Annotated in this window: 52 protein-coding genes (2 of these 52 cut by a window edge); 31 read left to right on the top strand and 21 right to left on the bottom strand. The window is 42.6% G+C overall.

Translation table 11 applies throughout. The features are described from left to right. A protein-coding gene (locus ACMHKH_RS03460) for a c-type cytochrome (protein WP_413519273.1) crosses the window boundary here: on the top strand, positions 1 to 414 show its 3' portion. Its footprint begins 60 nt before the window's first position; 414 of the gene's 474 nt are visible here — the last part of the coding sequence; its start codon lies off the left edge, out of view; it ends in the stop codon at positions 412 to 414. A gap of 94 nt (positions 415 to 508) precedes the next feature. Here ACMHKH_RS03460 and gloA read toward each other — a convergent pair whose 3' ends face one another. Continuing rightward, entirely contained in the window at positions 509 to 1078 is a 570-nt protein-coding gene (gene gloA, locus ACMHKH_RS03455) for a lactoylglutathione lyase (RefSeq protein WP_413519272.1), read from the bottom strand. A gap of 82 nt (positions 1079 to 1160) precedes the next feature. Continuing rightward, positions 1161 to 1799, bottom strand: coding sequence for a carbonic anhydrase (locus ACMHKH_RS03450; RefSeq protein WP_413519271.1), 639 nt, complete (start codon positions 1797 to 1799; stop codon positions 1161 to 1163). 472 nt (positions 1800 to 2271) lie between these two features. Here ACMHKH_RS03450 and potA point away from each other — a divergent pair, with 472 nt between their 5' ends. The 4 genes from potA (at position 2272) to ACMHKH_RS03430 (ending at position 6243) form a co-directional block, all read left to right on the top strand. Further along, on the top strand, positions 2272 to 3558 hold the full coding sequence (potA, locus tag ACMHKH_RS03445; RefSeq protein WP_413519270.1) for a spermidine/putrescine ABC transporter ATP-binding protein PotA: 1287 nt from the start codon (positions 2272 to 2274) through the stop codon (positions 3556 to 3558). After that, positions 3558 to 4436: a spermidine/putrescine ABC transporter permease PotB gene (gene potB / locus ACMHKH_RS03440; RefSeq protein ID WP_413519269.1), complete on the top strand. Its 879-nt coding sequence runs from the start codon at positions 3558 to 3560 to the stop codon at positions 4434 to 4436. Before potA ends, potB begins: the two co-directional genes overlap by 1 nt. Beyond that, the gene (gene potC, locus ACMHKH_RS03435; RefSeq protein ID WP_413519268.1) at positions 4436 to 5266 is read left to right on the top strand and encodes a spermidine/putrescine ABC transporter permease PotC; all 831 of its coding nucleotides are present in this window, start codon (positions 4436 to 4438) and stop codon (positions 5264 to 5266) included. Before potB ends, potC begins: the two co-directional genes overlap by 1 nt. An 86-nt stretch (positions 5267 to 5352) precedes the next feature. Continuing rightward, the gene (locus ACMHKH_RS03430; protein ID WP_413519267.1) at positions 5353 to 6243 is read left to right on the top strand and encodes a LysR family transcriptional regulator; all 891 of its coding nucleotides are present in this window, start codon (positions 5353 to 5355) and stop codon (positions 6241 to 6243) included. An 8-nt stretch (positions 6244 to 6251) separates the two neighbouring features. On the opposite strand, the gene crcB is transcribed toward ACMHKH_RS03430, so the two are convergent. The 4 genes from crcB to ACMHKH_RS03410 form a co-directional block, all read right to left on the bottom strand. After that, positions 6252 to 6623, bottom strand: coding sequence for a fluoride efflux transporter CrcB (gene crcB, locus ACMHKH_RS03425; RefSeq protein WP_413519266.1), 372 nt, complete (start codon positions 6621 to 6623; stop codon positions 6252 to 6254). Positions 6624 to 6672: 49 nt separating this feature from the next. Next, complete coding sequence (gene tsaD, locus ACMHKH_RS03420) at positions 6673 to 7731, bottom strand: tRNA (adenosine(37)-N6)-threonylcarbamoyltransferase complex transferase subunit TsaD (protein ID WP_413519265.1); 1059 nt, start codon at positions 7729 to 7731, stop codon at positions 6673 to 6675. Positions 7732 to 7928: 197 nt separating this feature from the next. Beyond that, on the bottom strand, positions 7929 to 8447 hold the full coding sequence (locus ACMHKH_RS03415) for a c-type cytochrome (protein WP_413519264.1): 519 nt from the start codon (positions 8445 to 8447) through the stop codon (positions 7929 to 7931). Between the two features lie 66 nt (positions 8448 to 8513). Continuing rightward, positions 8514 to 8897, bottom strand: a complete 384-nt coding sequence (locus ACMHKH_RS03410; protein ID WP_413519263.1) for a hypothetical protein — start codon at positions 8895 to 8897, stop codon at positions 8514 to 8516. A 384-nt stretch (positions 8898 to 9281) separates the two neighbouring features. Here ACMHKH_RS03410 and rpsU point away from each other — a divergent pair, with 384 nt between their 5' ends. Together rpsU and ACMHKH_RS03400 are read left to right on the top strand one after the other, a co-directional pair. Beyond that, positions 9282 to 9497 carry a 30S ribosomal protein S21 gene (gene rpsU / locus ACMHKH_RS03405; protein ID WP_079690742.1) on the top strand — a complete coding sequence of 72 codons (216 nt, stop codon included), beginning with the start codon at positions 9282 to 9284 and terminating at the stop codon, positions 9495 to 9497. A 192-nt stretch (positions 9498 to 9689) separates the two neighbouring features. After that, positions 9690 to 10139 carry a GatB/YqeY domain-containing protein gene (locus ACMHKH_RS03400; protein ID WP_413519262.1) on the top strand — a complete coding sequence of 150 codons (450 nt, stop codon included), beginning with the start codon at positions 9690 to 9692 and terminating at the stop codon, positions 10137 to 10139. A 104-nt stretch (positions 10140 to 10243) separates the two neighbouring features. Here the strand turns inward: ACMHKH_RS03400 and ACMHKH_RS03395 are convergent, their stop codons facing one another. Continuing rightward, positions 10244 to 11935: a M48 family metalloprotease gene (locus ACMHKH_RS03395; protein ID WP_413519261.1), complete on the bottom strand. Its 1692-nt coding sequence runs from the start codon at positions 11933 to 11935 to the stop codon at positions 10244 to 10246. A gap of 379 nt (positions 11936 to 12314) precedes the next feature. Between ACMHKH_RS03395 and ACMHKH_RS03390 the strand changes: the two genes are divergently transcribed. The 4 genes from ACMHKH_RS03390 to thiS all read left to right on the top strand — a co-directional run bounded on the left by ACMHKH_RS03390 (position 12315) and on the right by thiS (position 14635). Further along, complete coding sequence (locus tag ACMHKH_RS03390; protein WP_413519260.1) at positions 12315 to 12782, top strand: sulfurtransferase TusA family protein; 468 nt, start codon at positions 12315 to 12317, stop codon at positions 12780 to 12782. Positions 12783 to 13020: 238 nt separating this feature from the next. Then, positions 13021 to 13884 (top strand): RNA polymerase sigma factor RpoH, encoded by an 864-nt coding sequence (gene rpoH, locus ACMHKH_RS03385; RefSeq protein ID WP_413519290.1) that lies wholly within the window; start codon positions 13021 to 13023, stop codon positions 13882 to 13884. Positions 13885 to 13953: 69 nt separating this feature from the next. Then, positions 13954 to 14331 carry a DUF423 domain-containing protein gene (locus tag ACMHKH_RS03380; protein WP_413519259.1) on the top strand — a complete coding sequence of 126 codons (378 nt, stop codon included), beginning with the start codon at positions 13954 to 13956 and terminating at the stop codon, positions 14329 to 14331. 103 nt (positions 14332 to 14434) lie between these two features. Continuing rightward, positions 14435 to 14635, top strand: a complete 201-nt coding sequence (thiS, locus tag ACMHKH_RS03375) for a sulfur carrier protein ThiS (protein ID WP_413519258.1) — start codon at positions 14435 to 14437, stop codon at positions 14633 to 14635. 318 nt (positions 14636 to 14953) lie between these two features. Here thiS and hpf read toward each other — a convergent pair whose 3' ends face one another. Next, positions 14954 to 15322 carry a ribosome hibernation-promoting factor, HPF/YfiA family gene (gene hpf / locus ACMHKH_RS03370; protein WP_413519257.1) on the bottom strand — a complete coding sequence of 123 codons (369 nt, stop codon included), beginning with the start codon at positions 15320 to 15322 and terminating at the stop codon, positions 14954 to 14956. A gap of 401 nt (positions 15323 to 15723) precedes the next feature. Further along, the gene (rpoN, locus tag ACMHKH_RS03365) at positions 15724 to 17412 is read right to left on the bottom strand and encodes an RNA polymerase factor sigma-54 (protein ID WP_413519256.1); all 1689 of its coding nucleotides are present in this window, start codon (positions 17410 to 17412) and stop codon (positions 15724 to 15726) included. Positions 17413 to 17703: 291 nt separating this feature from the next. Between rpoN and ACMHKH_RS03360 the strand changes: the two genes are divergently transcribed. Further along, entirely contained in the window at positions 17704 to 18594 is an 891-nt protein-coding gene (locus tag ACMHKH_RS03360) for a nitrilase-related carbon-nitrogen hydrolase (RefSeq protein ID WP_413519255.1), read from the top strand. A 77-nt stretch (positions 18595 to 18671) separates the two neighbouring features. Here ACMHKH_RS03360 and ACMHKH_RS03355 read toward each other — a convergent pair whose 3' ends face one another. The 4 genes from ACMHKH_RS03355 to lptM form a co-directional block, all read right to left on the bottom strand. Beyond that, on the bottom strand, positions 18672 to 19691 hold the full coding sequence (locus tag ACMHKH_RS03355) for a tyrosine recombinase XerC (protein WP_413519254.1): 1020 nt from the start codon (positions 19689 to 19691) through the stop codon (positions 18672 to 18674). Between the two features lie 6 nt (positions 19692 to 19697). Next, complete coding sequence (dapF, locus tag ACMHKH_RS03350) at positions 19698 to 20588, bottom strand: diaminopimelate epimerase (protein WP_413519253.1); 891 nt, start codon at positions 20586 to 20588, stop codon at positions 19698 to 19700. A gap of 200 nt (positions 20589 to 20788) precedes the next feature. Next, on the bottom strand, positions 20789 to 22120 hold the full coding sequence (lysA, locus tag ACMHKH_RS03345) for a diaminopimelate decarboxylase (RefSeq protein WP_413519252.1): 1332 nt from the start codon (positions 22118 to 22120) through the stop codon (positions 20789 to 20791). Between the two features lie 100 nt (positions 22121 to 22220). Then, positions 22221 to 22541 (bottom strand): LPS translocon maturation chaperone LptM, encoded by a 321-nt coding sequence (gene lptM, locus ACMHKH_RS03340; protein ID WP_413519251.1) that lies wholly within the window; start codon positions 22539 to 22541, stop codon positions 22221 to 22223. Between the two features lie 603 nt (positions 22542 to 23144). Between lptM and ACMHKH_RS03335 the strand changes: the two genes are divergently transcribed. The 9 genes from ACMHKH_RS03335 (at position 23145) to ACMHKH_RS03295 (ending at position 32109) form a co-directional block, all read left to right on the top strand. Continuing rightward, positions 23145 to 24377 carry an acetate/propionate family kinase gene (locus ACMHKH_RS03335; protein WP_413519250.1) on the top strand — a complete coding sequence of 411 codons (1233 nt, stop codon included), beginning with the start codon at positions 23145 to 23147 and terminating at the stop codon, positions 24375 to 24377. A 92-nt stretch (positions 24378 to 24469) separates the two neighbouring features. Next, a complete protein-coding gene (pta, locus tag ACMHKH_RS03330) occupies positions 24470 to 26623 on the top strand; it encodes a phosphate acetyltransferase (RefSeq protein WP_413519249.1) in 2154 nt (717 codons plus the stop codon). Positions 26624 to 26892: 269 nt separating this feature from the next. Further along, complete coding sequence (locus ACMHKH_RS03325) at positions 26893 to 27798, top strand: nicotinate-nicotinamide nucleotide adenylyltransferase (RefSeq protein ID WP_413519248.1); 906 nt, start codon at positions 26893 to 26895, stop codon at positions 27796 to 27798. Positions 27799 to 27950: 152 nt separating this feature from the next. Then, complete coding sequence (gene rsfS, locus ACMHKH_RS03320; RefSeq protein ID WP_413519247.1) at positions 27951 to 28364, top strand: ribosome silencing factor; 414 nt, start codon at positions 27951 to 27953, stop codon at positions 28362 to 28364. Between the two features lie 221 nt (positions 28365 to 28585). Beyond that, the gene (locus ACMHKH_RS03315; protein ID WP_413519246.1) at positions 28586 to 29359 is read left to right on the top strand and encodes an MOSC domain-containing protein; all 774 of its coding nucleotides are present in this window, start codon (positions 28586 to 28588) and stop codon (positions 29357 to 29359) included. Between the two features lie 6 nt (positions 29360 to 29365). Then, complete coding sequence (locus tag ACMHKH_RS03310; protein WP_413519245.1) at positions 29366 to 30250, top strand: N-acetylmuramoyl-L-alanine amidase; 885 nt, start codon at positions 29366 to 29368, stop codon at positions 30248 to 30250. A 102-nt stretch (positions 30251 to 30352) separates the two neighbouring features. Then, positions 30353 to 31099, top strand: a complete 747-nt coding sequence (locus tag ACMHKH_RS03305) for a type 1 glutamine amidotransferase (protein ID WP_413519244.1) — start codon at positions 30353 to 30355, stop codon at positions 31097 to 31099. A 37-nt stretch (positions 31100 to 31136) separates the two neighbouring features. Continuing rightward, positions 31137 to 31334, top strand: a complete 198-nt coding sequence (locus ACMHKH_RS03300) for a hypothetical protein (protein ID WP_413519243.1) — start codon at positions 31137 to 31139, stop codon at positions 31332 to 31334. Between the two features lie 130 nt (positions 31335 to 31464). Then, positions 31465 to 32109, top strand: a complete 645-nt coding sequence (locus tag ACMHKH_RS03295; RefSeq protein ID WP_413519242.1) for a hypothetical protein — start codon at positions 31465 to 31467, stop codon at positions 32107 to 32109. A gap of 83 nt (positions 32110 to 32192) precedes the next feature. Here the strand turns inward: ACMHKH_RS03295 and purL are convergent, their stop codons facing one another. Beyond that, entirely contained in the window at positions 32193 to 36206 is a 4014-nt protein-coding gene (gene purL / locus ACMHKH_RS03290; RefSeq protein ID WP_413519241.1) for a phosphoribosylformylglycinamidine synthase, read from the bottom strand. A 474-nt stretch (positions 36207 to 36680) separates the two neighbouring features. Between purL and ACMHKH_RS03285 the strand changes: the two genes are divergently transcribed. Both ACMHKH_RS03285 and ACMHKH_RS03280 read left to right on the top strand, forming a co-directional pair. After that, positions 36681 to 37184 (top strand): pyridoxamine 5'-phosphate oxidase family protein, encoded by a 504-nt coding sequence (locus ACMHKH_RS03285; RefSeq protein WP_413519240.1) that lies wholly within the window; start codon positions 36681 to 36683, stop codon positions 37182 to 37184. Between the two features lie 370 nt (positions 37185 to 37554). Further along, on the top strand, positions 37555 to 38049 hold the full coding sequence (locus ACMHKH_RS03280; protein ID WP_413519239.1) for a pyridoxamine 5'-phosphate oxidase family protein: 495 nt from the start codon (positions 37555 to 37557) through the stop codon (positions 38047 to 38049). Positions 38050 to 38212: 163 nt separating this feature from the next. On the opposite strand, the gene ACMHKH_RS03275 is transcribed toward ACMHKH_RS03280, so the two are convergent. Then, a complete protein-coding gene (locus ACMHKH_RS03275) occupies positions 38213 to 39010 on the bottom strand; it encodes a hypothetical protein (protein WP_413519238.1) in 798 nt (265 codons plus the stop codon). A 236-nt stretch (positions 39011 to 39246) separates the two neighbouring features. Further along, positions 39247 to 39927: a CDP-diacylglycerol--glycerol-3-phosphate 3-phosphatidyltransferase gene (gene pgsA, locus ACMHKH_RS03270; RefSeq protein ID WP_413519237.1), complete on the bottom strand. Its 681-nt coding sequence runs from the start codon at positions 39925 to 39927 to the stop codon at positions 39247 to 39249. Positions 39928 to 40544: 617 nt separating this feature from the next. Between pgsA and ACMHKH_RS03265 the strand changes: the two genes are divergently transcribed. Beyond that, positions 40545 to 40928: a DUF2511 domain-containing protein gene (locus ACMHKH_RS03265; RefSeq protein WP_413519236.1), complete on the top strand. Its 384-nt coding sequence runs from the start codon at positions 40545 to 40547 to the stop codon at positions 40926 to 40928. Positions 40929 to 41171: 243 nt separating this feature from the next. On the opposite strand, the gene ACMHKH_RS03260 is transcribed toward ACMHKH_RS03265, so the two are convergent. Both ACMHKH_RS03260 and acs read right to left on the bottom strand, forming a co-directional pair. Beyond that, positions 41172 to 42335 (bottom strand): NAD(P)/FAD-dependent oxidoreductase, encoded by a 1164-nt coding sequence (locus ACMHKH_RS03260; protein ID WP_413519235.1) that lies wholly within the window; start codon positions 42333 to 42335, stop codon positions 41172 to 41174. Between the two features lie 299 nt (positions 42336 to 42634). Further along, a complete protein-coding gene (acs, locus tag ACMHKH_RS03255; RefSeq protein ID WP_413519234.1) occupies positions 42635 to 44596 on the bottom strand; it encodes an acetate--CoA ligase in 1962 nt (653 codons plus the stop codon). A 468-nt stretch (positions 44597 to 45064) separates the two neighbouring features. On the opposite strand from acs, the gene ACMHKH_RS03250 reads away from it, so the two are divergent. Both ACMHKH_RS03250 and ACMHKH_RS03245 read left to right on the top strand, forming a co-directional pair. After that, entirely contained in the window at positions 45065 to 46366 is a 1302-nt protein-coding gene (locus tag ACMHKH_RS03250; protein WP_413519233.1) for an NAD(P)/FAD-dependent oxidoreductase, read from the top strand. Positions 46367 to 46611: 245 nt separating this feature from the next. Further along, on the top strand, positions 46612 to 47565 hold the full coding sequence (locus ACMHKH_RS03245; RefSeq protein ID WP_413519232.1) for a pirin family protein: 954 nt from the start codon (positions 46612 to 46614) through the stop codon (positions 47563 to 47565). A gap of 116 nt (positions 47566 to 47681) precedes the next feature. Here ACMHKH_RS03245 and ACMHKH_RS03240 read toward each other — a convergent pair whose 3' ends face one another. Continuing rightward, positions 47682 to 48785 (bottom strand): alkene reductase, encoded by a 1104-nt coding sequence (locus ACMHKH_RS03240; RefSeq protein ID WP_413519231.1) that lies wholly within the window; start codon positions 48783 to 48785, stop codon positions 47682 to 47684. A 331-nt stretch (positions 48786 to 49116) separates the two neighbouring features. Between ACMHKH_RS03240 and ACMHKH_RS03235 the strand changes: the two genes are divergently transcribed. Both ACMHKH_RS03235 and ACMHKH_RS03230 read left to right on the top strand, forming a co-directional pair. Further along, positions 49117 to 50244, top strand: coding sequence for a hypothetical protein (locus tag ACMHKH_RS03235; protein WP_413519230.1), 1128 nt, complete (start codon positions 49117 to 49119; stop codon positions 50242 to 50244). A gap of 100 nt (positions 50245 to 50344) precedes the next feature. Further along, entirely contained in the window at positions 50345 to 51460 is a 1116-nt protein-coding gene (locus tag ACMHKH_RS03230; protein ID WP_413519229.1) for a hypothetical protein, read from the top strand. A 132-nt stretch (positions 51461 to 51592) separates the two neighbouring features. Here the strand turns inward: ACMHKH_RS03230 and ACMHKH_RS03225 are convergent, their stop codons facing one another. Then, positions 51593 to 52489, bottom strand: a complete 897-nt coding sequence (locus ACMHKH_RS03225; protein WP_413519228.1) for a DMT family transporter — start codon at positions 52487 to 52489, stop codon at positions 51593 to 51595. Between the two features lie 162 nt (positions 52490 to 52651). Then, positions 52652 to 53878 (bottom strand): tryptophan synthase subunit beta, encoded by a 1227-nt coding sequence (gene trpB, locus ACMHKH_RS03220; protein WP_413519227.1) that lies wholly within the window; start codon positions 53876 to 53878, stop codon positions 52652 to 52654. A gap of 378 nt (positions 53879 to 54256) precedes the next feature. Between trpB and ACMHKH_RS03215 the strand changes: the two genes are divergently transcribed. The 3 genes from ACMHKH_RS03215 to ACMHKH_RS03205 all read left to right on the top strand — a co-directional run. Further along, a complete protein-coding gene (locus ACMHKH_RS03215) occupies positions 54257 to 55858 on the top strand; it encodes a GMC oxidoreductase (protein ID WP_413519226.1) in 1602 nt (533 codons plus the stop codon). Positions 55859 to 55940: 82 nt separating this feature from the next. Beyond that, positions 55941 to 56627 (top strand): hypothetical protein, encoded by a 687-nt coding sequence (locus ACMHKH_RS03210; protein ID WP_413519225.1) that lies wholly within the window; start codon positions 55941 to 55943, stop codon positions 56625 to 56627. A gap of 246 nt (positions 56628 to 56873) precedes the next feature. Further along, on the top strand, positions 56874 to 57671 hold the 5' portion of the coding sequence (locus ACMHKH_RS03205; RefSeq protein WP_413519224.1) for a lipoate--protein ligase. 225 nt of this gene lie beyond the right edge of the window; the window shows 798 of its 1023 coding nt (coding positions 1-798); the start codon lies at positions 56874 to 56876; its stop codon lies beyond the right edge, outside the window.

The following is a 57671-nucleotide window of genomic DNA, read 5'->3' as shown; positions in this document are numbered from 1 at the left end:
GCGACTTTAGGTCTAAGCGCTTGTAGTAAACCGGTTGACCCTGACGTCAAAGCCCGTCAGGACATCATGAAAAACTTCGGTGATGCGATGAAGGTGATGGGCGGCATGGCAAAAGAGCCAGATACCTTTGATGCGGCAGTATTTAAAGAGCAGGCAACATTCTTAGCAGAAGAGTCTAAAAATCCTTGGAGTCATTTTAATAATCCTGAAATGGTTGGTGGCGCTAAAGATGCAGTATGGTCAAATGCTGATGGTTTCAAAGCGGAAGCAGAGAATTTCCAAAAGGTAACGGCTGAGCTAGCGACGGCTGCACAGTCAGCGACCAGCATTGATGATGTGATGCCAGCGTTTAAACCTGTTGGTGACAGCTGTAAATCGTGCCATACCGATTTTCAAGTTAAGAAAGACGACTAAGCACTGTTTCTCTAGCAGCATTAAAAAAGCCACCCAATCAAAAGATTGGGTGGCTTTTTTAATCGCTTAATTTATGAGATAAGTCATGAATGCTTTAAGCCATCAAATCCGCTTGGACAATTTCAATCCAATAACCGTCAACATCTTTAATGAAGACGATATTTTTCATGCTACCTTCATCTGGACGTTTTTTGAATTCGACATTGTTTTTATCGAACCAAGTAACCGCTGCATTTAGGTCAGGGACACTAAAACAGATATGCCCAAAGCCTTGTGGCTCTTGGTTGCCATCATGGTAGCTAAAGTCAGCCTTTGTCTCGGTACCATAATTGTGGGTCAATTCTAAAATACCGCGTTGACGAAAAGCAAAAATCTCTAAATCATCGCCGGATGGCAAGTTTTCACGCTCGCTCTCAGTAAGCTTGGCTAAAAAATATAAATCAAAGCCCATCGCTGGGAACTTTTTGACTGCCAACAAGGTCATACCTAAGACACCAGTGTAAAACGCCAAGGATTTTACAGGGTCTTTGACACGCAGCATCGTATGGTTAAAGGTATAACCTGTCGTTTGTGCTGCGATAGGTTGTACGCCATCAGCTTTTACGCTGCTCTTAGGTTGGGCTAGCGATGATTGGTCATTATTCAAGGTATCAGGATTACTCATAATGCTTCCTATATTGACTTATTTTTTAATCGTTAATATTGATAACGCGCAGACTGTACAAGACAGCCTTTACATCACTCAATTAAGCGTCCAAAAAACGCACCTTTCCAGTCTCTAAATTATACTCCGCGCCAACGATAAGTAACTGACCACTACTGGTCAAATCTTCTAAGGCACGCGAGCCATGCTTTAATTGGCTAACTGACATGCGCACATTGGCACGTATAGAGCGATCAACCAGCTCATCAGCATCGACATCTTGACCGTTAGCGGTTGCAAGCTCATGCAGGTTATAAACGCTTGGACGAATACGATCGACGATGGATTGTAAATTAGGCGAGTAGTTTTGTTCAGGATTGATTAATGCCTCTACGCAAGCGGTGACAGCGCCGCAATGCGAATGTCCCAGTACCACAACTAGTTTAGTACCGAATTTTTCAGCCGCAAATTCGACTGAACCAATTTGCGAGGGCGCAACCACGTTACCTGCCACTCGTATGACAAACAAATCACCCAATCCTTGATCAAACACAATCTCAACTGGGACGCGTGCGTCTGAACAACCCAAAATAATGGCAATAGGATCTTGATCACTGATGAGTTCTGGGCGCTTTTGCATGCAGGGATCAGTGCTTGTCAAACTATCAATGTAACGCACATTGCCTTCTTTGAGCAGTGCCAGTGCTTCTTGACCAGTTTTTGGACGTTTACTGTTAGGCATCATTAATCCTTAATCATTTGAATAATTAACATTTTAAGTCACTCTATAAACATCCTGTCCATAGAGCCTATTTTCCATAGAGCTTAGTTTTGCGTTAGCGCTTAGTTTTGCGTTAGCGCTTAGATTTTTAAGCAGAGTTTGGCGATAGCCTTAGCTCTGCCAATCATCTTGTATTCATCATACATAAACCGATTGTATAGGAATAAAGGCAAAAAAATAGTAAAAATTCTTTAATTCACCTTGCATTAATTACACCATCCAATAGCAAAACCATCCTTAAAAGCCACTTTGGCGCAACGACCTAACCGATAACGAACTCGCACTAATTTATGGCGAAGGTTTGTTATAATAGCCTGCAACTGGCCTCCATTTATATTCATCGCTTTAAAGTAGTGGACCACCCTATTTAGCATATACAGATTCAGACTGACACTGATATTTTGGTATTTATGTCGGTAATTTAGGAACCCTTATGACCGAATCACCTTTAACGCCGCCGACTACTCCTACATCAGTTAACGCTGATAAGGTGTTGCTGCAACTGACAGGTCTAAAAAAGACCTATGATAATACTGAGGTTCTAACAGACATTAATCTTGATATCAAGCATGGTGAGTTTATTACCTTACTCGGTCCTTCAGGTTGTGGTAAAACCACTTTACTGCGACTGATTGCGGGGTTTGAGCAGCCAAATGCAGGGGCGATTTATTTAGACGGCGTACAGATGGCAGGCTTACCAGCAGATAAACGTCCGGTCAATACTGTATTTCAACAATACGCGCTATTCCCGCATATGACCGTTGCCCAAAATGTGGCATATAGTCTTAAGCTGAAAAAAGTGCCTAAAGATGAGATTCAAACGCGGGTGCGTGAGATGCTGTCTATGGTGCAGCTTGAGCACCTTGCCAATCGGCGCCCGCAGGACTTATCCGGTGGGCAACAGCAGCGTGTTGCGATTGCACGCGCGGTTATCAATCGTCCTAAACTATTATTACTTGATGAGCCTTTATCGGCGCTCGATCATAAGCTGCGTTTGCAGATGCAATCTGAGCTTAAACGTCTACAACGTGAGCTTGGCATTACTTTTGTCTTTGTCACACATGATCAAGAAGAAGCATTGTCGATGTCTGATCGCATCGCGGTGATGAAAGACGGAAAATTTCAGCAAATTGGCACACCAATTGAGATATATGAAACTCCTGCCAATTTATTTACGGCCAAATTTATCGGTGAGACCAATTTATTTAAAGCCGAAGTCAAAGGTGTCTATCATCAGCAGCCCGATCGCGATGGTCGCGTGACCAATGGGCGTATCGAGGTTGAAGTCTGCGAAGCACAAGCACAAGACGGACCAACACCGGTGCGCAATCTGCGTCGACCCGATTTTGCCAATGGCATCCAAGTTGGTGATATCGTCAATTTATTACTACGTCCAGAAGACCTACGGATTTATGATCCTACTGACCAAACTCATGGCGGATTATTGGGACGAGTTATCGAAAGTAACTATAAAGGCAGCACTTTAGATTCAATTATCGAGCTGGCCAATGGTCATGTTATCAAAGCATCAGAGTTTTTTGATGAGGATGACCCAAGCTTTGACTATAAGCTTAATGAAGGCGTAAAAGTGTCATGGGTTGATGGTTGGGAATGGGTATTGCCAGAAGAGGATACACTTGATAGCAGCATTGATAATGGGATGAATAATGTTACTAGCAAGTTAGCTGGCGATTTATCTGCCCAAGAGGATATCCACTAATGGCACGTATGGGTATAAGCAATAAGAGCCCTTTTCGTACGGCAACGCTATGGCTGATTTGGGGCTGGCTGCTTATCTTTGCGTTATTACCTAATATACTGGTGATTGCCGTCAGCTTTTTGACCCGTGATAATACCGCTTTTATTAGTCTGCCGCTCAGCATCGACAGCTACGTGCGCATGATTGATCCGCTTTACTTTGATGTCTTTGTGCATTCGTTATGGATGGCGGGGATTACCACGGTTATTTGCTTATTACTCGGTTATCCTTTTGCATGGTTTGTGTCGCGCGTCAGCAAACGTTGGCAGCCACTCTTGATGCTCATGCTGATATTGCCATTTTGGACCAACTCTTTGGTGCGAACATACGCGCTTAAACTATTATTTGCCAATAATGGCTTGATTAATAAACTCTTACTCGCGATAGGCATTATCGATACTCCTATTGATATTTTATATACCCAAGGGGCAGTGATTGCAGGTTTAACCTATTTATTATTTCCATTTATGGTGCTGCCGCTGTATGCAGTCTTTAGCGATTTGCGCGATGATATGCTGCTTGCCTCGCAGGATTTGGGCGCCTCAAAAAAACAAACCTTTTGGCACGTGATACTACCACTGACCACGCCTGGAATCATATCAGGGGTGCTGTTGGTGCTATTGCCAGCAATGGGTATGTTTTACGTTGCCGATATTTTAGGCGGTTCACGCAATTTACTGTTCGGTAATATTATCAAAAATCAGTTTTTGGATGCGCGTGACTGGCCATTTGGGGCCGCAGCTAGCGTATTGTTAACGCTTGCGATGGCGGTATTGTTGCTCGCCTACCGCGCCAGTAGTCGCCGTATTGGCAAGACTGATTTTAATGAGGTGGCCTAATGTCTCATAACGCACTAAGTCGCTCACCGAATCATGCATCGACTAAAAACAAATGCCCTATCAAGCTTGGCAATATTGCTGCTAAAGGCTATTTAGGTCTGATTTATACGATGCTATATCTGCCCATCATTGTCTTGGTGGTCATGTCTTTTAATAAATCAAAAATTGGTTATAACTGGGGCGGCTTTAGTTTAAAGTGGTATGAATCCTTACTTAATAATCAGGCGATGCTTGATGCCTTTTGGCATTCTATTGTATTGGGTTTAGTGGCAGCCACAGTATCAACGATTATCGGCACCCTGACCGCGCTTGCCTTACATCGCTATGATTTTCGCGGTAAGGGTTTATTAAATGGATTACTATTTGTACTGATGATGTCGCCTGAGATTGTATTAGCCATATCGCTACTGGCGCTATTTTTATTAATTGGGCTGCAGTTAGGTTTTGTATCATTATTACTGGCGCATATTACCTTTTGCTTGCCATTTGTAGTCATTACGGTATTTGCAAGATTGAGTAGTTTAGATGAGCGCTTGATGGAAGCAGCGCGTGATTTGGGCGCCAGCGAATCAACGATGATACGCACCGTGCTGATTCCTGTTATCTTCCCAGCAGTGATGGCAGGCTGGCTACTAGCATTTACCTTATCGCTCGATGATGTAGTGGTGTCGACCTTTGTCACCGGTCCTAGCTATGAGATATTGCCGCTACGTATTTATTCTATGGTACGTGTGGGTCTTAAACCTGAGGTCAATGCCATTGGTACGATTTTGCTAGTCGCTTCATTAATTTTGGTGGTCATCTCACAGTTATTGCTGCGTCGACGTTAACTTTGATTTTTTGCTTATTTTAATCATTGAATGAGCCAAATATTGCTTACTTTTTATTCCTTTAACTTCGGTGGTTAGATTATTTTATGTTAGAGCTTCGTCATCTTAATACGCTAACTGCACTACGGGCACATGGCTCATTAGCCGCTGCTGCCGATGAGCTACATGTAACTGCGTCTGCAGTCTCACATCAGTTAAAAGAGCTAGAGAACTATTACGATATCAGTTTGGTAAATCGCCGGACACGTCCATTGACTTTCACACCAGCTGGCAAAACGGTACTGGCACTTGCTGATAGCATTATGCCACAAGTTACTCGTACTAAAGCTAACTTAAAGCGTTTAGCCCACGGTCAAGCAGGTAGGCTGCGCTTAGCGTCAGAATGTCATAGCTGCTTTGATTGGTTGATGCCCATTCTTAATCATTATCGCCGTGAATGGTCAGATGTTGAGCTGGACTTTGCTACAGGTTTTGAGCCTGAGCCGCATCACTTATTGATGGAAGGTGATATTGATCTGTTGATTACAACGAGTAATTTACCGATAGAGGGTATTAGTTATCAGCCATTGTTTGAATATGAGAGTCGTTTGGTGCTGTCGCCTACCCATGATTTAGCAGAGCAGAATATTATTCAACCAAACGATTTGACTGAAGAAACCTTGATTGCCTATCCAGTAGAAGCCAAGCGCCTCGATATCATTGCTAACTTTATGACTCCAGAGCAAGTTAGTTTTAAGCATATTCGTACCACTGAGCTGACCGCGATGCTCATACAACTCGTAGCGAGTGAGCGCGGTGTGGCAGCACTACCCGATTGGGTCGTTGCTGAATATGAGAAAAAAGGTTGGGTGGTGTCGCGCCCATTGGGTAAAGGTGTTTATTGTCAGCTATATGCGGCAACGCGTACATCGAGTCAAGATACCGCTTATATGCAGGGGTTTGCGAGCTTATTAGAAGGTATTGTTAAACCTTTGTAGGCAAATATTTATAAAATACCTCTGAATAAATAAAACCCAAGCGCCGTTGCGGCTAAGGTCAGTCCCACATGCAAACCAACCAATCCCAGACCGGCAAGCATACGTCCTGCATTTATCAAGCTAAATACTTCAACGCTAAAGGTGCTGAAGGTGGTCAATCCACCACAGAATCCAGTGATAATAAACATTTTTACATTGACTGATAGCACGCTGCCGGTACGCTGAAACCATACCACAGCAAGACCTATCAGCAGTCCTCCTAGAATATTGGCACTAAGCGTTCCTATCGGTATCCAACTGTGCAGCGGATTAAAGCGTCCCAGCCACGCCCGCAGACAAGCGCCGATTGCTGCCCCTAAGCCGATGGCAAGCCATTGCATGATGTAATCCTTATTCTCTTAATGAATGCCATACTAATAAGCAAAAAAATTATACTGCTGGCAGCTCTGTCATCGGCCAACGTGGCACGCAAGTGACCGCCAAATCATCGGCCTGACCAGCTTGCAAGCGCTCATAACCTGCATAAGCAATCATCGCGCCATTATCGGTACATAAGGCTGCTGGCGCATAATGAACAGTGGCATTTATTTTCGCTAGCTCACTCTCTAACGTCTCACGCAGATGACTGTTGGCACTGACTCCACCGGCAATCACCAATCGGCTCATATTCACTTGCTTAAGTGCTTTAACGCTTTTCTTGACTAAGGTATCGACCATCGCATGTTGGAAGCTGGCGGCTATATCAGCACGAACTTGCGGATCACTATTAGCACCATTTCCTGAGCCACCTGAGCCATCGGTATCTTTGATAAGGTTATGTACTGCTGTTTTCATACCGCTAAAAGAAAAATCTAAACCGCGATGTAACATTGGTCTCGGTAGACTATAAGCATTTTGATCGCCAGTTTCCGCCAATTTAGCAATATTAGGACCACCTGGATACTCTAAGCCTAGCATCTTCGCCGCTTTATCAAAGCACTCACCTGCTGCATCATCGATAGACTCACCGAGGATTTCATATTGCCCAATACCATGCGCGGCTATCAGTAAGGTATGACCACCCGACACCAGTAGCGACACAAACGGAAACGCCGGTGGATTTGCTCCCATCAGCGGTGCCAGTAAATGCCCTTCCATATGATGAACACCAATCGCTGGAATATCCAAACCATAAGCCAAGCTGCGACCAAACAATGCGCCCGTCATCAGGGCACCAATAAGCCCAGGACCTTTGGTATAAGCGACGGCATCAATCTCATTTTTAGTTATGTTACATTGCTGCAAAAGCTCATTAAATAAAGGCACTAGCTTACGAATATGATCACGGCTGGCAAGCTCAGGCACAACACCGCCATAAAGGGCATGCAACTCTATTTGTGAATACAGCACTTGCCCAAGCAAACCTTTATTGTCGCTATTTATCTGTTCGCTATCAAAAATCGCCAGACCGGTCTCATCACAAGAAGTCTCTAAACCCAATACTTTCATCTATCTGCCTTTATATTTTGCATCAAATCGTTGATTACTGCATATAATTTTGCGCATGATTTACTGCTGTGCTTTATGCTGAAAAAGCGCTTTTAAAATATGCTTTATATCTTTGTGTCGTTATTATAGCGTTAATAAAAAACCGCCACTGTAAATCTACAATGGCGGTCATTTTAGCAAATTTCAATCAATAATACTTAGCTAGCTGCAGCGACCATATAATCCACAGCAGCATGTACTTGTGCTTCACTAACCTCAGCATTCGCCTGCGCTGGCATTTTGTTAAAGCCTTTCGCAGAGTGCATATGTAGCGTATCGATACCTTTGGCAATTCGTGGTGTCCACGCTTCTTTATCACCGAATACTGGCGCAGCTAATAAACCCTTTTCGTGACAAACTTTACACTGTTTTTCATACAATACGGCACCGGCATCAGCAGCCAATACTTCAGGCTCAGCAGCAGCTTCAGTACTTACTTCTTCAGCTTCCACTTCTGGCACCTCAACCGTTTCTGCTTCAACGACAGGCTCAGCTTCAACAGGTACTTCTGGCTCTACAACCACCGTTTCAGGCTCATTTACTGCCGCCGGTTCTTCAGCCGCCTTATTGTCACCGCCGCTACAAGCACTCAGCATTAACAAGGCACTCAGACTTAAGCCTGACAGCGCTAATCTAACAACGGATTTTTTTTGCATTGTATATTGTTTCATAGCCATAGTTATTCCCTCATCTATAGATTATTAGTGACGGCGCACCTTATTGAATATTGCATTTCGGCATGATTAATTGGTTGCAGGTGGCGCGTCAGCAGCAGCGGCATCCGTCGCTGGCTGGTCAGCTGTCGCTACCGCTGTATCAGTACTATCGGCGCTCGCTGTTGCTGTCGCATCAGCAGTTGTTGGTTCTGCTGTCGCTACGCCTGCTTCAGTAGCAGCGGCATCTGTTGTCGCATCCACAGCTGGCATAGGCGCAGTTGCCGGAAAGTCCATATCCTCTGCTGCCGGTGCGTTTTTACGCGCAAGCGCTGCGGCATCATCGACACGATCAACGGCTAAGACATGATCTGATTCTGCACTCTCTTTTTCACTGCTACACGCACTGATACCAAAGCCAAGAGTAACGATAAATGCTGTGCTTAGCGCCGTATTTAGTACTGATTTTCTCATTACAACATCCTTAATAAAGTGCACATAAAACGATTGGTATTTTGCAAATTATCATAGCATAAACTCTGCCTAAACCGTTATAGACAGTAGGGTTTTTATTTATACCAATGCTATGCAGTAAAACATATGTTTATTTACCTTTAAAAATTCGTGTGTCTTAACAGTGCTATTATAAATAATATCGTACAACTTAATGATATTTATGGATTAATGCGCAAAAGCCTTTGACTTTACTGCTGTTTTTTATTATGATAGGCGCCCTTGTGCTACTGTGCAAGATTATCCTAGTTTGAGCTGATGCCAGTAATCTTGAGATATTATGGCTAAATACTAATATACAGCCAAACTAATGCCCTTATATCTCATCCTAATCGAGGAGTCTTCATGCCTGCAGTTAAGGTTAAAGAAAACGAACCAGTTGATATCGCTATCCGTCGTTTCAAACGTGCTTGTGAAAAAGCTGGCGTATTGTCAGATGTACGTAAGCGTGAATTTTATGAAAAACCAACGCAAGTACGCAAGCGCAAAGCAGCTGCTGCCGTAAAGCGTTATAAAAAGAAATTACAACGCGAAACTATTCGTACCACTCGTATGTACTAATCGATAAGTCGATTAGCTAAGTACCAGCGCTACACTAACGCCACTGTTATCCAATGATATCAGTGGCGTTTTTTATGCTACAATTTTTAGTATTAATGTTATTACTTAGCTTAAAGCTTTGTATTGTATGGCTTGTAAGCACTAGCAGGTTTTCACATAAACTTTTATCTATATTTATAAGGAATAATAACAATGAGTCAACTTAAACAGACGTTAACCGATACCATCATCGTCTCTATGAAAGCACGTGAAATTGAACGAGTCAAAGTCCTACGTAACGTACAAGCGGTTATCAAACAAATCGAGATTGACCGTCAAACAGTACTTAACGATGCTGAAGTACTGGAGATTTTACAAAAACAACTCAAGCAGCGCCATGAATCCTTGACTATTTTTACCGAAAACGGTCGCGATGATTTGGCAAACAAAGAGCAGTTTGAGATTGATATTATCAATGAGTATATGCCAAAACAGATGGATGATGCTGAATTAGCAGCTTTAGTCAACGCAGAAATTGCCGAACAAGGCGCGACCTCAATGCGTGATATGGGCAGTGTAATGGGTATATTGAAAACGAAAACTGCGGGTCGTGCTGACCCTGCCTTAATCTCAAAACTGGTTAAAGACGCTCTGCAAGGCTAATAGCTGTCTAATAAAATAGAGGTTGGTTTATGCCCTTATTGATATATTAACAAGCCGCTATCTATAAATAGTGATTACCTACACTACAACAATCAAATAACCGCCTAAGGTTTAAAATCTTTGGCGGTTTTTACGGCTTTGATTTCGGCATTAATATTAGCAAGAAGTGGACGAGCGCTACTAGCTTGAGCGGTATTTTGCAGTTTTTCGGTCAGCTGTTTAGCTTGCGTCAAAGAAGTCAGCGCGCGCTCATAACTTCCGCTCCAAAGTTGGTCATGACTGCGATAGCGCAGCGCATTAATAGTAGCGATACTTTTTAGCGCTGCGGAATCCGTGGTTTTTGCCATTTTCTCGTTTGCTAACTGCAAACTTTGCCATGCATAACGATCGCTTGGCTGCTGTTCAGTTAATGGCTTAAGCAATGCTTGCGCTTTGGTTGGCTGATTGCTGTTGGTCAAGGCTTCCGCCAAATAAAGTCGCAAGTCACGGCGCTCAGGGTAAAGCCGCTGCTGGCTCTCTAATATTTCAGCAGCCTGTTGCCATTTATTCTGTTCCGTTAAAATCTGGCTCTGAGTAATGGATAATAATGGCTCTAGTACTTGACGCTTTGCTGTCGGTAAGGCGGACAGCTCGACGAATAAATCATCTGCTTCTTTAAAGCGCTGCTGCTCGCCATACCAATACATCAGTGCCAGCTTTGCACCGACGCTATTTTTTGCCGCCGTCATTAATACGGTCTCAGAAGCATGATTACCGGTACTTTGCACACGCCAATATAACAAATCAAACAAAGCTTGATGACGCTGCTGCTGATTCAATGGTAGTGCATTATAACGTTGAGCGCGGCTTTGAGATTCACTTAAGCGCTCATTACTCAAAGGGTGTGAGCGGATAAAGCTTGGCAAAAATTGATTAGCAGTTTGGTTCATCTGGCTTTTTTGGTTCATGGTCGCAAAGAAGCGCGGCATCGCGCGTGGGTCGTAGCCAGCTTGATTCATAATTTGCATACCGACCCGATCCGCTTCACGCTCATTATTACGACTAAATGCCATGGTGCTATTCATCGTAGCAGTTTGGCTGCCCATCATCACTGCCGCCGCCGCATCACCATCGATGGTCGATGCCGCAATCGCAGCAAGCATGCCACCTATTTGCATCAACAAGGCTTTTTTACGCTCATCGGCACCACTCTCATAATGACGCTGACTGATGTGCGCGACTTCATGAGCCACAACGCTTGCCAGCTCATCCATACTGTTTGCTGCCAATATGGTTCCGGTATTGAGACCAATCACGCCACCTGGTGCCGCAAATGCATTGATACTTGGGTTATCAATAATGACCAGACCAAGCGGTGCTTGCTGACGCGCTTGAGCATTTAGCCGCCAAGTTAGCTCTTTGACAGTTTCTTGAATCCAAGGGTCATGCTCCATCTTTACGCGACCATTTATGTTTCTTAATGACCATTCACCAAGGAGTTTGTTTTGATACTGCTCATCAAAGCTTAGTCCTTGCCCGCGCAAACTTGGTAAATTTAACTCTTCTGTATCATTCTTCTGCCATGAGTCATAACTCAATGACGCAGCTTGGCTCTTACTATAAGACGCACTTGTACATGCCAACAATAGGGCTGATAACGTTAATTTTAGCGCAAGTAGTGGCGATAAATGATGGCTTATCTGCTTGGCTACTAAGCCTATCTTTACGCTTGAATCATGGAACAGCGCACACTCTGTCCGTGCATTTAGGCATGATTTTTTAAGCAGTAAGTGTCTTTTAAAATGATCCAAGTGCATACCCTATATCCCTAATCATGACGTCTTCCGACTATACGAGCTTGTCTATTGAAGGTCAATCGCCATATACCTGTCGCTACTAATGACTATGTAGGGCGTCACTATTGCGCAACATGATTATGCAAACTTACTGGATAAATCTAATCTGAAAATATAGAGATAAATGCTATTCAGTTATTCTGATTGATTAAACGCGATGATGATTATATTCAACTGCAATTGAATAGTGGCAGTTTGCTATAATGATTCCCTATAACACTGTCGGCGTCGCAACATAGTCGCTACGTTATATTGAAATAGTAATATCCATAAATATTATAATTCTAAGCATTAGACTGCAACACTAGGTTTAATGATAGATACGTTAAAGGTTTATTTTATGTCTGCTGCTAGCCCAACTATTATAGTACGCGCTTCTCATCCACTGTGTTTATCAGCAACTTTGTCTGAGAGCCAGCAGCATTCAATAGTACAGCTGTTAGATTTATTACCGGCAGATGTTATTGATTCAGACGACAAAACAGACTTAAGTAAACCAGCACTTATTATCAAAAATATGGTTGATGGTCGCGGAATTTCTTGCCCGATGCCGCTATTAAAAACCAAAGTAGCATTACGCAATGTGAATATTGGCGAATCTTTATATGTAGTGGCAACTGATCCAAACTCGCAAGCTGACATCATGGCGTTTTGTCAGCAAAGCTTGCAAACAGATAGCGCTAATCCATTAGCGCTGACCATAAATCAAGCAACTGTATCAGATAATAAGGCAGCAAGTGATAACCACTCTAAATATTCTGTTGATACAATATATCACTTCATCATTACCAAAACTGATAGCAACTAAGCGGCGCTATCCTTTACAATTACAACTATAAAGATTTTTATCTGACTGTTTGCTTAACTATTTAATCAAGGTCAAGAATATGGCTAATACTACTAACGCTGCAAATACCCGTAAAAAAGACAGCGCTGCTCCTGAAGTAAATGAAGCACGCGATGCGGCATTAAAAGCGGCGGCTGAACGTCCGCCTTACGATGCCAGTGCGTTTGAAGATACTAGTACGCGCGACTTGGTACCGGCTATGCCAACGCATCTGTCTGCACCAGGGGTAAACTTGGGCGCTTATATTAATACCGTGCATCAAATTCCAATCTTGACCCCAGTCCAAGAGCAAGAGCTTGCCCATCGCTATTATGATGAAGGTGATGTGGAAGCGGCGCGTCTGCTAGTTATGTCGCATCTGCGTTTTGTTATTCATATTGCCCGCAGCTATTCAGGTTATGGACTACCTCAAGCGGATTTGATTCAAGAAGGCAATTTAGGGCTGATGAAAGCAGTCAAACGTTTTGATCCAAATAAAGGTGTGCGTCTAGTATCGTTTGCCGTACATTGGATTAAAGCTGAGATTCATGAGTTTGTGATCCGTAATTGGCGAATTGTGAAAGTTGCGACTACTAAGGCGCATCGTAAGCTATTCTTTAACTTACGTAGTCTTAAGAAGACCAATAACCAGTTGACCCTTGAAGAAGCTGACGCGATTGCCAATGACTTAAATGTCACTCGTAAGCAAGTGCTTGAGATGGAGTCGCGCCTCACATCTTACGACGCCTCTTTTGAAGCGCAGTCGAGCGATGATGATGACGGACGTTATGCACCGCAGCTGTTTTTGGAAGATGGTATTGACCCTGCTGAGATTGTCGAAGAATCTGACTGGGAAGAGAATAACTCATCAGCATTAATTGCGGCGATGGATACCTTAGACGATCGCTCGCGCGATATCGTCGAGCAGCGCTGGTTGTCTGAGCAAAAATCTACTTTGCATGAATTGGCAGCGGTTTACTCTATCTCTGCTGAGCGCGTACGCCAAATCGAAAAAAATGCCATGGATAAAATTCGTGAAGCTATGACGATTGATAGCGTAATTTTGCCTGATGATATTCAATAAGCGGTCTATTAATCATACGGCTGTCTTTATCTAGTTAGGCTGCAGTTCACTCCACAATACGAGTACAACATGTTCAATTGGATAAGTATCGCGGCGATTAATATGGCAATCGCCGTTGCTTTGGGTGCGTTTGGCGCGCATGGTCTTAAAGCCATGGTGAGTACGCAGCAGCTCGAATGGTGGCAAACAGCAACTCTATATTGGTTTGTGCATTCACTTGGGTTGCTGCTTGTTGGCGTTCTTATTCGATTAAACATTGCAACTCAAACTGCAGCTTGGCTATTACAAATCGGCGTGATTATCTTCGCGGGTAGTTTATATGCTATGACGCTTGGTGCGCCACGGTGGTTTGGCGCGATTACACCGATTGGCGGATTACTTATGATTATTGGTTGGCTATGGCTTGCTGTCTCTGCAGCAAGCCATAGTAAACAACTGACTATCTAATATTAGTCATAAATAAGTCTAGCTGTCATTAGATATGTCATGAGAGCCATCAACAAAACAATATGGATGACAGTAAATCTTGGTGTATTAGGGAGCACAGAATATGAGCTATATTAATGTGAATGGCAGGAAGTTACAAACCACTCATCAAACCGTACAGTTGGTTATCAATGAGCTTGGACTTAGTGAAGGTCGTTATGCAGTCGAAGTCAATGGCGAGCTAATTCCAAAAAGTGAGCTTGATAAGATCCATATTACCGAAGGGATGGCTATTGAAGTGGTTCAAGCGGTAGGTGGCGGTTAAGATATTTCAAAATCAAAAAAAATAGAGCTAAAAAAAGCCAACAGTTCTAAAAGAAATTTCTCAGAATCTGGTATTTAAAATGACCAATAAAAAAGACCTCAACGATAATCCGTCTGAGGTCTTTTTTTTACTTAGCATCTCACGTTTACTCTTCGTTAAGCCTGTCATCTATCCGAATGTATTGCTATCCACATTAGTTTTGAATAACAATACATTTAATAGATATAACCATTTAACAAATCTACTATTTTTAACTTTGTTTATCTTTTATTTATTAACTAATCATTATTAAACGGTGACAGCACATGAAGCTATCACTTAAACGGCAGGTTCTACTTCAGCAGTTGAGGCATCTTCATAGCGTCCATCACGACCTGCACCCTGTGTCTTTTTGCTCTCTAATTTGGTTTTATATTTGCGTACTTGTCTATCAAGTTTGTCTGCCATCTCATTTATGGCTTTATACATATCATCATCAAGCGCTTGAACAAACATCTCTTTACCCGAGACTCGCATGATAGCTTCAGCCTTATGGCTCTTTTTAGCCCCACTGTTATCTAGCGATAGAATAACTTGAATACTCTGAATTTGATCAAAGTGACGCTCTACTTTTTCAAGTTTTTCACGAATAGCTAAATCCATGGCATCGGTAATACTGATATGGTGACCACTGATAGAAACATTCATATTATCGTCCTCTTATTATTACTTACAATCAACAGATGAGGTAGCATTGCTGCTGTTATCATCCTGCCTTACCACAAAAAAATCTTGTGCCTTTATGCTTAACGCCTCTAATAGCAGTGCTTTTCATAAAATATCGATATATTCCTTTATCGTTTTTTTATCTTATTCTTAATAACTAGCTACCTAAATTTGCTAAATCGACACTTAGATTTTGTTGTTGGTATGACTCTAATTTGTCATGAAAACCTAATAGTAGCAAGGCTCTATATTGTAAGTAAATGTAATAAAACTGCTTGTTTCTTCAATGTCTCTATATAATCAAAAAATTTTATTTTTAATGTCTGGTATAAAATATTTTAGTAGCTGATGCTATGTCTGGATAACTTATTGAATTTAGAGTATTAATATTTTTGCTTGCGCTGTGTTGATGAGCCAATATTCATTGCTTCACGGTATTTGGCTACTGTTCTTCTGGCAATATCGATACCCTCTGCTAATAGATAATCTTTTATTTTACTGTCAGAGAGTGGCTTTTTCGGCTCTTCATCAGCGATAAGCTGCTTAATCATCGCACTAATAGCCGTTGATGAGATATCGCCATCGCTACTACTGACATGCGATGAGAAGAAATGCTTGAGCGAAAACAGCCCTTGCGGTGTCAAAATCGTCTTACTAGTAGTCAGACGTGAGACCGTTGATTCATGCAAACCAACCTCGTCTGCAATCACCTTTAAAATAAGCGGCTGCATGGCAGTAGCACCATATTGCAAAAACTCTTGCTGATAGCGCACGATACTGGTCGCTACTTTTAATAGATTCTGATTACGCTCCTCGATACTGCGAATAAATAAGCGCGCATCAGTAAGGTTTTCACGCAAATATTTATTATCAGGACTATCATCACCGCGCTTAACTAGGTTAGCGTATTCTTGATTGATCCGCAGTTTTGGCAGGGTTTCAGGATTAAGACGCACCTGCCAGCCAGCATCTTCTGCCACTGAATCTGTATTTTTATCTAGCGCTCGTTGACGAATAGCTGTGACCAATACATCGGGAATATCGTAACTCTCTGGTGGCTGCGTATAATCAGGTTGGCGACTTTGAAACAGCAAGCCGGGAGATGGGTTTAACGTACGCAGCAATGTAAGCGCGGGCGTGATATCCGATGCGCTAAGTCCAGTACGTTCAGTTAAGGCTTTTATATTATTACTGACCAGATGCTCACTGGCCGACAATAGCGCTTGCGCTTGTTTTAAATGCGGCGTATTCGTCTCGAGCTTCGATAGCTGGATGCTCAAGCACTCGCTTAGATGACGAGCCCCAACACCAAGTGGATCGCAAGATTGAATCATACGTAGGACTGCCATCACCTCATCATGTTCGACACGCTCGTCCCATTGATAAAAGCTTGCCATGGTATCAAAGCTTTGGAGTAACTCATCAATATCAATGCGTATAAAGCCCATCTCATCCATAGAGTCCATCAAATACTCAGCGATAAGAGTGTCCGTTTCCGAGAGGCGTTTAAAGTTTAGCTGCCAACGTACATGGTCTTGAATCTTAGCATTGGTACTGCCTTGATAACTGTCAATATCATCGAAATCTTGCCGCGCTGCTGTATTTTCTGTACCGGTACTGGCGGTATTAAAACCATCGTAATCGATAATATCATTAAAGGCGTCTAACGTATCACTGTCGATAGCATCTGTATCAAAGCTGTCCTGCTCCAGTTTATCTAAGCTATCGATAATAACGCTATCGCCCATACTGTCATCATACTCAAACCCATCTTCTTTATTTGATGAAGATGCAGTAACGGTGTCAAAAGCCGTCTGTTGGTTCCAATTATCTAGTGTTAATGGCTCGCCAAAATTATCTAATACCTCTTTATCGGTAGTTTCATGGTCGTGGTCATCTTCGTCTTCGCTATCCTCAATACGCTCGAGCAAGGGATTACTATCCAATTTTGCTTGAACCTCCTGCGCAAGCTCAAGACTAGAGAGCTGCAGCAATTTGATGGCTTGCTGCATTTGTGGGGTAAGTTTTTGTGAGATGCTTAGCGTGGTCGACAATCCGAACGACATACTCATGGGTGACTTATTACACTCCGCTCGTGGTTAGATTTTATCTATTATGCTGATTAAAGCCTATCGTTATCGAACTTACACCCATTAAAAATGGTGCTTCAACTTGTCAGGTCATGAAGATAGCATTTTTTGCTACAATGTTGCTACGATAATTTATACCCCGTCGAGATAAGGTGTTTTAGGACCTTGAGAAGCTTATGAAGATATCGATATGGTGTGTAGAATAAAAAAAGAAATAATAGCAAAGCACTATAGAGCAAAACCATATAAAACCTAAAAATCGAGAAGAATACTATGAATGATATGAGAAATGGCGGACAACTAACCCTTGCTGCCGTTCAAATGAATAGCCAGCAAAATATCGACGATAATTTAGCCGATATAAAAGCGGCTATTATCGATGCTCGTGCCCAAGGTGCTCAATTAGTTGTGCTACCAGAGAACTGCTGTAGCATGGGAAGACAATTCGCTACCGCAGAGCGCTTTGATGCGCTATCAGCGACGATAGCCGACTATGCGCGTACTTATGGTATATACGTACTTGCAGGCTCATTACCCTGCCCTTATCGTCTTGATGGCGTTATCGTACCCGATGGAAGACTGCGCCAAGTGAGCCTACTGTTTGCGCCCGATGGTACGCAAGTGGCACGCTACGATAAGATTCACCTGTTCACTGCAACTGTCGCCGATAAGCAAGGAAGTTACAATGAAGCGGCGAGCTTTGAGCCTGGCACACAGACAGTGGTGACTACACTCGAAGCAAATAATGATGTTTATCAGCTTGGTATGATGGTCTGTTTTGATTTGCGCTTCCCAGCATTGGCACAGCGATTACGACAAGCAGGCGCGGAACTATTAAGTGCGCCTGCTGCTTTTACCTATCTTACCGGACAAGCGCACTGGTGGCTGTTACTACAGGCACGCGCTTTAGACAGCCAATGTATGGTCATTGGCGCAGCACAAGGCGGTGAACATCTTTATAAAGACGGTCATACACGGCAAACGTGGGGGCATGCGACTATCACTGCTTATGATGGCACTATTATTAACAGCTACAATGATAGTGAATTAAACAACTCTAAAGATAATAAAAACTATACTTTAGTGTTAGCAAATTTAGATAAACAGGCACAAATCCAAGGACGGCAAAAAATGCCAATTTTTGACTGCCATCGTTTGGCATAAGGTGATTTTTTGGAGAGTTGATTTTAAAAAATGGATTTTTATTTAAATACTTAATTTAGTAAATGAAATTTTTTAAATTAAGTATTTGGTTCGCTATCTTTGGGTGTATGATTCGCACGAGGGTGTGCACGGTCATATACTTGGGTTAATTTAGCAAAATCAACGTGAGTATAAATTTGCGTGGTACTTATATCGCTATGCCCAAGCATCTCTTGCACGGCACGTAGGTCACCACTACCAGATAACATGTGTGAAGCAAAACAATGGCGTAATAAATGCGGATACATATTTTGCGCGATACCTGCACGCGTGGCCGCAACTTTAAGACGTTGCTGCACTGCTCGCGTTGACAAGCGTGTACCGAGCTTCTCGCTAATAAATAACGCGCTATCCATCTGCTCTACCCACAGACTGCGATGTGGTAGATAACGACTAATAGCTTCTGCTGCTTTTGCGCCTAATGGTACCAAGCGCGTTTTATTACCTTTACCGGTTACGCGTACGCGTAAATCAGACAGGTCAACATCTGCCATATCTAGCGCCACCAACTCGCCTACGCGTAGACCGCTGCTATAAAGCAATTCAAACATAGCCTTATCGCGTAACCACAAACGCGCTTGTTCAGGCGTATCAGGAATCTCTTGATCAAGTAGCTGTGTGAGTAAATCTACATCAGCGATAGACGGTAACGGTCTAGGGCTACGCTTAAGCTGATAGCCCGTCGTTGGATTGATACGTGCCAAGCCTTCTTCAATGAGCCAACCATAAAAATGGCGGATGGCGGACAATTCTTGCTGGACGCTAGCAAGCGCAAGTTTGTCCTCATCAAGGCGCTGGCTAATATGCTGGGCTAATTGGCGTTTATCACAACGTGTCCACATCAGTCGCTTACCACGTAAGAATAGCGCCAATTGATTTAAGCCCGCAAAATAAGCCGTTAATGTGTGCGGTGAATGATTACGCACGGACAAGACATTTAGCCAACGATGCACAGGCGTTAGTAATTCTCGTAGCGCGCTATCAGCTTCGTGAGTTTTTGCCAATTCTGCTGATAGCCACGCTTTTGACTCAGAGTCTGATATAGGCGCTGTCGTCATTATCTATTAGCCTTCTGTATTAGGCTGCTTAATGCCCGCCTGCGCCATTAAGCCATCTGGGCTAAAGACACCTTCATAGACGAAAGCCGTTGGACCAGTCATCATTACTGAATAGCCTGGCTGCCATTTGATAATCATGCTGCCGCCATAAAGCTGCGCGCGCACATCTTCACCTTCATCAAGCCAGCCTTCACGGATACCGACCGCTACTGCCGCACAAGCGCCGGTACCACAAGCTTGGGTTTCACCGACACCGCGCTCATAGACACGCAGACGAATATGACGCTGATTCATCACTTGCATAAAGCCGACATTGACGCGATCTGGAAATGCCGGATGTGATTCGATGGCTTTACCCAAGGTTTCAACATCGGCATCAAGCACATTATCAACTTTGATAATGGCATGCGGATTGCCCATATTGGCGACATACAGCTGTACCGGCGTGCCATTAACGTCGAGATGGTATGCATTTTGAATTTTGGTCGTGGCTCTTGGGGTAAAAGGAATCTCGCTTGGCTCAAACTTAGGCTTACCCATATCAACTTCGACCCAGCCATAACGGTCAGTCGTCAATGAAATAATACCGCTTGCGGTCTCAACACGTAGACGCTGTTTAAATGACAACTTACGCGCTTGCACAAAACGCGCAAAACAGCGTGCACCATTACCGCACTGCTCAACTTCTGCACCGTCAGCGTTAAAAATGCGGTAACTAAAATCAACATCAGGGCGCATTGGTGGCTCGACGACGAGCAGTTGATCAAACCCTATGCCTAAATGACGGTCACCTAACAGTTGCACCAAATCCTTGGTCAAATCCAAACGTTGAGTCACCAAATCGATGACCATAAAATCATTGCCCAGCCCATGCATCTTAGTAAATTCTATTAGCATACCCTTGATATCCTATCCTATTTTTATGTATGGCTTATAGTAGCATGCTGTCCGTTACAATCATAACTATCGGCGCTATCAGAGACTAAGTTAACTTTATATATTTAAGCGACTGTCTTGCATTAAAGCTTGCCATAAAAAAACCCACTATCATCACGATAATGGGTTGTCTTTTTGAGGTGCTTTATATCACTTAATAGTTAACTCTGCCACAAGACTTCATTTGCATATAGCGCTTCAATACTTTCACGTTTGCGAATCAGCTGATGACGATCACCTGCTACCATCACCTCGCTGGCACGCGGACGTGAATTATAGTTACTACTCATAGCAAAACCATAGGCACCCGCACCGGTAATCGCTAAAATATCGCCTGTAGTAAGCGCTAATAAACGGTCTTTTGCTAAGAAGTCGCCTGTTTCACAAATGGCACCAACGATATCCCACGGCTGCGTACCATCAGTATCCAAACCATTTTTAGGTAATGCTGCAGGAATGACCGCCATTTCAGCTTGATATAAAGCAGGACGTATCAAATCATTCATTGCCGCATCAACAATGGCAAAGTTCTTGTGTTCGGTTGGTTTTAACACATCAACCTTAGTTAATAGCACGCCAGCATTTGCCACAATGCTGCGACCCGGTTCAAAGAATACCGTCAAGCCAAGCTCCGTTAGCTTTGGTAATAACGCTTGGGAAAATTCATCAATAGATACTGGCGTCTCGTCAATATAGCGCACGCCAAGACCACCACCCAAATCGATATGACGCAGCTCGATACCTTTATCACGCAGTTTATGTATCAGCTCAATAACTTTATCTAATGCGGCAACAAATGGCGCAACCTCGGTTAATTGTGAGCCAATGTGACAGTCGATACCGACGATATCGATATGAGACAGCTCAGTCGCTTGTTGGTAAACAGCGATAGCCTCTTCATGGGCGATACCGAACTTATTGTCTTTTAACCCTGTTGAGATATACGGGTGAGTCTTGGCATCGACATTGGGATTCACCCGTAATGAGATCGGTGCTGACTTATCTAGTGCCTGTGCGACATCATTGATTAAAGTCAGCTCACTAATCGACTCGACGTTAAAGCAGCCAATGCCTTGGTTAAGCGCATATTCAATGTCGCTATACGTCTTACCGACGCCTGAAAATACCACGCACGATGCCTCGCCACCGGCGGCTAATACGCGCATTAGCTCGCCGCGTGAAACGATATCAAACCCTGCGCCTGCTTGCGCTAATACGCCAAGTACCGCAAGGTTAGAGTTTGCCTTAACGGCATAACAAATTTGATGATTTAAGCTGGCAAAGCTATCGGTATAAGCTTGATAGACATCTAAAATGGCCTGTTTTGAATAAACGTAGCATGGCGTACCGTAGTGTTTAGCAACCTCACTCATGCTGACTTGCTCCATATGTAGCGCACTGTCGTGATAATCTAGCGCGGGTAAATGGGCAGTTAAGGCTTCAGGATTGATGTACAGTCCTTGCTTAGTGTGGGTGGTGACTGACTGACTCATATAAGCATCTCTAATATAATCAAATGTTCAAGGTAAATAGTATGTCGGATACGCTAAAAAACACTTTAGCGTTTACAGATTAATAAGCGATAAACAACTACTAATAATCGTTAGGATCACTGCTAGGTTCAGGCAGCTGAAAATCCTCTTTGTTCTGCTCGTTATTTTGATAATCGCCATCAATTTTAGCAAAAGCAGCATCTTGCGGATCACTTCCACTATCCAATATAGCGGTACTATCTCGTACTGCCTTACCAGAATCCACAAGATATAAGTCGCCTTTTTGTCCGCAACCTACCAATAATGCCGCAGACGCTATAGCGATAGACGTACCAAGCATTACGTTATAAATGCCATGGCGCGTGGCTCTCTCAGATACCTGAGAATACTCGGTTTTTGAAGTACATCGTGTCGTAAACATAGAGTAGATAACCTTTAATCTTGCAGTGTTTTGAATATGCTAGAAATTACTATTGTTGCATCACAAACAAGACGGCAATAGGGAAAATAGGATAATTTTTTAATCATAGCATTATTCGATAAAGCTGTGCGCTTCCATAATATAATTGCTGAGTAAATTTGCTGAATTATAGTTATAGTCCATACAACTTAATCATTAGAGCAAGTGGTTTCGCTAAAGATCGACAAACTTACTTACAATTTTTATAAATTGTCTTTTTATCTCGTGATAGCTGTCAAACGCTGACTCTACTCGGTGTACACTTGTATAAAACGCTCATTACATAGCAGATTAAAACCTTATGGTTATTGTGGTATAAGCTTCAAAATATGATACATTATAGTCAATCCTTGCAGCTATAACGCAGCGCTACTAGGCGCTTGCTCTATATTTAAAACACTTTATAAAAGTGATGGCTCAAGTATGACGAAAATCAGTATGATGAGGTTTATGCATCTTAATCGTTTAGTCTACATCAGCATTTATCTTGCTGGTTTTCGTTTATTCAATAGGTACTCGTCGATGATGATGTACCTTTTATAAAAAATAATCTAAGGATAGAGTATGAGTGCCAGCCTAACCACGACTTTTGATGATAAAAACTCTGAAACATCAGCCCTAACCAATCCAACTTTAGTACTCAATTGCGGCTCCTCTTCAATCAAGTATGCCTTAATTAGTGAGGATGAAAGCACTCGTATCACTGGTCTTGCTGAAAATTTAGGGCTCGATACAGCTCGCATCAAGCACACGACATTAAGTGGTGAAAAGTTAGAAATCGCCATTGCTGGTGGTCGTCATGAGCTTGCCTTACAAAAAATTCTTGAGCTATTAGAGCAGTATCACTTTATCGCTGTTGGTCATCGCGTGGTACATGGTGGTCGTGAATATTCAGAAGCCGTGCAAGTGGACGACCATGTTTTACAAGAAGTAAAACGTCTAAAAGTATTGGCACCTTTGCACAATCCTGCTAATGCTTTGGGTATCGAAGCGGTGCAAGCCATTTATCCTGATATTCCGCAAGTCGTGGTATTTGACACCGCTTTCCATCAAACCATGCCACCTGTCGCTTTCCGCTATCCGCTACCAAAAGCACTTTATTCAGAACATAAAATCCGTCGTTATGGCTTTCATGGTACCTCACATGCTTATGTTTCAGAACGCGCCAACGAAATTACCAGTGCCAAAAAACCACATGGTTGGTTAACGGCACATTTGGGTAACGGCTGTTCAGCAACTGCTGTTTATGAAGGTAAAAGCCTTGATACCAGTATGGGTCTTACCCCACTTGAAGGGCTCATGATGGGTACACGCAGCGGTGATGTCGACCCAAGCTTACACATTCATCTCAAGCGCCAACTTGGTATGAGCTTAGAAGAAATTGATAAAATGCTCAATAATGAGAGTGGTCTATTAGGTATCTCTGGCTTATCAAACGACTTACGTACCATTGAGCAAGCAGCAAACGAAGGTCATGAAGATGCAAAGCTTGCTATCGAAATGTTCTGCTATCGCGTCGCTAAATACCTTGCTAGCCTGAGCTGCGCCCTACCTAATTTTACCGGTATTGTCTTCACCGGTGGTATTGGCGAAAACTCTGTCACCACACGTACACGTATCCTAGAGATGATGCCGCATTTTGGTATCAAAATAGATGCTGACAAAAATGCTGGCTTATATGCTGGTAAAGAAGGCAGTTTCCACGCTGACGATAGCAGCATTGAGCTATGGGTGATACCAACTGACGAAGAGTGCCGTATCGCCCAAGAAACTCGTGCCGCCTTAGGTCTACAATAAGACTCATACCAGCATATAAGAAGCGCCAATGGCTTGTTATATGTACAAGGATGACCTTTTCTTAAAAAGAATAATAAACAGTAGGATATATTATGCAAACTATTTTACTTGTGCCAATCAGTCGCGGTATCGGTGTAACGTCAGCGGCTTTAGGCTTGATTCGTGCTTTTGATTATAACGGTATCAAAGCAGGCTTTATGAAGCCGTTTTTACAAGACGACACGCTAGATAAGCAAAACAGTTTAGACAGCTCAAGCGCGTTAGCCATGCATGCTTTTGGTCTTAATCCACCCCCATCTATCAGCCGTCAACGGGTCGAGCGTATGATTGGCGATGATAACCTTGATGACTTGATGGAAGAAGTGGTCGTCAACTATCATACCCTCGGCGATGACTACGATGTGGTGTTCTGCGAAGGCTTGGTGCCGACTACCGAAACCTCTTATGCTTCTCAAATCAACCGTGCCATTGCTCACGCTTTAGATGCCAAAATTATCTTTGTCAGTACTGCTGATACCAGTAAGCCCGCCTATTTAGCCGATAAGCTCGATGTTCATGCTCGTGAATTTGGCGGTATGGCAAGCGACCGTACGTTGGGCTGTATCTTAATGCGTATGCATGATTTGCCAAATACCACTGCCTTTGATAATAAGATTGTCGCTCCCGGTGAAGCTGTCATCAGTTTGGATACTGGCTTTATGCAAGAAGTTCAACGTCTGTCACCATCCTTCAATACCGAGCAGTTCCGTTTGATTGGTGTGGTGCCATTCAGTGACTCACTCTCCGTTCCTCGTACATGGGACATCGCCGCTGAACTTGATGCGACATGGCTCAATGTGGGTGAAGCAAAATCACGTCGTATCAATCGGATCAGTTTAACTGCCCGCTCGGTTGCACGCGTTGATGAAGTGTTTAAACGTGGCACGCTTATCGTTGTACCGGGTGACCGCGATGATTTATTATTAGCTGCTGGACTCGCCTGCATTAATGGTATTCCACTGGCTGGACTGGTCTTAACAGGCGGCGTGGTACCAAGCCCAACGGTGGCTGAGCTTTGGCAATCAGCATTAAAAACTGGTATCCCAGTCATGAGTGTCGAAGATGACAGCTACGAGACAGTACAAAGCCTTGTACATATGAGCTCTGAGATTCCAAGCGATGATACTGAACGCGCGGAAGAAGTGGCTCGTTATGTTGCAGCGCACTTAGATCTTGGCTGGATTAAAGAATATTTTAGTCAAAAGTATGAGACGCGTTTATCACCATCGGCATTTCGTCATCAAGTGGTCAAAAAAGCACAAAATGCCAAAAAACGTATCGTACTACCAGAAGGTTCTGAACCACGTACTGTCGAAGCTGCATGTATCTGTCAAAGTCGTGGTATCGCCAACTGCATATTGCTTGCAAAACGTGCTGATGTCGAACAAGTCGCTAAAAACCGCGACTTAGTGTTGCCAGAAGGTCTTGAAATTATAGATCCTGATAGCCTAGATATGAGCAAGTATATCGCCGCCGTAGTCGAGCGCCGCAAAGGTAAAACTAACGCTGAAGTGGCAGCCGAATACCTAAAAGATACCGTCTATTTAGGTACAACGATGCTTGAGATGAACGAAGTCGATGGCTTAGTTTCGGGTGCCATTCATACCACTGCCAACACTGTACGCCCAGCGTTCCAGTTGATTAAAACCGCACCGCAGTACTCGCTCGTATCATCAATCTTCTTTATGCTATTACCAGAGCAAGTGGTCGTCTATGGTGACTGTGCTATCAATCCAGACCCAACAGCTGAAGATCTTGCTGAGATTGCCATTCAATCGGCGCAGTCTGCTGCCGCTTTTGGTATCAACCCAAAAGTCGCCATGATTAGCTACTCAACGGGTGCATCAGGTACAGGCGCTGACGTCGAAAAAGTCATTCGTGCTACCGAAATCGTCCGCCAGCGTGCACCGCATCTCGCCGTTGATGGTCCACTGCAGTATGACGCTGCTTCTGTCATGAGCGTCGGCAAACAAAAAGCGCCTGACTCACCGGTAGCTGGACAAGCAAACGTCTTTATCTTCCCCGACCTCAATACCGGTAATACCACTTATAAAGCGGTGCAACGTAGCGCCAATGTGGTCAGTGTCGGTCCGATGTTGCAAGGCTTGAATAAGCCAGTTAATGATTTGTCACGTGGCGCGTTAGTCGATGATATTATCTATACCATCGCTCTCACTGCTATTCAAGCGCAAAGCGACGCGATTTAATCGCTTTAGATCTAATGGGTTTAATAGTTATTAAAGAAAGCTGTTTAAATGACCGACTATCAAAATGATGGTCGGTTTTTTATTGGCTGTTTTTTTATAATAACTTTTTTATAACTGTATTTACTTAAGTACTTTTTATAGCTCATTACTTTTATAACTTAAGCAATTTTAATCACATACAACTATTTGCCGCCTGCAATAATGTTATAGTTTAGGTAAAGTACATCCACTATAACATTATGCTTAGCCGCTTTTTTGCTCACTCATTTATGCTAAATACCGTTAATAATAGCCATAACGCCCATAAAACTCAGTCCACGCCAGCCATTCGTGCCTATTTAGGAGGCTCATTTGATCCTGTGCATCAGGGTCATTTACAAATGGCGATGACCGTTTATCGAAGTTTGCTACCAATAGCACAGCTGCAACAACGTGAGCTGCATGTCTCTTTATTGCCCAATGCGCGCTCACCTTTTAAAGACAAAAGCACCAAACCTGAGCATCGATTGGCAATGCTAAAACTGGCAACACAAAACACACCATTACAAATTAATGAGCTTGAGCTGTGGCAGATGCCGCCCGTTTATACTATCGATAGTGTGCAAACCTTACGCGCGCGCCATCCAAATGACCAGCTGATATTTATCATGGGCATGGACAGTGCGCGTAGTTTAGATAAATGGAAAGAGGGTTTACGACTCACAGATTACGTCAATCTATGGATTTTTGACCGTGACGATAACTTGAGTATTGATGAAAACCTTGTTGATAAAGAGATGATGACACAGGATAGATCTGTTTTGCACGCTCACTTGCAATCTCAATTACCCAAGTTACTGCAAAACTTAACTGTCCACTCTGCAAGCGAGTTATTAACGCCCTACCCTCAAGATTTAACAGAGAGTTATGGCTTAGAAAATGTTACTCAAGGTCACATTTATATAGACCCACGTCCTTTGATAGCGGTATCGAGCACACAAATACGTCAGCAGCTACAGCAAACGCCAAATTCATTAAATATAAAGCACGCTGCTGAAACGCAAATTGCATCTTTACAACCAATAAATGATATCATAGGCGATACTGCACCCAATTCATTCGCTAAATGGCTAAATCCTGCTGTTTATCAATATATTATTGCCCATCAGCTATATTCTGCTGCTCAATTCCGTTAAAATCATCTTATCATTGTCATTTTGCCCACTTTGTCCATTTCTCTCAAAAAACGTCTGCCTACCTACCTATATGTTAAGGGGCTCGTTAGAGAATGCATTGTGACGATTTACCATTTTATTTTTAATATTTACGATTCAAGAGATTACATTTTATGACCAACACTATGACTGAAGAACGCTTACAAGAATGCCTAACGGTAGTCGAAAGCGCGCTAGACGATATGAAAGCAAAAAACATCACCGTAATGGATGTCGCAACATTGACAGACGTGATGGAGCGCATCGTCATCGCTGACGGTACCTCTAAGCGCCATGTACGCGCGATGGCTGACAGTGTCGGCGCTGAAGCAAAGCAAGCAGGCTTTATGCCACTTGGCCGTGAAGGCGGTATCGACTCTGACTGGACGTTGATTGATTTAGGCGCTGTGGTCGTGCATATGATGACACCACAAGCCCGTGAGTTCTATGACTTAGAAGGTCTATGGTCATCACCTGATCAATTGGCTGAGCTGGTCGCTGTTCCGCGTGAAAAGAAAACCGCTGGTCGCCGCAACAAAAACAAATAAGACTGTTTGTTGCCATGATTGTTCAATACTAAAAACAGTAAAAATAAAAAGACCAGATGCAAATTCTGGTCTTTTTTTATTTAAGTTTTAAGGTGTCGATAAACTTTAAAATTCCGAAACCGTATAATCAGATGCATGATTAGGCTAAGATAATACGCATCATCAATACCAACAACGATATAGACAATCACCTAATAAATTCCTATAAATGAGGAAAACCAATGTGCATAGAACCGACAGAATCCTCTATCCCAGAAAATAAAACTGACTTTAACCAAGCACTGCCGCTGCATATCGCTAATCTAATATGCGTCCGTGCTGGCAAAGCTATGCCGTTCGCCCGTGAAGAGATGAGCGCCATTGATAAAGCACCAATCAAAGCACCTGTTGCAGTCAATTTCATGGGTCTAACGACTGATGAGCAAGCCGATAGACGTCATCATGGCGGTCCACTAAAAGCAGTTCATCAATTGCCAATCGTAACCTATAAAAAGATTAACGCTGAGTTTGGTTTAAAAGTACGCGTTGGCACATTAGGTGAAAACCTCACCACTGAAGCCGTAAACGGTTTGCCAGAGATGGACGAGTCTAACGTTTGTATTGGCGACGTTTTTAAATATGGTCAAGACAAAATAAATGGCACTGATAATGATAGCGATAGCGTGCAATTACGTATCGTCCAACCACGCCGCCCTTGCTATAAAATCAATGACCAAATCGGACAATTTAGCAAAGTGCCCAATATCGCTTCTTGGGTAACCAAACAAGGTATCGCTGATTGGTATTTTGAGGTTGTGCGTGATGGCATGATTGGCGCTGATTTACCCGTATATCTCATCGAACGTCCCCATCCTTTTGCGACACTTGAAAAGTTATGGCAGTTGTCGAACTCAAAAGAAAAATTTGATACAAAGGTGATTGAGCCATGGCTGGCGATTGAGTGTTTGGAAGAGAGCTGGAAAACGGTTTTGGCGAAGAAGATTGAGAAGGGTTAGCATTTCATGGTAAAAAATATCTTTTTAGCATTAGTATGTGGTTTAACGCTGCCTTTAATTGGTTGCGTGACGACTAATAGCACTCAAATAGTCACCCCTAAAAAATACATCGTAGACAGAGAAACCTATCAAGCCACTGGCAAGAGCGAGCGGATTAAATCCATCGTCCTGCACTACACCGTCTCAGATAATGCCAGATCTATCAACACATTGACCAATGGTCAAGTCAGCGCCCACTATCTGATTTTAGACCATGACGATAATAAGATTTATAACCTAGTGCCCGAAAGCCAACGCGCTTGGCATGCTGGTAATGGCGGCTTTGCAGGTAGAACAATACTCAACGATACCTCTATCGGCATCGAGATTGTTAATAGTGGCATTAAGCATGAATATCGTGATGCGCTAAAAAATGGCGAACTCGATTATCATCCTTACGAGCACTATGTCGAATTTGATGAATTGCAGATTAAAAAGGTCGGGCAACTGGTACAAGACTTAGCAAAGAGATATGACATCTCACCAAAGAATATTATCGGTCACGCAGATATGGCACCCTCACGCAAAATTGACCCTGGTGCAAAGTTCCCGTGGCAACAACTGTATTTCGATTACGGCATTGGCGCTTGGTATGATGAGTTTGATAAGCAATTCTCTATGCATCAAGATACTTTTGCGGCGGCAACGATAGCCGATATCAAGCAAGCGTTTCGCGATTATGGTTATCAAATTAATGACAGCGATGAGTGGGATAAAGCCAGTCGCAATGTTGTTTATGCCTTTCAATTGCATTTCAGACCGCAGCAGCCAACGGGCGTAATGGATTTGGAGACGTATGCGATTTTACAGGCGCTGAATAAGAAGTATGCGGATCGTGATGATTTTTATTGAGTTCACGGCTTAGGTGCTTGTTCTGGGTTTATACGTGATGACCACGCACTGCTTTTAATAGACACTGTTTCCAATATAAAGCTCTTTAATCGAAGGTATAAAATGACGCTACGCATCCACGCCCTATTCCATACAGATTATGAAGACCTGAGTTTCATCAAACAATGGGTAAATAGCCAGCATCATATGATGAGTATCAGTCGCTCTGACGATGACTGTCCCTTGCCAGAGCAAGACAGCTTTGATTGGCTCATCGTGATGGGTGGACCAATGAGCATCCATGATGAGGAAGAATATCCTTGGTTGATCAATGAAAAACGTTTGATTAAACAAAGTATCGATAATGGAAAAACAGTTATTGGCGTTTGTTTAGGGGCACAGCTTATCGCCCATTGTTTGGGTGCTACCGTGCAGCCAGCTAACGTAAAAGAGATCGGTTGGTTGCCCATTCGATTGACGCCCGCAGGTCAGATGCACCCTTTATTACAAGATTTACCTAAGCAAGCTTTTACGGTATTTCATTGGCACGGTGATGGTTTTGACTGTCCACAAGGCGCAACTGCCATTGCCACTTCGCAAGCATGGGTTAATCAAGGATTTATCTATCAAACACCGCTGCATAAAGCGCTTGGCACTTGGGTAATGGGTTGGCAGTGTCATTTTGAAGTGACCAAAGACAGTCTCGTCAAGATGGTGACGAATGGAGCTGATTACATAAAGGATGGGCTTAGCAACTACCCTGAAACGGTACAATCAGCTGATGAGATAATCGCGCGTGGTGATCAATATATTGAAGAGAATAACGCAAGATTAGCCGCTATGCTAAATCGACTAGCGACTAGCGACTAGCGACTAGCGGATAATTAAACAGTAAGGAGAATAAATCATGAGTCACTCACAATATAACGAACAAGATGAGCTGCAAAAATATCTAGAAGAAAAAGCAAAGCAAGCGCAAGAAAAAGAACAAGCAGCTGAGCCTCTCTCTGCGTATGAGACTTGTGTGCTAAAAGAAAGTGCGAAGATTCATGAGTTGATCGCTGAGGCGAAGAAAGGAGGTAAAAAGTATTTAGAGGATGAATAGTTAAGTGAGCATATGTTTTAGACGAAGATTCAATTTTAAGCTTTTTATTAAACAGCTACATGCGCAATAACTTAGCAGCGCTTAATATGCAGCCTTATTCGTAAGGGTGCTTCACATTGGAGGTGATAACTTGAAAAATATGCTGATTGCTATATTGTCACTTGTCCTCTTAACAGGTTGTGAAGCAGTTGATTTTTTGAAGTTACTAACTGATATCGCTTCTGAAGAATTTGAGAATAACCGAAACGCGAATAAACAATGCCCAGACCCTCAGTTTTGGTTTACTACAGGATATAAGATAGGAGCAATAGGTGATTATGCGGATACCGCAATTGATCAACGATCTAGTTGTGAATATTATCAGGTCAAAATAGTCGATAATTTCGAACAACAAGGGGAAGCGGGTTATAAAAAAGCTATGTTAGAAAAAGTTTGTTTCTCTAATAAGCTGTATCAGTTTGGGGTTGAAGATGTCTCGTCATATACTGATAATGAAGTAAGCTCTCCTGATAGATACCACCTACTAATTAACGTTGAGAAATACTGCCTGCCCGAGCAAAGAAAAGATTTATTAATATCTTTTTATCAAGGAAAAGTGGATAAAACTAAAAAAAATATTGAGTACGATATAAAAGAAATCGCAAACTTGAAAACATCGTTACCTCAACAAGAAGAAAATCATGCTGCTATTCAGCGTATTGAAGAATATATCGTTTATTGTAGAAGTGAGATTCAGAATTGGGAACAAATGATAGAGGAACTTTCCAAACCATAGGTGGTTATTAAACAAAAAAGGTGAGCCAAAGCTCACCTTTTTTTATATCTAAAACAATGTTCTAAAGAAACTTAGCCTATATCTTAACGCAACCAAGCACGCGCATTACGGAACATACGCATCCACGCGCCGTCCTCATCCCACGCTTCTGGCTTCCAGCTATGATTGTAAGCACGTAGAGTACGCTCAGGGTGCGGCATCATGATGGTAACGCGACCGTCAGTGCTACACAGACCCGTGACACCGCCGATCGAACCGTTTGGATTGAGCGGATAAGTCTCAGTTGACTGACCTTGGCTATCGACGAAGCGCATGGCAAGCTGACCGTGTTTTTCCATACCGTCGATTTCGGTAGCATTTAGCGTGGCATAACCTTCGCCGTGTGCAACAGCGATGGGCAAGATGCTGTCTTGCATACCTTTAAACAAGATAGACTTAGTGCGCTCGACTTTGACATTGACCGTACGCGCTTCAAAGCGAGCCGATTTATTGGCGATAAAGCGTGGGAAGTTTTCCGCGCCTGGGATCAAGTCTTTTAACTGCGCCATCATCTGGCAACCGTTACAGACACCGAGTGAGAAGGTATCAGGGCGGGCAAAGAAGCGCACAAACTGCATGCGCAATTCGTCATGGAACAAGATAGAATTTGCCCAGCCAGAGCCTGCGCCCAATACGTCACCGTAGCTAAAGCCACCACAAGCGACCAAACCATCGAAGTCACGTAGATTGATACGACCACTGAGTAAATCGCTCATGTGGACATCGACCGCTTCAAAGCCTGCTTGGGTAAATCCTGCTGCCATTTCCGTCTGACCGTTGACGCCTTGCTCACGGAGGATAGCAACTCTTGGCTTAGTGTCGCGGCTATTTAAGTACGGTTCTTCAACTTTTTGATTAAGGTTAAAGTTTGGCGCAGCGATAAGACCTTTATGATTGACGTCGCTAATCAAGTCATACTCTTGTTGGACGCAAGCGGGATTGTCACGGCGGCGCGCGATTTGATAGCTGACCTGACTCCACTCGCACTGCAACTCGCTACGGCTAAAGCGTAAGGTATCATCACCCATATGCAAAGGCGTTTGAATGATTAAGCTGTCTTCTTCAGTGCTTTGACCAACAAGGCTTAGCATGTCGCTGACATTAAATTCTTCTGCCATTTGCATTAAAGCGGCGACATTTTCTGGCAATACCTGAATGACTGCGCCAAGCTCTTCACTGAACAATTGACCGAGTAAGTTGTCATCAGTCAACGACAGTTTAACGCCTTGACGGCTGGTAAACTGCATCTCAGCGATAGTTGCTAGCAGACCGCCATCACCGATATCGTGATAAGCGCTGATGACGCCTTGGGCGTTACCGGCTTGGATAAAGTTAAAGAAGTCGACCAAGTCGCTCGGCTGCGTTAAATCTGGGCAGTCATTACCTAATTGGCTTAAGGTTTGCGCAAGGATTGAACCGCCTAGACGTAGCTTGCCTTTAGACAAGTCAATACGGTAGAACGCGCTGTCGCCATTGATTAACTCAGGCGTTAAGGTTTTTGCTACGTCTACGACAGGCGCAAAAGCCGTAATCACAAGACTCATTGGTGAGACCACTGATTTATCTTGGCTGCCGTTCTCGTCTTCATCTGTCCAATTGGCACGCATTGATAGCGAGTCTTTACCGACTGGAATAGCGATACCTAGTGCTGGACATAACTCTTCACCAACGGCATAGACCGCATCAAACAATGCAGCGTCCTCATTATCATCGCCACATGCTGCCATCCAGTTTGCTGACATCGTGATATCAGATAGCTGATTAATACGCGCACCAGCGATATTGGTAATCGCTTCACCAACTGCCAAACGTGCAGAAGCTTTTGGGCTAATAAGTGCAACAGGCGTGCGTTCGCCAACACTCATCGCCTCACCGCTCATTGGCTGACCATCTAGCGCAATCAAGCCTGATGCAGTAACGGCGCAATCGGCAACGGGCACTTGATAACGACCAACATACTGATCACGCACGACCATACCAGTAATAGAACGATCACCAATGCTAATGAGGAACGACTTGCTAGCGACCGTTGGATGACGTAGCACATCTTTGATGGATTCAGCTAGATTAACCTTGCCTAGCTCTAATGCTGGTAAGCTAGTCTTTTGACGCTCAAAGCTACGCTTCATCTGCGGCGTACCACCAAGCAATACTTGCATTGGCATATCAACTGGCTGTTCCGCTAATAATTCATCATCAACGATCAGCTGACGAATATCCGTTGCTGTACCCAAAATCGCATACGGGCAGCGCTCACGTGCGCAAATGGCATCGAACTGGGCTTCACTTTCAGGGCGAATCGCCAATACGTAACGCTCTTGCGCTTCGTTTGACCAAATCGCCATTGGTGACATGCCAGCTTCTAGCGATGGAATTTTACGTAGATTAAGTATTGCGCCCATTTCGTGGTCATTGACCAGCTCAGGCATGGCATTTGATAAGCCACCAGCACCGACATCATGGAGAGAAACAATTGGGTTGCCATCTTTGCCATTGTTACTCGCATCAACGTCATTACCCGCTAATGCCCAGCAGCGATCCATCACTTCTTGACAGCGACGCTCCATCTCAGCGTTGTCACGCTGTACAGAGGCAAAGTCTAAGCCTTCATCTAATGAACCACTATCAACAGAAGATGCTGCACCGCCACCTAGTCCAATTTGCATCGCAGGGCCACCAAGAACGATTAATAAGTCACCTTGCTGAATAGAATTCTTTTCAATGAGGTTACGTTTGATATTACCATAACCACCTGCCAGCATAATCGGCTTATGATAGCCGCGCATTTGGCTGCCATCTTTTGCCGCTGAAGTATCTAACTGAAAGCTGCGGAAATAACCACATAGGTTTGGACGACCAAATTCATTTGAGAAATTAGCTGAGCCTAAGGGCGCTTCCGTCATAATCTCAAGACTGGTTGCCATGCGATCAGGTGTACCATAACCTTGCGTACTTAATTGACCTGATTGCTCCCATTTTTCGGCAAGCTCTGGAATATGTAGATGCGATACGTGGAAACCTGTTAAACCAGCTTTTGGCTTACCACCGCGACCAGTTGCGCCTTCATCACGAATCTCACCGCCCGCACCGGTCGCTGCACCCGCATAAGGAGCGATCGCCGTTGGATGGTTATGAGTTTCGACTTTCATTAAGATATCGATTTCTTCTTGATGGAAATCGTAAGGATGAGCAGCATTTACGTCGGTTGCGTCAGTAGGAACGGGATAAAAGCGCCAGCCCTCAGAACCTGCCATTACCGCAGCGTTGTCTTTATAAGCCGACAAGATACCTTGCGGATTCGCTTTATAAGTATTCTTAATCATCTGGAACAGTGACTTTGGCTGTACTGCGCCATCAACCGTCCATTCAGCGTTGAAAATCTTATGACGGCAATGCTCAGAGTTGGCCTGCGCAAACATCATCAGCTCAACGTCAGTCGGATTGCGCTTTAGCTCATTGACATAAGCATTCATTAGATAGTCGATATCTTCGCTTGATAACGCAAAACCAAATTCTTTATTGGCAGATTCAAGCGCTGACTGACCTTGTCCAATCACATCAATATGATTTAGTGATGCTGGTTGTCCATCGTCGAACAATTTATTCACGTCGTTCAAATCGTAAACCAAGCTCTGAGTCATGCGATCAAATAATAACTGCTCAGCGACTTTAGGCAGAGTTGCGCTCAGCTGACTTTCACTAACGTCGCCGTCAATCGTTAGGGTATAAACAATGACGCGCTCAACACGCTTAATCGCAATTTCACAATTATTAAAAATATCGGTCGCTTTACTTGCCCATGGCGAAATCGTACCAAAACGCGGACCAACAATGACTTGTAGTTGATTGTCTTGCGGGGCTTCAAGTATAGTCGTGCTGTCAACCGCAAGTAAATCCAACGCTTTTTTATGCTCATCACCTTTGAGTTCGTGTGATAACACATACACTTGCTGGGTATGAATGTGGCTGACATTTAGCGCGGTTTTTTGCTGAAACTGACTGATGAGTTGCTGCGTCTGAAAATCGGTAAGAAACGGTTGTCCGGCGATGGTCATCATAAAGGCATATTCCATAGGATATAGGCAATAACAGGCATCTCTGCCATGCTAAGTAAATGGTTCGCGTATTATAACAAGAAGCCCTGTAATAAGCAGTTCTAAACCAAGATAAATTACTGATAACTTCAGTAATAATCCTACTAAATAACGACTATCCATTGAGCAACTATTAAGCAAATAACTATTCGGCATGGATAATTAAGTATCAGACAGTTAGACAAGAGACTGTCAAAAACAGCAAGCTTTGTCGTATGGCGTCACAATTTTTACCTAAAACTTATAGTCCTTACAAACACTCACATCGCCTTACTGGCAGCCTATATAAATAGAGTGATAGTAATCGCTATTCTAGTTAGCAGTAGTTAATAGGTTGCTGCTCATAAATATAAATACGAGCACAAGCTTATTCAAACTGACTAAGTTAAGAGATACATAGCTATAAACGCAATTTTTATAATAAAAAGGGAAATCACCATGAGTAATATGACTAAACAAGAGCAAATTGATAAGATTCAAGACGTTATCAAAGACGTTAAATTTTCTATGATGAGCACAACCAATAAAAAAGGCGATATTCATGCCTGGCCAATGACAACTAATGAAGTTAACCTGAATAATAAAGAAATTTGGTTTATTGGCGACAAGTCATCGGACGTAGTAAAAGACATCAAAGACGATGCAAGAATTGGTCTCAGCTATGCCACTCAAGATGAGAAAAACTATGTCTCGGTTAGTGCTAATGCAGAGTTACCAGAAGACAAAGCTAAGTTAGACGAACTATGGTCGCCTGTCTATGATGCATTTTTTGCCAATGGTAAAGAAGATGAGAACGTGCAGTTAATTAAAGTCGTACCTCATGGTGCAGAGTGCTGGATTAGCGGCAGTACTGTCGTGAATATGTTTAAAATGGCTGCAGCTGCATTACAAGACGGTAAAACTGCAGAAGATATGGGTGAAACTTTTTCAGTGACTTTATAAATTCAGTAACTTTATAAATTCAATGACTTTATAAAGTAGTCTATATAGTCAATTCTAAATAAAACAGATACATGATATTTTTACGCGAAACTGGAATAAATTTCTCTGGCTTGCTGTGCCTGCGCCGACAGAGGCTGCGAAAAATCCATTTCAGTTCCACTGTATCGTTTTTATAATGGACTCATTATAGGCTAAAACATAAGTCAGAATATATTAGTCCGTTGAAAGTGGCGTACGGTTATTAAGAATGAGAGTCTTTATAAATATAAGCATAATAAATATAAGCTCACTCTAATAATAGTACATCACATCATGATCAATATTTATAGCAATATTTCATAACGCATTCATAACCACAAGGATAAATATTATGAGTAAACAAGGACAAATGGATAAAATCCAAGCGCTGGTGAAAGATGTTAAATACACCATGATAACTACTCGTACCAGCGACGATCATTTACATTCTTGCCCGATGAATACCACCGAAACTAGTATTGGTGCTAAAGAGATTTGGTTCATTGGTCATACACCATCTGAGACTGTTGAAAATATTAAAAAGCATCCTGAAGTAAACCTTGCCTACGCAACCCAAGATAACAAAGACTATCTGTCTATCGCAGGTAAAGCCGAATTGGTTGACGATAAAGACAAGCTCGATGAATTGTGGTCAACTATTTATAATGCTTACTTCGAGCATGGCAAAGAAGATCCAAAAGTGCAGTTGATAAAGGTAGTACCGCACGGTGCAGAGTATTGGGCTAATGGTAATTCATTTGCTAATGTATTTAAAATTTCTGCGGCGGCGGTAACAGATACGGCTGTTGGTGATAGTTTGGGCGAAAATTTCTCAATAACGCTATAGTCTTTATCTTTCGCTAAAGTTTAATCTTTATTAGCCATGAAAATAATTTACTAAAAGAGTTATTTTATAGCAGGATAAAACAATAAAAAACGCCAGTAGCGATATGCTTACTGGCGTTTTCTATTATTCATTTAGTCAGGTATTAATCATGCATTCATCACGGTTATTGAGGAGGTTTTGCATAGCCATTATCTGCTGGATAAGCTTGTGGCTGTTTTGATTTAGGCTGAGGCTTATATTTAGGTTTAGCAGGATCATATAGCTCATAAATAACGGTACCAATAATTCCTGTATTCTCTATAGAACCGCTATCGGTGTTAGCGGCATAAGCATTGTTTGGTTTGCTAAAAATAAAGGAGGCAACCGCACTTTCACTTTTTCGGAAGCCCTCAATCACCAACTCATCATTGGGTCTTAACACATAACCACCATCATAACGACTCGCCGTACTGCCATCAACGACATTTAAGCCGTCGACACTGGCAACAATTTCATACGTATTGGCGCTATTATTATGATAAACCAAACGATAAGCCTGACCTGCCTTTCCTTGTAGATAGTAGTTACTACCATCACGATAAAGGGGTAATTTGCCGTTGTCAGTGGCAGCTGAAAACTCAACTTTCCCAGCCAGCAACGACATACTATTTACCGCACGCCCCTTATAATTCTTGTCTGCATAAGAGACCTGCATTTGTGCAATGGGCTCCTCACTGACACGGCTTAGATCCACGGTGGTCACTCTTGAGTCAACATCATCGCCCCACTGAGTACCTAAACGTTCTGATTCAGCAGCATCCTGTACTGACTCCGCTTGTATCGAATCGGCTTGCTTTGACTGCGATTGCGTACTTTGCGCTGCTTCTGCGGTTTCTTTTTGCATGGTTGGCGATGACGAACAACCTGCAAGTAGTGCCAGCAATAAAATGGCAGCGCCGGACTGTTTCTTATGCAATATCATATCCATATCCTTATTTGAATGATTTTACGTCATAGCTATACAATGCATTTAAAATGCTTAATTTTTTAAGTATATCTTAAGCCTAACTATAATCACAGAATAATCAATCAGCCTATAAGACAAAAACAATCAAATATAGTTAACTAATAAATACAGACAATAAAAAACGCCAGTAGCTTATACGACTGGCGTTTTTTATTGTCTGTATTTATAATTTTAGTATTAAGAATTTACCATTAACCGCTCTGTTTTAAATACGGCCAAGCAGCTCTTAGATAGATCATCATTGACCATAAGGTTAAAATCACCGCAGCAACCATCAACACATAACCTATCATTTCAAGTGATTGCCAGTTTAATAGTAGAACAGTGATGGCGATCATCTGAAAAGTTGTTTTTAGCTTACCAACATAAGACACTGCTACACTAGTGCTTTTACCCAATTCTGCCATCCATTCACGCAATGCCGATACGGCAATCTCACGTGAGATAATCACAATGGCTGCAATCGCCATAATGATATTCGGATGCCACTGCACCAATATAATCAGCGCTGCTGCAACCATAAGCTTATCAGCAACGGGATCCAAAAAGCGACCAAAGGCTGATACCACATTGAGCTTGCGGGCAAAATAGCCATCAAGCCAATCAGTAATAGCGGCAAGAATAAAGACACCCGTTAATAATAAGTGACGCAATAGACTATCGCTAAAGTCGCTCATTCCGACTTTTGCAATCACGTTATCCGAAATTGCCGGCATGCCAATCCCCATAGCAGGCGGCCAATAGGCAATAGCAACGAATAGCGGAATCATCAAGATACGCGCAATCGTTAGGTTATTGGGCAAATTAAAAATACTTTTGTTATTCTGCGTACTTGACGGCTCCTGCGGATGCAAATTCGTGCTCTCAGTCATGGCAAACCCAGTTTAATATCGACCTAATAATGACAGATAGCTTAACATTTTTCGCTCAAGTCGTCATGCCATCTGTGTAGGTATCATTTATACTGCATAGACATTACTAGAATCGAGTGTTTTTTAGGATTGATTGCGTATATTTATAGCATTCACTAGCAGATATTCAGCTTTTTATAGGTGCTCTATTATAAAGATACTTTAATAACAATGAGGATATAGATAGCGCTAATATTAGAATCGATCAAAACGTAATGACATGTAAGCAAGCTTAGGCAAATAGCTGAATTTGGGTTACTATAGGCGCAATACAGTTGTACACTGAAATTTGTAAGTAGATGTAAGACTGTCTTGAAATATTGCTTTTTAAGCATATATTAATGATAAGAGCAGTCGCATAATAATAAAAATTTATAATAATTTACTTGTGGCTTATGTTTTTTATTAAGCAACATGATAAGTTTTCCTCAGTCCACGGTATCTCCTCCGTGGGCTTTTTTTTGCCTGCCTTTTACCCTATTAATCAAAAATAATAGCTCACTCTATAGTCCATAAAATCACATAATTTCTTTAGAAGATTGGTATAAAATCCGCTGATTAATAATAAGGAATAACAAGTGTCTAAATTAAAATACCATCTATTAATTGCTGCTGCTCTTGTAGTTGCTTTAACCGTTGCCGCTATGACTATCATTATTATGAATATTGGCGAAATCTCTGACCCTTATGTAAATGAAGGTCTTATAGATAAAGAAAGCTTTGAAGGTGAATGGCCATTCACCGTAGAGAAAGGCGTGCTTAGATGCGACAGTGCTGGACAAGATAAAGCTGTCTCATTCAATACTGCAGATGGATTAATTTACGCCCTTAACGATGCTGCAGAAACGTATTCAAGTAAGAATAGTTTAGGCTGGCAGCCTATCAATACTGCCAGTATTAAAAGCACTGATAGCAATATAGACGATGTTATTAAATCAGGCTTAACACTTTGTATCGAGTAATATTTCGGACAATAAATAACCCACTAATTCAATGGGTTCTTGATGCTCATTCATAAAACTGCACTCTAACTGCAAACTTCCTTAGACTGACTGATCTTACCATTAACACGAACAAATTTACTATTTCGACAATGCGATACACTATCTATGCATTATATCGATATCAATATTAATATCAAATCCAAACATAGCTTACCTTCTTTTATTTCTTATCACTGCTTATTTTTATCATATTGATTTAGCTTAGAGTGCATTGTCAATCGTCTCGACTGTTTGCTTAGCTGCCTGATAGCAGCTTTCGATATTACCTTTTCCACACCAATCACCACTGACAATCCATTGCTTCTCGTTATCAACCAATATGCCCAATTCTGCTTTATTGCTATTTGTAATAGTCGCAGCATAACGCCAACGATGACAGTCTACTTGGCTAGGTATACTGCCCGCATTCCAATTTAAAGCTTGCTTGGCGGCTGCAAGCAATTGCGCTTTTATGGTTTCCATATCGTCATCGACGTGCTGCTCTGACCAATCATTACGAGCATGAATAGTCACACTAGGCAATAGCTCGTCATGCGCAGGCTTTTGATGTTCAATAAAAATACGATCGATTATAGAATCTTGCACATAGGCCACATCCCAGCAATTTTCTTGAGTATTTAAGCTAGCTGGCAATATTCGACTTTCATCCCAACCTAGCATCAAGGTATAGCAGGCTTGCATCTGTGCTTCGGTAATTTTCGCTTGCTCACTAAAACCACTATGTGCCATTAATTCCACCGCCTGAGCATTTGGTGCCGTACAAATCACCCAATCAAAGTAGCCAAGACTGTTGCCATCTTCATCGAACAGCTGCGTTTCGTTATTAGTATCATTTTTTTCTATAGAGTGCTCTTTGCTTAATGGCGCCACACGGGTTTTAAAGTTTATGCTCGTATGCTCTAGTCCATCAGCTAAGGCACGACCCCAACTGGTCATCTTTGGTGTACTGATATAACGAGCTTGGGTGCTATTCCATTGTTCTTTTTTTTGTGTATCAGCAGTCTGCACGGCGTCATGCGAAGGTGTTAAATCTACTACATTGGCACACCACGGCTGCAATAAATCACTCTGTAGCCAAGGCTTAATAAACTGCTGAAAATCGGCACTTTTAGCGGTAAAAAACTGCGCACCAAATGCCCATTGCCAATTTTTAGCAGTAGCACTGTCCGTGCGGTAACGGGTGGCTAAACGACCGACGCTGCGGGATTTTTCAAAAATAACAATATTTGGTACGACCGAGTTGCGGTTATCACCAGTAAAAGCGCGCTCCAATAAAGTGGCCGTAAATAAACCGGTTAGACCACCGCCAATAATGGCAATTTTCGGCATTGATTGTTCAGTAGTATGCAAAGCAGAATCAGTCATGATGACAGTAAACCTTATGAATTATTGGGCAATATAATAAAAGAGTACAACACTACTGGGATTAATTATTCGTAGCCTCTATTTGCGTAGGCACAATAAGCAAGAAAAACCAATCCCAGTAGTGCTTGATAACATTTGTATTTTTTTATTTAGGACGGATGACAATATACCAGTAAAAAGCCATGCTATAAAAATAGCATGGCTTTTTATAATTTTTATATCTTAACGTACAGTCACTTTCAAACACTACTTATATGTAAAGCGCATTCATAAAGCGCATTCATATTGCACCATTAATACTACTTTGCTCGTTCGGTTTTGACTACTTCGACCAACTCATTAATCACTGAACTATCCGCTAAGGTCGATAAATCGCCCAGTCCGACATATTGCCCTGCTGCAAGGTTACGCAGAATACGGCGCATAATCTTGCCAGAGCGGGTTTTGGGTAAAACATTGACCATATAAATAGTGTCCAAGTTGGCAATCGGACCAATCTCAGAACGCACATGGCGGTTCAATTCTGCCTTGAGTGAATCCGTTGATGTTTCACTAGACTTGAGTATGATAAAGGCGCAAAGACCGGTGCCGCGAATATCATGCGGCATCCCTACTACTGCTGCCTCTGCCGTCGCTGGATGCGCAACTATCGCGCTTTCAATCTCTGCTGTGCCTAAACGATGCCCTGAAACGTTAAGTACATCGTCGACACGTCCAGTAATCCAATAATGACCATCTTCATCACGCTGTACCCCATCGCCGGTAAAGTAATAGCCAGGATATTCAGTAAAGTAGGTTTTTAAGAAGCGTTTATGGTCATTATAAATAGTGCGCATCTGACCGGGCCAGCTACTATTAATAACCAAATTACCTTCAGCAGCACCTTCAAGTGCTGTACCATCAGTATCAATGACTTCAGGTCTGATGCCATATAGCGGATTCATCGCCGCGCCTGGTTTAAGCGCTGCTGACCCCGGTATCGGTGAAAGCATAATACCGCCTGTTTCGGTCTGCCACCAAGTATCGACAATTGGACACTTACCACCACCGACGAGATGATAGTACCAATCCCACGCTTCAGGATTAATCGGCTCGCCAACTGTACCCAATAAACGCAGACTTGAGCGATCCGACTCACGGACAAAGGTGTCACCCTCTTTCATCATAGCTCTGATAGCTGTCGGCGCGGTATACAAAATGGTAATTTGATGTTTATCAATGATATGCCCAATACGTGCCCAAGTCGGATACTCTGGCACGCCCTCAAACATCACTGTCGTAGTGCCATTGGCAAGTGGCGCATAAGTCGCATAGGTATGACCGGTTACCCAACCGACGTCGGCAGTACACCAATACACATCATCGTCTTTGATATCAAAAACATCACGAAACGTGGACAGTGCATAGGTGAGATAGCCACCTGTGGTATGTACAACACCTTTAGGCTTGCCTGTTGAACCAGAGGTATATAATAAAAATAGCGGGTCTTCAGCATTCATGACTTCAGGCTCGCAGTGCTGCGATTCACCGTCGATTAAACTGTGATACCAGATATCGCGGCGACCACTCATCGGCACTGAGTTGCCTGTACGATGGACGACAATGACATTAGTCACGCTGTCCGTACCATCCATGTCTAAAGCACGGTCGACATTGGCTTTGAGTGGCGTCCGCTTATTTCCACGGATACCTTCATCAGCGGTAATGACCAGCTTAGACTGGCTATCAATAATACGATTACCCAAACTCTCAGCAGAGAAGCCACCAAAGACCACTGAGTGCACTGCACCAATACGCGTACACGCCAGCATCGCCACCACCGCCTCTGGTATCATCGGCATATATAAAGTGACGCGGTTACCCTTTTTAACCCCAAGCTTACGCATAGCATTACCTAAGCGGCAAACGGCTTCATGCAGCTCTTTAAAGGAGATGATTTTATGGAGCGATGGATGATCACCTTCCCAAATAATGGCAGGCTTGTAAGGGTTGTTTTTGAGGTGACGATCGAGACAGTTAACAGAAATATTCAGCTCGCCGTCTTCGAACCACTTGATATGAAAATCCTCTAAATCATAGCTGACGTCACTAATTTTGGTGGGCTTTTTTATCCAATCAATCAGCTCAGCACGCTTTGCCCAAAAGGCATCCGTGGCCTCAGATGACGCAATCGATTGCTTATATTGTTCAGTATACTGTTTGTCTGTGATATTGGCCGCGGCGAGGAATTCAGCGGCAATTGGGAATGATTTTTGGGTCATTATCTTTATCCTTTTTTAATTATTATGACCTGTAATAACCGGCGCTGATTACGAAGGCTTGCACAGGTGATAAGGGTCATCTTCCATAATTCTCACACTCAAAGACAGTTTGACAAATATGCCGAATGGTTGCAAGACATCAACCACCAATCACAACAATTGCATAGCACACCCGCCTACTTGACTAAACAGGTTATATTTAAACTTTTCTGACTTGCTGTTTGCTTTGCACTACAGAGTACTACGAAAAACTTATCCCAGCAGCGCTGTATTATTTTAAAGTGATTGCACTACAACAGTTTTATTTGCGATGACAGTGCTATTTAATCCTTGTAACCTGATATAAAACGTGGACAATAGCAACCTGATATCAAGTGCTGCCAATGGCATCATCCAAGCTCTATTCTTTATATGAAAACAGGCTTTATAAGTCTTATTCCCCCTTTTTTAAATCAGGAACCACCGACCATGGACAATCACCATACTGCATCGCAACACCCTCATTATGATGTCATTATCATTGGCGCTGGTGCGTCAGGGTTGTACTGTGCGCTGACAGCAGGTCGCCGTGGTCGCCGCGTATTGGTGCTCGACCACGCTAATAAAGCAGGCAAGAAAATCCTGATGTCAGGTGGCGGGCGCTGCAACTTTACCAATTACTTCGTTGAGCCTGAGCATTTTATCGGTAGTAATCAACATTTTTGTAAATCAGCACTCAGTCGTTATCCTAGCTGGGAATTTATTGGCATGGTTGAACAGCATAAAATCCCCTATCACGAGCGCGAACACGGTCAGCTATTTTGTGATGATTCGGCGCAAGATATCTTGACCATGCTACTTGATGAGTGTGCAGCGGTTGGCGTACAAGTAAGGCTTAATACTCAGATTGAAAGTGTACAAGTGCTCGAAAATAATAAAAAGGCACGCTTTCAATTATTGACCAGTAAAGCGCTCAGTAAAAAAGACAAGCAAGCGCAGAAAGACTCGGCAAACCCGACCAAACTTCCGCAAACGGGCTTTCGCTGCGAATCATTAGTAGTAGCAACGGGCGGCTTATCCATTCCAACCATGGGTGCGAGTAGTTTGGGCTATGAATTAGCGCAGCAATTTGGTCATACCCTTATCACAACTGATGCCAGCTTAGTTCCCTTTACCTTTACCGATAAAACTGGCGAGCTGATTCGTACACTTGCTGGTATCAGTCTGCCAGTCATTGCCAGTAATGAGCGCATATCATTCAAACTACCGCTGCTATTTACTCATCGCGGACTCTCTGGTCCTGCCATGTTGCAACTATCAAACTATTGGCATACAGGCGAAACTATCAGTATTAACCTATTACCTGACATAGATATGACCGCGCTATTGCTTGCTCATAAAAAATCACACCCTAGACAACTTATCCGTACGGTTTTTGCAGATTATACGGATAGCGCATTGCCTAAAAAGCTATTGGCAGCGTTACAGACGCATTTATGGGAAGATATCAAAGAGACTGAGCTTGCCAATATTAAAGATGAGCGCTTGATAGAACTTGGCGCAACGCTCAACGGCTGGCAGCTTAAACCTTCTGGCACCGAAGGCTACCGTACCGCTGAGGTCACACGTGGCGGCATTAAAACCGATGAAGTCTCATCAAAGACTATGCAGAGCAATTATCAAAATGGCTTATATTTTATCGGTGAGGTGCTCGATGTCACAGGCTGGCTTGGTGGCTACAACTTTCAATGGGCATGGGCCAGTGGCTTTGTCTGCGGTGAGGTTGTTTAACACTTAATATGATTTTAACCGATTTTATGAATCGAGCGTCATCAAATCAATGCTTATGAGCAAAGCTATCTCAGGTATATTTATTCTATATTTAACAGTCTATATTTTTGGTTTGATACTTGATAATTGTAAATATAAACGCAATATAAACCTAAATAGATTTAGAATTACTTAATAGTAGCCACTTCATTATTATCAAAAAATGATTGATAGTAAATAACAGGCTTAAGCTTACGAGGTGCGATATGCGTTCAATCAAAAATATTCATAGTGATAAAGAATCACATTGGGTTGGTGACGGTTTTTATGTAAAAACCTTGGTTAATCACCTTGAGGATAATCCTGATTTTAATTATCGTCATACTGATCCGTTTTTATTATTAGATTATTCCAAACCAACCCATTTTAAGCCAAATCCGAATTATGATTCGCAGCCGCACGGTGTCGGACAGCATCCGCACAAGGGCTTTGAGACGGTCACTATCGCCTATGCTGGTGAAATCAGCCATGCCGACTCTACAGGTGGCTATGGGGTTATTCAAGAAGGCGATGTGCAATGGATGACCGCAGGTCGCGGCATTATGCACGAAGAATTCCATTCGCCAGATTTTGGACGACGTGGTGGCGACTTTAGCATGGTGCAATTGTGGGTCAATTTGCCAAGCGCGCACAAGCTAACTGATCCTAAATACCAAGCTCTTAAACGCGCTGACCTACCTATGATTGATTTAACGGCCAATGAGAGTGGACGTGCTATTGGCAAAGTCGCAATTATTGCCGGCGAATGGCAAAGCACATCAGGCGCGGCAAGCACTTTTACCGCTATCAATATGTGGGATATTGCCTTGCATAGCGCAGGGTCAACGACGCTGCAAGTACCAAGCACCCATAATGTTATGTTATTGGTACAAGAAGGTGAGCTGCTTATTAACAATACGCCTGTGGCAGCGGGTAGCCTAATCCAATTTGCAGCGCCTACTCAAATTGAGCACGAACCTACACCGTCCCATGATACGATTGAACTCAATTTTCCTACTACTGCCACTGACGGACAAGCGTCAAACCCCGCTAAATTACTGCTGTTAAGTGGCGAGCCTATCGGTGAAACGGTAGCAGGCTACGGACCATTTGTAATGAATACCCAAGCGGAGCTAAAACAAACGTTTCGTGATTATCAAACTGGTAACTTCGGTAAATAGTCAAAGCAAATAGTTAAGATTTACCCATTAAAAAAGCCACCTGACTAAAATAGTTAGATGGCTTTTTTAATGGGTAAATACTCACTCTATAAGATAGAGTAGTAACTGCTAAATACTTACGCTTGGTTTAAAAATGGATAATCGGTATAGCCTTCTGTGCCGCCACCATAAAAAGTTTGCGGATGCTGTTCATTAAGCGGTGCGCCTGCGCGGATACGCTCAGCCAAATCAGGATTGGCAATATAGTCACGACCAAAAGCAACCGCATCAATGTAACCCGCCTTGATATTTTTCTCCGCTTTTTCAGCCGTATAACCACCGGCAGCGATAATCATCTGACCAAAAGCATCACGCACGCGCTGACGGAAAGCATCGCTATACGGTGTACCACCTGCCCAATCAGGCTCAGAGAGATGCAAATACATCAGACCGCGCTTATTGATTTGCTCAATCAGCCAAATATTTTCATCTTCATGATAACCAGCTTCAACGTTATTAAAGGTACCAAGTGGTGAAATACGAATACCAACATGGTCAGCATCCCACGCATCGACACAAGCATCAATCACAGCCAGCATTAAGCGCGCACGGTTCTCACGGCTACTGCCATATTCATCATCACGCTTATTGGTATGCTCAGCCCAAAACTGATGTAACAAATAACCATGCGCGCCATGAATCTCTACCCCATCAAAACCCGCAGCTTTGGCGTTTTTGGTGGCAAGACCGAAGTCAGCAATCACTTGCTGCACTTCCTCAAGTGATGCTGCTCGTGGTGGAGTGGCTTCAACGCGAATCGCTTGGTTATTACTATCACGCAATGATGTACGCACACCAACATCGATATCAGAAGCTGAAATAGGCGCTTTACCATCAGGCTGAACACTTTCATGGGCAACCAAACCCGTGTGCCATAGCTGTACGACAATTTTGCCACCTTTTACATGGACATTATCGACGATGGTTTTCCATGCTGTCGTTTGGTCTTCGGTATGGATACCGGGCGCGCCAGCATAACCTTTTGCCTGAAAAGATACCTGCGTTGCTTCGGTAATCACAAGCCCTGAACCGCTACGCTGCGAATAATATTCGCTGGCAAGCACAGTTGGGATATCACCTGGCTCGACTGAACGTAAGCGGGTCAAGGGTGCCATAATAATACGGTTTTTTAATGTTTGAACGCCCATTTTAACGGGTTCGAATAAGTTATCGTGTGCCATAAAAAGCCCTGTTTATTGTTATGAAGCGGTTGTTATAAAATCCTAGGGATAGGTTTATTAAAATAAGTAAATAGCGCTTGGGATTGTCAATATACGCTACTCTAATTTGCTCAGCTGCTATCAGCTAGTATTGGTAAGTCGTGTTCTTTATAGGGGACTGATTAAGTATTTCCAAGTAAAACTTACAAACAAAAACACCCCTAACGCTATCGCTTTAATTTTTAAAGCGCTATTATTTATGCAGTCTTATAAGCTTATTAAGCTATTAGAATGAGTGATATTAATTTTATTTTTTATTGTTAATTTTTAACTTATCTAAAGGACATGACCTATGCAAAAATCCCTGTTGTCACTCGCCGTTGGGATAAGCCTGCTATTGACGCTCAGTGCTTGCCAGCCAAAATCAGCAGTAGTGCCTGAAGTAGAGGCAAAAGACAGTACCGACCAAATCAGTCAATCATCCGTAGACAAGTCGACTAAGCCTGCGATTGCTAATAACTCAGCGGTAGATGCCAAGACCTGCTTAGCACTCAGTGACGCCATGCAAAAAGTAGATAACACTAGTAAAATTGAAGCCATTTATGCCATTCAAAAACCGCTTAAATCCTGCTTGCCAACCGCTAGTAATGCCGAAGTATTAAATTTACTAAAAGACTATCAAGCGATGTATAACCGTTTTTTATGGGATGATAGTGATATTAATGACGAAAAATTTAATAACGATTTTTTTGACGTGATGAATGCCTTAGAGGAAGGTAAAAAAGCGCCGGAAGAAAAACTAAAAAATCTAAGCCCACGCGTACAATACTTGATTGGACTCATCCAAAATGACGCTGATGTCAGAACTCGTAACTTAGGTGAAGGGTTCTACGCTTTCGATCATGATTTGAAAGCCATGGCAGATATATTTACCCCTTATCTACGCCAAGACCAAAAAGTATTTATCCAGCAGATGGCAATAGAGAATCAAGATATCTTTTTGAGTGATGCCGCCATTACTACCTCTTTTGAAGAGTTGGTTGAGCGGGCGGTGTTTTGGGAAGATTATATAACGCGCTATCCAAATGGCTACGCGGTAAAAGATGCCAAAACCATACTAGACTCGTATCGCTATTTCTTATTTTTTGGCACAGACAATACCCAATGGACGGATGATGATATCCGTGGGTTTCTGGAACCAGAGTATAAGCAGACGATGGTTGCACTCAGCAAACGTCCCGATAGTGTCTTGGCAAAAGATGCAACAAACTATCTTAACTTTATGGCGTTATCCGATAGCAAACGTCAACAGCACTATCCAGCGCCTAGTACCGATGAAGATGGTTACGAGATGCATGAAAGGACAATGACCTACTATCGATTAAATCAAGCAATGCAGATACCATCTTTTTGGAATACTAATGGTGATAATAGAGATTGCTCAAACGGGGTGATTTGCCAAGATGAGCGTCTTGACTAACAATGCGGTAGAAAAATATATTTTGGCGAGCTCAGAACCACAAAAATGTGCCAACAATCATTCGCTACTGTTTTTAGCCTTTATTTAAAGGATGGTTCGCATGCAAAACACCCTATTCTCTCTCACCATAGTAATGAGCTTGCTGGTTGCCTTAAGTGGTTGTCAACCTAATGTAGAAATGCCTGCTGAATCAAATGACAGGCAAAAATTAGAGCAAAACAATCAACAACCCTTAAGCATAGAACAATCTAAATCAGCAGTGGTCACAGAGCCAGCGATAGACGCAAAAACTTGCTTGGCGTTGAGTAAATCTATGGAAAAGATAGATGACACGAGCAAGATTGAAGCTATTTATGGTATTCAAGAACTATTAAAAGCCTGCCTACCCACAGCCAGTAATACTGAGGTTTTGAGCTTATTAGAGAATTACCAAGCGATGTATGAGCGTTTTTTACTCACAAATGAGACGATAGAGGATAAGAATTTTAATATCGTTATGGAAATAGCAGACGAAGGCAAAAAGGTGCCCGAGCCTCTATTGAAGACTCTAAACCCAAAACTGCAATATCTCATTAGATTGGTAGAGGACGACGCTGATGTACGTGTCATATATCAAGGTGAAGGCTATTACGAATTCACTCATGACCTACAGGCAATGGCAGATATATTTACCCCTTATCTGCGCCAAGATCAAAAAGCGTTTATTGAGCGACTGGCAATGGATAATCAGAAAATATTTTGGTTTGACGCGGCGATTGCCTTTTCTTTGCAAGAGTTGATTGAACGCGCACAGTTTTGGGAAAATTATCTGGCGCTTTATCCAAAAGGCTACGCACATCAAGACGCCAAACATTTATTTGAGATATATCGTTATTTACTAGTGTTTGGTTCGGAAAATACGCAATGGACAGATGACAGCATTCATGAGTTTTTAGATCCAGAATATCGACCGTTAATGCTCAAATTAGCCAGACGTCCCAATAGTGTTTTAGCTAGAGACGCTCAAGCTCTGTTAGACTTTATAGCGCTAAGCGATAGTCAGCGTCAGGAGAAATACCCTACCCCCGATATGGATGAAAATAGTGATGAGATGAGTGAGTGGGCAATCGCTAGTTACCAAAAAGCAGAAGCGTTATCGCTTCAATCACCGTGGGAAACAGGTGCCAAGAATTGCATGAATGGCGTTTTTTGCGTAGAAAAAGACGCTGAGGAATAATACTAAGTGAGTATTGGCGGTATTAATACAACCTAATCAAACGCTTTTAATATAAAAAAACCTACTTAAAAGAGTAGGTTTTTTTATATTAAAAGCGTTACTTAACTTCTATTATTTTTACGACTTTAGCTTTTATGACTTTAACATCTTTTTAAAAGACAGCTCTAGCGACAAATAAGTACCAAACAATATCACCATTGAGCCAATAATCGCAGGCGTATCTAACGCTTCACCCAGCAATAAATAACCCAAGATAATGGCAAAAATAGGAATCACTAAAGTAATACTGGTCGCCCGCACAGGACCAATACTTTTAATTAATTGATTCATAAAAATCAGCGCAATAGCCGTTGAAAATACCCCGATACAAATCACAGCAACCCAAGCCGTAAAGCTGATACTTTTGCCATAAGGGAACTCATAAACTGCCACAGGCAGCATAATCACACTGGCGATAATGAGCGAGCCTGCGGTAATTGCTACTGGCGAGACTTTTTCTAAGTAATTTCTGGTGATATTTGCTCCAGCCGCATAGCCAACACAGGCTAATAAAGCATAAGCCATTGGTAATAACGCAGAAGCCGAGGAAGCACTCTGTCCGCCAAACAAGCTTTCACTCATCAAGATGATGACACCGATAACACCAATGACCAGACCAAGTATCTGTTTTCTTGACAATTTATCTTTAAAAAAGGTGCTGGAGATAAAACCACTCATCATCGGCACAGAGGCATTGAGTACCGCTAAGACGCCAGCATTTACTGAACGCGCCGAAAAGGCAAATAGGATAAAGGGGATAGCTGCGGAAAACATCCCGACAAGCGTCAGTGCTTTCCAATTTTCACGGATACCTTGCCGATTTTTCTTTTTTAATAACACAAAAACCAGCATAGTGAGCCCAGCCAATACCACACGTAGGCTAGCAAATGCCAACGAGCCAAATTCAGGCACGCCGATACGGTAAAAAATAAAAGACAGCGACCACATAAAGGACAGTGTCACAAAGATAATGAGGTCGCGGTTGGACATGAGTAAACCTTATCAAGCGTTAGACGGCACGAGCTTCTTTATAAAAAACGTATCTTTATAAAGAAGCTCAGTCGTTAAAAGTATCTTGTCGTAAAAAAAACCACGATGATAACTTTTTAATCGCTTCATAGGTATTGTTTTTTACACTGCTCGCAGATTTTTCTATAGTTTTACTTTGTCCAAAATAAAATCAATATCTTTATCGCCGCGCCCTGATAAGTTAACCAAAATCGTCTCATCTGCTGACATATCTTTCGCTACTTTCATCGCATAAGCGATGGCATGTGCTGACTCTAAAGCAGGGATAATACCTTCAAGGCGCGACAACGCCATAAATGCCTCTAAACACTCTGCATCCGTTGCTGACTCATAACTGGCTAACTGCAAATCTCTTAGATGCGAATGCTGCGGTCCAACCCCCGGATAATCAAGCCCCGAAGCAATCGAATGCACGGGTGCTGGCTCACCTTTTTCATCGAGTAATACATAGCATTTAAAACCATGAATTTCGCCCTTCACCCCTAGCGACATGGTGGCAGCATGATTGGGCGTATCCAAACCTTCACCTGCGGGCTCGACGCCTATCTTTTGTACATCGGCATCATCAAAAAAGCCGCTAAACATACCAATGGCATTAGAGCCACCGCCTATACAAGCGACGACCTTGTTGGGCAGCTTGCCAGTTGTGGCTAAGAACTGCGCTCGTGCTTCATGACCAACAACCGATTGAAAATAGCTGACCATTTCAGGATATGGCGCCGGTCCCAATGCCGAGCCAATCGCAAACATACTGCTATCAAGCTCATTTAGATAGGTCTCAAAAGCACTGTCGACCGCTTCTTTTAGCGTTCCTGCGCCGCGTGACACTGGCACGATATTGGCACCCAAAATCTTCATCCGACTAACGTTTGGGTGTTCTTTTTTAATATCAACCACGCCCATGTGTATTTCACACTCGATACCCATCAAGGCTGCTGCGGTTGCCAACGCCACCCCGTGCTGCCCTGCACCGGTTTCGGCAATGACTTTAGTTTTGCCTAATTTCTTGGCTAATAACACTTCACCCAAACAGTGATTAATCTTATGCGCGCCGGTATGATTCAAATCTTCGCGCTTAAAATAAATCTGCGCGCCGCCGCAATGCTCGGTCAAACGCTGCGCATGATAAATAGGACTTGGGCGACCAACATAGGTCTCACGTAAGCGCTTCATCTCAGCGATAAAGTCTTCATCTTTAATAATTTCACGAAAGCCTGTTTCGATTTCTGCCATGGCTTTCGCCAGCTCAGGATGACCAATTTTGCCACCGAACTCACCATAGAAACCATCGTCATTAGGCAAGATTGACTGATGTAATCCGTAGCCAGCTGCTGTATTTTGCGTTGTCATATTCAAACCTTTTTATGTTTAGTTATCTTTTAATAAATTATTTTTGAGTGATAAAAACTTTATGATGAAACAGCTTTATTGTATTTGCGTTCTAGTACGTTGAAACAGATATTAAGGTAAGTTTTCTATCAGGTCAAGGCTAATATTAAATATAAGCAGGTTAAATAATTGCGATTAGGCAATGGCAATCAACAAATGAATACAACGTTTTTGTTTGTCTTACCAGCAGTAAATCAGTCGATTAAGCGACATAATAAAGAAACATATGTTTGCTAAAGTAGCGTCTACTAAAATTGACCGTATCAAACTGAGCATCATCTTATTTATTATGATTAAATACAGATTTTTAGCTTAAATAACACCTATCTAGGAACTACCATGCAACGACGTCAACTGATTAAAGCCATGGGTTTAAGCTTAGGCGCTATCAGCACCTCCGCTGCGGTAAGTGGTTGTCAAACGCTTGCCAAGCAACCAAAATTACCTAGCACAGTAACCCAAGCTGGTCACTTTCCTAATATTATCGTTGGTAGTGGCTATGGTGGTGCGGTATCGGCGCTACGATTGAGCGAAAAAGGTCATAAAGTGTTGATACTTGAGATGGGTATGCGCTGGGATAGAAGTCCCAAGCATGATACTTTTTGCAAGATGATTGGCGCCGATAAACGCTCAAGCTGGTTTAGTAATTGGCCAAACGCGCCGATCACCATTCCTATTCCGATTAAAAAATATCCGGGAGTTTTGGATTTAGTCGAATATGACGAGATGAAAGTCTTCGCTGGGCGTGCCTATGGTGGCGGTTCTATCGTTAATGGCGCGATTGCCATTCAGCCTAGACGTTCGCACTTTGAATCTGTCTTTCCGTGGATTGATGCTGATGGGATGTATGATACTTACTTTCCTCGCGCCATGAAGGAACTCAAAGTCAGCCAAATTCCTGAGTCGTTTTTTAATGAGTCCGAGCATTACGAATTCACCCGCGCCGCTGAACGCCAAGCTTCAAAGGCAGGACTAAAGACTGAATTCTTTGGTAATAGCTATGACTTTGACTATATGCAAAAAGAAGCGAAGGGCGAAGTCTATGCTTCAGGACTGGGCGGTGAAGTCATTTATGGCAACAATTCGGGCAAGTTTTCATTGGATTTAACCTACCTAAAAGACGCTGAAGCCACGGGCAATGTCATCGTTAAAACCCTACGCAAAGTCAATAGTATTCAAGCACTGGATAATAACCAGCTGCGCTTAGAAGTTCATGTTATCAATATAACGGGCGGCATCGATAAAATTGAGCATTATACTTGCGATAAACTGTTTCTCAATGCGGGTAGTACCGGCACCTCAGAGCTTCTACTCAAAAGCCAAGCCGAAGGGAAACTAAACAACCTAAACGAACACATCGGCAAATACTGGGGACCCAATGGCAACATCATGACTGGACGTAATTTCGTCCATGCGGCTGGCGCCACCCAATCCACCATTCCGGTCAAAGGTATCAATATGTGGGATGGTGATAGAGGTGGCTCAAAGTATAAAATCTTTGCCGAACTTGCGCCATTACCGCTAGGACTTGAGACGTGGACGACGCTCTATCTCGCCATCACCGACAACCCAGAACGTGGCAATTATTATTATGATAAAGCCACCAAAACCGTCAAGCTTAACTGGAAACGTAAGCAAAATGAGTATTCGGTAAATGCAGCTAAAGGGCTGTTAGATAAGCTCGCCAAAGCCAATGGTGGCTCTACCTCAAGCTTACTATTCACCAAAGGCTTCGGTGACGACTTTTGCTATCACCCGCTCGGTGGCTGCGTACTTGGTAAAGCGACTGATGAGGTTGGTCGCGTCAAAGGGCACGAAAATATCTACGTGCAAGATGGCGCGTTAATCCCCGGTAGTGCTGGCGTCAATCCGTATGTGTTTATTACCGGACTTGCCGAGCGTAATATGGCGGCTATTTTGAAGGAAGATTTTTCAAATTAAGACAAGGGTAATTGAGCTACATTCAGTATATAATGCTATTAATTAGACCAATAATAATCATTACCTCTAGGAGCATTTTACTGTGAAGATAGCTATGGCTTTTGCGGCGATAAGTACCTGTCTTATTAGTGGTTGTGCAACGATAAATACTAGAACATCTGCTGATATCAGTAAGACCCAGTATTACGATACCGATGGAAAATCAAAAATTATTTCATTCAATAAGTATGTGCCCGCAAATGGTAAAGAACTTAGAGAAAATGACATAGCTGGCTACTTCCAAGATATGACCACAGGCGATGAGATCACTATTTTTAAATATAGTGATGAAAAGACCTTTAGCCTCATCAACTTAGATACTGTTCAGCCCATAAAGATAATAAATAAAGAAACGTTCCATACTTTAGGTAATACTAAATCATTCAAGTTTTATGAGTTTGGTAAAGGCATTATTGAACCTGCTATTTTTCAATCCCAGAATAGTATTTGTAAAGACTTTAATAACGCACAAGGAATTAAAGTAAACTTCGCGACAAACTATTATCCTAATATCATTAAAACTCCAAATGAATTCTTTACGACTTATGCAACTGCAAAACTGGGTGAAAAAGGCGAAAATAAGTTACTAAGTACGAATTTTACCGTTACTTCTAACGACCCTAAAGTACGTGAACAAATGAATACCATGTGGAAAAAGGATAAAGATCAATTACTACAAACAGATGTATCTAAACTTCGCAGCTTCATTAAATATCTTTGTAGTAAGTAATAACTAGTAGCCCAGCAACAACCAAATAGAGCTCTGCTAAGTTTATTACAATTACATAATAGTGCTAGGCATCTTGCCTAGCTTTTTTTGCTTGACCCCTTCTTTGATTTGCAGCTTCTACTCGCCCTACTATAGAATAATTGAGTTTCACCTTCGCATCAGTAACAATAGCGCTAGCCAATCCTCTATCTTATTTAAACCATACCTATAAAAAATATTCTGCAATAAAATTAATAAGGAAGAAAAATGAAACTGCGCATCTTAAAATCTGCTGTGACCAACCCTTGGTTTAACCTCGCGACCGAAGATTGGATATTTAATACCCTCAATCCCGACTCGCACACACTTTTTTTATGGCGCAATAGCGAGACCGTGGTCATTGGGCGCTCGCAAAATCCATGGGTAGAATGCAAAATCGATAAGATGGAAGCCGACGAGGTGTTTTTGGCACGGCGTCAGAGTGGCGGCGGCGCAGTGTTTCATGATTTGGGCAATACCAACTTTACTTTTTTATCACCCAAAGCCGACTACGATCAAGAAGCAAACTTTACCATCATCATTAATGCACTAAAAAAGTTAGGCATAGACTCAGATTTATCTGGTCGTAATGATATGCAAGTCGGCGATAAGAAAATATCGGGCAGCGCCTTCAAACATGCCGCCGATCGCAGCTTTCATCACGGGACATTACTGGTGAATGCCAACATGCAAAAGCTGGGCGATTATCTCAATCCGCATCCGCTTAAGCTCAAAGCCAAAGGTATCAAATCTGTCCGTGCGCGCGTAGCAAACTTGGTTGAGTTCAACGAGGATATCAATCACGAAATCTTATCTGCTGCGATTATCGAGGCGTTTTGTGAATATTATGGTGACACCGCGCCAGTAGAAGAATTGGATGAAGCCAGTCTCGCCAAGCAGCCCACATTGAACAACTACTATCAGCAAATGGCCGATTGGGATTGGCGCTTTGGTAAAACTCCTGAATTCACTCATCACATTGAAACGCGTTTTGATTGGGGCATTATTGATTGTCACCTTGATGTG

It is taken from the genome of Psychrobacter glacincola (genome assembly GCF_965118485.1).
Lineage (GTDB): Bacteria > Pseudomonadota > Gammaproteobacteria > Pseudomonadales > Moraxellaceae > Psychrobacter > Psychrobacter glacincola_D.
The sequence above is the reverse complement of the archived record's forward strand: the minus strand, read 5'-3'. Positions and strand labels throughout refer to the sequence as shown.

What these genes read in the sequence shown, in the direction of transcription:
- gloA (WP_413519272.1), bottom strand. Translation starts at nt 1,078, where the DNA reads ATGAGTAATCCTGATACCTTGAATAATGACCAATCATCGCTAGCCCAA.
- ACMHKH_RS03450 (WP_413519271.1), bottom strand. Translation starts at nt 1,799, where the DNA reads ATGCCTAACAGTAAACGTCCAAAAACTGGTCAAGAAGCACTGGCACTG.
- potA (WP_413519270.1), top strand. Translation starts at nt 2,272, where the DNA reads ATGACCGAATCACCTTTAACGCCGCCGACTACTCCTACATCAGTTAAC.
- potB (WP_413519269.1), top strand. Translation starts at nt 3,558, where the DNA reads ATGGCACGTATGGGTATAAGCAATAAGAGCCCTTTTCGTACGGCAACG.
- potC (WP_413519268.1), top strand. Translation starts at nt 4,436, where the DNA reads ATGTCTCATAACGCACTAAGTCGCTCACCGAATCATGCATCGACTAAA.
- ACMHKH_RS03430 (WP_413519267.1), top strand. Translation starts at nt 5,353, where the DNA reads ATGTTAGAGCTTCGTCATCTTAATACGCTAACTGCACTACGGGCACAT.
- crcB (WP_413519266.1), bottom strand. Translation starts at nt 6,623, where the DNA reads ATGCAATGGCTTGCCATCGGCTTAGGGGCAGCAATCGGCGCTTGTCTG.
- tsaD (WP_413519265.1), bottom strand. Translation starts at nt 7,731, where the DNA reads ATGAAAGTATTGGGTTTAGAGACTTCTTGTGATGAGACCGGTCTGGCG.
- ACMHKH_RS03415 (WP_413519264.1), bottom strand. Translation starts at nt 8,447, where the DNA reads ATGGCTATGAAACAATATACAATGCAAAAAAAATCCGTTGTTAGATTA.
- ACMHKH_RS03410 (WP_413519263.1), bottom strand. Translation starts at nt 8,897, where the DNA reads ATGAGAAAATCAGTACTAAATACGGCGCTAAGCACAGCATTTATCGTT.
- rpsU (WP_079690742.1), top strand. Translation starts at nt 9,282, where the DNA reads ATGCCTGCAGTTAAGGTTAAAGAAAACGAACCAGTTGATATCGCTATC.
- ACMHKH_RS03400 (WP_413519262.1), top strand. Translation starts at nt 9,690, where the DNA reads ATGAGTCAACTTAAACAGACGTTAACCGATACCATCATCGTCTCTATG.
- ACMHKH_RS03395 (WP_413519261.1), bottom strand. Translation starts at nt 11,935, where the DNA reads ATGCACTTGGATCATTTTAAAAGACACTTACTGCTTAAAAAATCATGC.
- ACMHKH_RS03390 (WP_413519260.1), top strand. Translation starts at nt 12,315, where the DNA reads ATGTCTGCTGCTAGCCCAACTATTATAGTACGCGCTTCTCATCCACTG.
- rpoH (WP_413519290.1), top strand. Translation starts at nt 13,021, where the DNA reads ATGCCAACGCATCTGTCTGCACCAGGGGTAAACTTGGGCGCTTATATT.
- ACMHKH_RS03380 (WP_413519259.1), top strand. Translation starts at nt 13,954, where the DNA reads ATGTTCAATTGGATAAGTATCGCGGCGATTAATATGGCAATCGCCGTT.
- thiS (WP_413519258.1), top strand. Translation starts at nt 14,435, where the DNA reads ATGAGCTATATTAATGTGAATGGCAGGAAGTTACAAACCACTCATCAA.
- hpf (WP_413519257.1), bottom strand. Translation starts at nt 15,322, where the DNA reads ATGAATGTTTCTATCAGTGGTCACCATATCAGTATTACCGATGCCATG.
- rpoN (WP_413519256.1), bottom strand. Translation starts at nt 17,412, where the DNA reads ATGAGTATGTCGTTCGGATTGTCGACCACGCTAAGCATCTCACAAAAA.
- ACMHKH_RS03360 (WP_413519255.1), top strand. Translation starts at nt 17,704, where the DNA reads ATGAATGATATGAGAAATGGCGGACAACTAACCCTTGCTGCCGTTCAA.
- ACMHKH_RS03355 (WP_413519254.1), bottom strand. Translation starts at nt 19,691, where the DNA reads ATGACGACAGCGCCTATATCAGACTCTGAGTCAAAAGCGTGGCTATCA.
- dapF (WP_413519253.1), bottom strand. Translation starts at nt 20,588, where the DNA reads ATGCTAATAGAATTTACTAAGATGCATGGGCTGGGCAATGATTTTATG.
- lysA (WP_413519252.1), bottom strand. Translation starts at nt 22,120, where the DNA reads ATGAGTCAGTCAGTCACCACCCACACTAAGCAAGGACTGTACATCAAT.
- lptM (WP_413519251.1), bottom strand. Translation starts at nt 22,541, where the DNA reads ATGTTTACGACACGATGTACTTCAAAAACCGAGTATTCTCAGGTATCT.
- ACMHKH_RS03335 (WP_413519250.1), top strand. Translation starts at nt 23,145, where the DNA reads ATGAGTGCCAGCCTAACCACGACTTTTGATGATAAAAACTCTGAAACA.
- pta (WP_413519249.1), top strand. Translation starts at nt 24,470, where the DNA reads ATGCAAACTATTTTACTTGTGCCAATCAGTCGCGGTATCGGTGTAACG.
- ACMHKH_RS03325 (WP_413519248.1), top strand. Translation starts at nt 26,893, where the DNA reads ATGCTAAATACCGTTAATAATAGCCATAACGCCCATAAAACTCAGTCC.
- rsfS (WP_413519247.1), top strand. Translation starts at nt 27,951, where the DNA reads ATGACCAACACTATGACTGAAGAACGCTTACAAGAATGCCTAACGGTA.
- ACMHKH_RS03315 (WP_413519246.1), top strand. Translation starts at nt 28,586, where the DNA reads ATGTGCATAGAACCGACAGAATCCTCTATCCCAGAAAATAAAACTGAC.
- ACMHKH_RS03310 (WP_413519245.1), top strand. Translation starts at nt 29,366, where the DNA reads ATGGTAAAAAATATCTTTTTAGCATTAGTATGTGGTTTAACGCTGCCT.
- ACMHKH_RS03305 (WP_413519244.1), top strand. Translation starts at nt 30,353, where the DNA reads ATGACGCTACGCATCCACGCCCTATTCCATACAGATTATGAAGACCTG.
- ACMHKH_RS03300 (WP_413519243.1), top strand. Translation starts at nt 31,137, where the DNA reads ATGAGTCACTCACAATATAACGAACAAGATGAGCTGCAAAAATATCTA.
- purL (WP_413519241.1), bottom strand. Translation starts at nt 36,206, where the DNA reads ATGATGACCATCGCCGGACAACCGTTTCTTACCGATTTTCAGACGCAG.
- ACMHKH_RS03285 (WP_413519240.1), top strand. Translation starts at nt 36,681, where the DNA reads ATGAGTAATATGACTAAACAAGAGCAAATTGATAAGATTCAAGACGTT.
- ACMHKH_RS03280 (WP_413519239.1), top strand. Translation starts at nt 37,555, where the DNA reads ATGAGTAAACAAGGACAAATGGATAAAATCCAAGCGCTGGTGAAAGAT.
- ACMHKH_RS03275 (WP_413519238.1), bottom strand. Translation starts at nt 39,010, where the DNA reads ATGATATTGCATAAGAAACAGTCCGGCGCTGCCATTTTATTGCTGGCA.
- pgsA (WP_413519237.1), bottom strand. Translation starts at nt 39,927, where the DNA reads ATGACTGAGAGCACGAATTTGCATCCGCAGGAGCCGTCAAGTACGCAG.
- ACMHKH_RS03260 (WP_413519235.1), bottom strand. Translation starts at nt 42,335, where the DNA reads ATGACTGATTCTGCTTTGCATACTACTGAACAATCAATGCCGAAAATT.
- acs (WP_413519234.1), bottom strand. Translation starts at nt 44,596, where the DNA reads ATGACCCAAAAATCATTCCCAATTGCCGCTGAATTCCTCGCCGCGGCC.
- ACMHKH_RS03250 (WP_413519233.1), top strand. Translation starts at nt 45,065, where the DNA reads ATGGACAATCACCATACTGCATCGCAACACCCTCATTATGATGTCATT.
- ACMHKH_RS03245 (WP_413519232.1), top strand. Translation starts at nt 46,612, where the DNA reads ATGCGTTCAATCAAAAATATTCATAGTGATAAAGAATCACATTGGGTT.
- ACMHKH_RS03240 (WP_413519231.1), bottom strand. Translation starts at nt 48,785, where the DNA reads ATGGCACACGATAACTTATTCGAACCCGTTAAAATGGGCGTTCAAACA.
- ACMHKH_RS03235 (WP_413519230.1), top strand. Translation starts at nt 49,117, where the DNA reads ATGCAAAAATCCCTGTTGTCACTCGCCGTTGGGATAAGCCTGCTATTG.
- ACMHKH_RS03230 (WP_413519229.1), top strand. Translation starts at nt 50,345, where the DNA reads ATGCAAAACACCCTATTCTCTCTCACCATAGTAATGAGCTTGCTGGTT.
- ACMHKH_RS03225 (WP_413519228.1), bottom strand. Translation starts at nt 52,489, where the DNA reads ATGTCCAACCGCGACCTCATTATCTTTGTGACACTGTCCTTTATGTGG.
- trpB (WP_413519227.1), bottom strand. Translation starts at nt 53,878, where the DNA reads ATGACAACGCAAAATACAGCAGCTGGCTACGGATTACATCAGTCAATC.
- ACMHKH_RS03215 (WP_413519226.1), top strand. Translation starts at nt 54,257, where the DNA reads ATGCAACGACGTCAACTGATTAAAGCCATGGGTTTAAGCTTAGGCGCT.